The sequence below is a fragment of the Kitasatospora sp. NPDC008050 genome (assembly GCF_042957465.1).
Taxonomy (GTDB): domain Bacteria; phylum Actinomycetota; class Actinomycetes; order Streptomycetales; family Streptomycetaceae; genus Kitasatospora.
The window spans coordinates 169,725-226,814 of sequence record NZ_JBIBIJ010000006.1 but is presented as its reverse complement, the minus strand read 5'-3'; the positions used below and the strand labels follow the sequence as shown (position 1 = coordinate 226,814).

52 protein-coding genes (2 of these 52 running past the window's edge) are annotated in these 57,090 nt (G+C 70.8%); 16 read left to right on the top strand and 36 right to left on the bottom strand.

What is annotated here, in order from left to right; genetic code table 11:
- A protein-coding gene (locus tag ACFZB9_RS14830; RefSeq protein WP_391447071.1) for a hypothetical protein crosses the window boundary here: on the bottom strand, positions 1–579 show its 5' portion. 672 nt of this gene lie to the left of the window's left edge; only the first 579 of its 1,251 coding nucleotides appear in the window; it begins with the start codon at positions 577–579; its stop codon lies beyond the left edge, outside the window.
- Positions 580–810: 231 nt separating this feature from the next.
- Between ACFZB9_RS14830 and ACFZB9_RS14825 the strand changes: the two genes are divergently transcribed.
- Together ACFZB9_RS14825 and ACFZB9_RS14820 are read left to right on the top strand one after the other, a co-directional pair.
- Positions 811–1,266: a VOC family protein gene (locus ACFZB9_RS14825; protein WP_391447069.1), complete on the top strand. Its 456-nt coding sequence runs from the start codon at positions 811–813 to the stop codon at positions 1,264–1,266.
- A complete protein-coding gene (locus tag ACFZB9_RS14820) occupies positions 1,263–1,733 on the top strand; it encodes an SRPBCC family protein (RefSeq protein ID WP_391447396.1) in 471 nt (156 codons plus the stop codon). The genes ACFZB9_RS14825 and ACFZB9_RS14820 overlap by 4 nt, the downstream gene beginning before the upstream one ends.
- A gap of 86 nt (positions 1,734–1,819) precedes the next feature.
- Here the strand turns inward: ACFZB9_RS14820 and ACFZB9_RS14815 are convergent, their stop codons facing one another.
- Entirely contained in the window at positions 1,820–3,445 is a 1,626-nt protein-coding gene (locus ACFZB9_RS14815) for a hypothetical protein (RefSeq protein ID WP_391447068.1), read from the bottom strand.
- 334 nt (positions 3,446–3,779) lie between these two features.
- Between ACFZB9_RS14815 and ACFZB9_RS14810 the strand changes: the two genes are divergently transcribed.
- Positions 3,780–5,102 carry an MFS transporter gene (locus tag ACFZB9_RS14810; protein WP_391447067.1) on the top strand — a complete coding sequence of 441 codons (1,323 nt, stop codon included), beginning with the start codon at positions 3,780–3,782 and terminating at the stop codon, positions 5,100–5,102.
- Here the strand turns inward: ACFZB9_RS14810 and ACFZB9_RS14805 are convergent.
- The 9 genes from ACFZB9_RS14805 to ACFZB9_RS14765 all read right to left on the bottom strand — a co-directional run bounded on the left by ACFZB9_RS14805 (position 5,099) and on the right by ACFZB9_RS14765 (position 12,698).
- Positions 5,099–5,749 (bottom strand): Uma2 family endonuclease, encoded by a 651-nt coding sequence (locus ACFZB9_RS14805; RefSeq protein WP_391447066.1) that lies wholly within the window; start codon positions 5,747–5,749, stop codon positions 5,099–5,101. The genes ACFZB9_RS14810 and ACFZB9_RS14805 overlap by 4 nt on opposite strands.
- Positions 5,750–5,841: 92 nt before the next feature.
- Complete coding sequence (locus tag ACFZB9_RS14800) at positions 5,842–6,249, bottom strand: metal-sulfur cluster assembly factor (protein ID WP_391447064.1); 408 nt, start codon at positions 6,247–6,249, stop codon at positions 5,842–5,844.
- 36 nt (positions 6,250–6,285) lie between these two features.
- The gene (sufU, locus tag ACFZB9_RS14795) at positions 6,286–6,738 is read right to left on the bottom strand and encodes a Fe-S cluster assembly sulfur transfer protein SufU (protein ID WP_391447062.1); all 453 of its coding nucleotides are present in this window, start codon (positions 6,736–6,738) and stop codon (positions 6,286–6,288) included.
- A 16-nt stretch (positions 6,739–6,754) separates the two neighbouring features.
- On the bottom strand, positions 6,755–8,002 hold the full coding sequence (locus ACFZB9_RS14790) for a cysteine desulfurase (protein WP_391447395.1): 1,248 nt from the start codon (positions 8,000–8,002) through the stop codon (positions 6,755–6,757).
- Positions 8,003–8,040: 38 nt separating this feature from the next.
- Complete coding sequence (gene sufC / locus ACFZB9_RS14785; protein ID WP_391447060.1) at positions 8,041–8,805, bottom strand: Fe-S cluster assembly ATPase SufC; 765 nt, start codon at positions 8,803–8,805, stop codon at positions 8,041–8,043.
- A gap of 2 nt (positions 8,806–8,807) precedes the next feature.
- Positions 8,808–9,128 carry a non-heme iron oxygenase ferredoxin subunit gene (locus ACFZB9_RS14780; protein WP_327066676.1) on the bottom strand — a complete coding sequence of 107 codons (321 nt, stop codon included), beginning with the start codon at positions 9,126–9,128 and terminating at the stop codon, positions 8,808–8,810.
- A complete protein-coding gene (sufD, locus tag ACFZB9_RS14775) occupies positions 9,125–10,369 on the bottom strand; it encodes a Fe-S cluster assembly protein SufD (protein ID WP_391447058.1) in 1,245 nt (414 codons plus the stop codon). Before sufD ends, ACFZB9_RS14780 begins: the two co-directional genes overlap by 4 nt.
- Positions 10,370–10,428: 59 nt before the next feature.
- Positions 10,429–11,844, bottom strand: a complete 1,416-nt coding sequence (gene sufB / locus ACFZB9_RS14770) for a Fe-S cluster assembly protein SufB (protein WP_391447056.1) — start codon at positions 11,842–11,844, stop codon at positions 10,429–10,431.
- Positions 11,841–12,698, bottom strand: a complete 858-nt coding sequence (locus ACFZB9_RS14765) for a helix-turn-helix transcriptional regulator (protein WP_391447055.1) — start codon at positions 12,696–12,698, stop codon at positions 11,841–11,843. The genes sufB and ACFZB9_RS14765 overlap by 4 nt, the downstream gene beginning before the upstream one ends.
- A gap of 178 nt (positions 12,699–12,876) precedes the next feature.
- On the opposite strand from ACFZB9_RS14765, the gene ACFZB9_RS14760 reads away from it, so the two are divergent.
- The gene (locus tag ACFZB9_RS14760) at positions 12,877–13,821 is read left to right on the top strand and encodes an ABC transporter ATP-binding protein (RefSeq protein WP_391447053.1); all 945 of its coding nucleotides are present in this window, start codon (positions 12,877–12,879) and stop codon (positions 13,819–13,821) included.
- A gap of 41 nt (positions 13,822–13,862) precedes the next feature.
- Entirely contained in the window at positions 13,863–14,582 is a 720-nt protein-coding gene (locus tag ACFZB9_RS14755; protein WP_391447393.1) for an ABC transporter permease, read from the top strand.
- 109 nt (positions 14,583–14,691) lie between these two features.
- Here ACFZB9_RS14755 and ACFZB9_RS14750 read toward each other — a convergent pair whose 3' ends face one another.
- Positions 14,692–15,423 (bottom strand): hypothetical protein, encoded by a 732-nt coding sequence (locus ACFZB9_RS14750; protein ID WP_391447051.1) that lies wholly within the window; start codon positions 15,421–15,423, stop codon positions 14,692–14,694.
- 333 nt (positions 15,424–15,756) lie between these two features.
- A complete protein-coding gene (locus ACFZB9_RS14745) occupies positions 15,757–17,181 on the bottom strand; it encodes a choice-of-anchor A family protein (RefSeq protein WP_391447050.1) in 1,425 nt (474 codons plus the stop codon).
- 158 nt (positions 17,182–17,339) lie between these two features.
- Here ACFZB9_RS14745 and ACFZB9_RS14740 point away from each other — a divergent pair, with 158 nt between their 5' ends.
- Positions 17,340–18,302 (top strand): heme A synthase, encoded by a 963-nt coding sequence (locus tag ACFZB9_RS14740; RefSeq protein ID WP_391447049.1) that lies wholly within the window; start codon positions 17,340–17,342, stop codon positions 18,300–18,302.
- Between the two features lie 117 nt (positions 18,303–18,419).
- On the opposite strand, the gene ACFZB9_RS14735 is transcribed toward ACFZB9_RS14740, so the two are convergent.
- Positions 18,420–18,755, bottom strand: coding sequence for a hypothetical protein (locus ACFZB9_RS14735; protein WP_391447047.1), 336 nt, complete (start codon positions 18,753–18,755; stop codon positions 18,420–18,422).
- 187 nt (positions 18,756–18,942) lie between these two features.
- Positions 18,943–19,890, bottom strand: a complete 948-nt coding sequence (locus ACFZB9_RS14730; RefSeq protein WP_391447045.1) for a heme o synthase — start codon at positions 19,888–19,890, stop codon at positions 18,943–18,945.
- 426 nt (positions 19,891–20,316) lie between these two features.
- Between ACFZB9_RS14730 and tkt the strand changes: the two genes are divergently transcribed.
- From tkt to pgl, 5 genes are all read left to right on the top strand, one after another.
- Positions 20,317–22,416, top strand: coding sequence for a transketolase (gene tkt, locus ACFZB9_RS14725; RefSeq protein ID WP_391447044.1), 2,100 nt, complete (start codon positions 20,317–20,319; stop codon positions 22,414–22,416).
- Between the two features lie 64 nt (positions 22,417–22,480).
- Positions 22,481–23,623, top strand: coding sequence for a transaldolase (gene tal / locus ACFZB9_RS14720; RefSeq protein WP_391447042.1), 1,143 nt, complete (start codon positions 22,481–22,483; stop codon positions 23,621–23,623).
- Positions 23,624–23,702: 79 nt separating this feature from the next.
- Positions 23,703–25,247 (top strand): glucose-6-phosphate dehydrogenase, encoded by a 1,545-nt coding sequence (gene zwf / locus ACFZB9_RS14715; protein WP_391447392.1) that lies wholly within the window; start codon positions 23,703–23,705, stop codon positions 25,245–25,247.
- Positions 25,244–26,443, top strand: a complete 1,200-nt coding sequence (gene opcA / locus ACFZB9_RS14710) for a glucose-6-phosphate dehydrogenase assembly protein OpcA (RefSeq protein WP_391447040.1) — start codon at positions 25,244–25,246, stop codon at positions 26,441–26,443. Before zwf ends, opcA begins: the two co-directional genes overlap by 4 nt.
- Positions 26,440–27,225 carry a 6-phosphogluconolactonase gene (gene pgl / locus ACFZB9_RS14705; protein WP_391447038.1) on the top strand — a complete coding sequence of 262 codons (786 nt, stop codon included), beginning with the start codon at positions 26,440–26,442 and terminating at the stop codon, positions 27,223–27,225. The genes opcA and pgl overlap by 4 nt, the downstream gene beginning before the upstream one ends.
- Positions 27,226–27,298: 73 nt before the next feature.
- Here the strand turns inward: pgl and ACFZB9_RS14700 are convergent, their stop codons facing one another.
- The 15 genes from ACFZB9_RS14700 to uvrA form a co-directional block, all read right to left on the bottom strand.
- On the bottom strand, positions 27,299–28,318 hold the full coding sequence (locus ACFZB9_RS14700) for an ABC transporter permease (protein WP_391447036.1): 1,020 nt from the start codon (positions 28,316–28,318) through the stop codon (positions 27,299–27,301).
- Positions 28,315–29,241, bottom strand: coding sequence for an ABC transporter ATP-binding protein (locus ACFZB9_RS14695; RefSeq protein ID WP_391447034.1), 927 nt, complete (start codon positions 29,239–29,241; stop codon positions 28,315–28,317). Before ACFZB9_RS14695 ends, ACFZB9_RS14700 begins: the two co-directional genes overlap by 4 nt.
- Positions 29,238–29,663, bottom strand: coding sequence for a GntR family transcriptional regulator (locus tag ACFZB9_RS14690; RefSeq protein ID WP_391447032.1), 426 nt, complete (start codon positions 29,661–29,663; stop codon positions 29,238–29,240). The genes ACFZB9_RS14695 and ACFZB9_RS14690 overlap by 4 nt, the downstream gene beginning before the upstream one ends.
- A 119-nt stretch (positions 29,664–29,782) precedes the next feature.
- Positions 29,783–30,286, bottom strand: a complete 504-nt coding sequence (locus ACFZB9_RS14685) for a GNAT family N-acetyltransferase (RefSeq protein ID WP_391447030.1) — start codon at positions 30,284–30,286, stop codon at positions 29,783–29,785.
- Between the two features lie 74 nt (positions 30,287–30,360).
- Complete coding sequence (locus ACFZB9_RS14680) at positions 30,361–30,696, bottom strand: RNA polymerase-binding protein RbpA (RefSeq protein WP_184938344.1); 336 nt, start codon at positions 30,694–30,696, stop codon at positions 30,361–30,363.
- Positions 30,697–30,838: 142 nt separating this feature from the next.
- A complete protein-coding gene (gene secG, locus ACFZB9_RS14675; RefSeq protein ID WP_184938341.1) occupies positions 30,839–31,075 on the bottom strand; it encodes a preprotein translocase subunit SecG in 237 nt (78 codons plus the stop codon).
- A 94-nt stretch (positions 31,076–31,169) separates the two neighbouring features.
- Entirely contained in the window at positions 31,170–31,955 is a 786-nt protein-coding gene (gene tpiA, locus ACFZB9_RS14670) for a triose-phosphate isomerase (RefSeq protein WP_391447027.1), read from the bottom strand.
- A gap of 3 nt (positions 31,956–31,958) precedes the next feature.
- Positions 31,959–33,164, bottom strand: a complete 1,206-nt coding sequence (locus ACFZB9_RS14665) for a phosphoglycerate kinase (protein WP_391447025.1) — start codon at positions 33,162–33,164, stop codon at positions 31,959–31,961.
- 176 nt (positions 33,165–33,340) lie between these two features.
- On the bottom strand, positions 33,341–34,345 hold the full coding sequence (gene gap / locus ACFZB9_RS14660) for a type I glyceraldehyde-3-phosphate dehydrogenase (protein ID WP_391447024.1): 1,005 nt from the start codon (positions 34,343–34,345) through the stop codon (positions 33,341–33,343).
- A gap of 191 nt (positions 34,346–34,536) precedes the next feature.
- Positions 34,537–35,517 (bottom strand): DNA-binding protein WhiA, encoded by a 981-nt coding sequence (gene whiA / locus ACFZB9_RS14655; RefSeq protein WP_035841998.1) that lies wholly within the window; start codon positions 35,515–35,517, stop codon positions 34,537–34,539.
- A complete protein-coding gene (gene yvcK / locus ACFZB9_RS14650; protein WP_391447021.1) occupies positions 35,508–36,509 on the bottom strand; it encodes a uridine diphosphate-N-acetylglucosamine-binding protein YvcK in 1,002 nt (333 codons plus the stop codon). Before yvcK ends, whiA begins: the two co-directional genes overlap by 10 nt.
- A 124-nt stretch (positions 36,510–36,633) precedes the next feature.
- The gene (gene rapZ, locus ACFZB9_RS14645; protein WP_391447019.1) at positions 36,634–37,512 is read right to left on the bottom strand and encodes an RNase adapter RapZ; all 879 of its coding nucleotides are present in this window, start codon (positions 37,510–37,512) and stop codon (positions 36,634–36,636) included.
- 63 nt (positions 37,513–37,575) lie between these two features.
- Entirely contained in the window at positions 37,576–39,639 is a 2,064-nt protein-coding gene (gene uvrC / locus ACFZB9_RS14640) for an excinuclease ABC subunit UvrC (protein WP_391447017.1), read from the bottom strand.
- Positions 39,640–39,729: 90 nt separating this feature from the next.
- Positions 39,730–40,173 (bottom strand): Rieske (2Fe-2S) protein, encoded by a 444-nt coding sequence (locus ACFZB9_RS14635; protein WP_391447016.1) that lies wholly within the window; start codon positions 40,171–40,173, stop codon positions 39,730–39,732.
- A 120-nt stretch (positions 40,174–40,293) separates the two neighbouring features.
- On the bottom strand, positions 40,294–43,197 hold the full coding sequence (uvrA, locus tag ACFZB9_RS14630) for an excinuclease ABC subunit UvrA (RefSeq protein ID WP_391447014.1): 2,904 nt from the start codon (positions 43,195–43,197) through the stop codon (positions 40,294–40,296).
- Positions 43,198–43,443: 246 nt separating this feature from the next.
- Between uvrA and ACFZB9_RS14625 the strand changes: the two genes are divergently transcribed.
- The gene (locus ACFZB9_RS14625; protein ID WP_391447012.1) at positions 43,444–44,205 is read left to right on the top strand and encodes a maleylpyruvate isomerase family mycothiol-dependent enzyme; all 762 of its coding nucleotides are present in this window, start codon (positions 43,444–43,446) and stop codon (positions 44,203–44,205) included.
- A gap of 48 nt (positions 44,206–44,253) precedes the next feature.
- A complete protein-coding gene (locus ACFZB9_RS14620; protein WP_391447010.1) occupies positions 44,254–44,907 on the top strand; it encodes an MBL fold metallo-hydrolase in 654 nt (217 codons plus the stop codon).
- Between the two features lie 55 nt (positions 44,908–44,962).
- On the opposite strand, the gene ACFZB9_RS14615 is transcribed toward ACFZB9_RS14620, so the two are convergent.
- The 3 genes from ACFZB9_RS14615 to ACFZB9_RS14605 all read right to left on the bottom strand — a co-directional run bounded on the left by ACFZB9_RS14615 (position 44,963) and on the right by ACFZB9_RS14605 (position 50,119).
- Entirely contained in the window at positions 44,963–45,103 is a 141-nt protein-coding gene (locus ACFZB9_RS14615) for a hypothetical protein (RefSeq protein ID WP_391447009.1), read from the bottom strand.
- Positions 45,104–45,753: 650 nt separating this feature from the next.
- Complete coding sequence (locus ACFZB9_RS14610; RefSeq protein WP_391447007.1) at positions 45,754–46,083, bottom strand: hypothetical protein; 330 nt, start codon at positions 46,081–46,083, stop codon at positions 45,754–45,756.
- Positions 46,070–50,119 (bottom strand): polymorphic toxin-type HINT domain-containing protein, encoded by a 4,050-nt coding sequence (locus ACFZB9_RS14605; protein WP_391447005.1) that lies wholly within the window; start codon positions 50,117–50,119, stop codon positions 46,070–46,072. The genes ACFZB9_RS14610 and ACFZB9_RS14605 overlap by 14 nt, the downstream gene beginning before the upstream one ends.
- 562 nt (positions 50,120–50,681) lie before the next feature.
- On the opposite strand from ACFZB9_RS14605, the gene ACFZB9_RS14600 reads away from it, so the two are divergent.
- The 3 genes from ACFZB9_RS14600 to ACFZB9_RS14590 all read left to right on the top strand — a co-directional run bounded on the left by ACFZB9_RS14600 (position 50,682) and on the right by ACFZB9_RS14590 (position 53,956).
- Positions 50,682–51,224 (top strand): hypothetical protein, encoded by a 543-nt coding sequence (locus tag ACFZB9_RS14600; RefSeq protein ID WP_391447003.1) that lies wholly within the window; start codon positions 50,682–50,684, stop codon positions 51,222–51,224.
- 103 nt (positions 51,225–51,327) lie between these two features.
- Positions 51,328–52,833 carry a trypsin-like serine protease gene (locus tag ACFZB9_RS14595; protein WP_391447001.1) on the top strand — a complete coding sequence of 502 codons (1,506 nt, stop codon included), beginning with the start codon at positions 51,328–51,330 and terminating at the stop codon, positions 52,831–52,833.
- A 208-nt stretch (positions 52,834–53,041) separates the two neighbouring features.
- Positions 53,042–53,956: a GDSL-type esterase/lipase family protein gene (locus tag ACFZB9_RS14590; protein ID WP_391446999.1), complete on the top strand. Its 915-nt coding sequence runs from the start codon at positions 53,042–53,044 to the stop codon at positions 53,954–53,956.
- 13 nt (positions 53,957–53,969) lie between these two features.
- Here the strand turns inward: ACFZB9_RS14590 and ACFZB9_RS14585 are convergent, their stop codons facing one another.
- The 3 genes from ACFZB9_RS14585 to uvrB all read right to left on the bottom strand — a co-directional run.
- Positions 53,970–54,869 carry a TerC family protein gene (locus tag ACFZB9_RS14585; RefSeq protein ID WP_391446997.1) on the bottom strand — a complete coding sequence of 300 codons (900 nt, stop codon included), beginning with the start codon at positions 54,867–54,869 and terminating at the stop codon, positions 53,970–53,972.
- A gap of 213 nt (positions 54,870–55,082) precedes the next feature.
- Positions 55,083–55,664 (bottom strand): TerD family protein, encoded by a 582-nt coding sequence (locus ACFZB9_RS14580; protein WP_391446995.1) that lies wholly within the window; start codon positions 55,662–55,664, stop codon positions 55,083–55,085.
- 206 nt (positions 55,665–55,870) lie between these two features.
- Positions 55,871–57,090, bottom strand: the 3' portion of a protein-coding gene (gene uvrB, locus ACFZB9_RS14575; protein WP_391446993.1) for an excinuclease ABC subunit UvrB. 871 nt of this gene lie beyond the right edge of the window; 1,220 of the gene's 2,091 nt are visible here — the last part of the coding sequence; its start codon lies beyond the right edge, outside the window — the gene reads right to left on this strand; its stop codon occupies positions 55,871–55,873.

The window sequence follows — 57,090 nt, the reverse complement described above, 5'->3', positions numbered from 1 at the left end:
CGGGCCGCTGCCGGCGCCGCGCTCCTCGTGGATCTGCACCGCGACGGGCTCGCCCTCCACGCTGATCCACTCGCGCATCGCCCGCACCTGGCCCGGGCTGTCGCCCTCGTCGATGCCGAGCTGCTCGTAGACGCGGTCGCGCTCGCGCTCGACCAGCTCCTCCAGCTCGGGCAGCGGGGTGTGGCGCTGAACGCCGGGCTGGTAGGTGCGCACGGTGACGTAGGGGCCCTCCAGCGAGGTCCAGTCGCCGGAGCGCAGCTCGACCCAGCAGAGCTCACCGTTCGCGCTCTCGTACCCGGTCATCGCGTCGCTGTCCCCGGCCGACGCCGCGCCGTCCGTCACGCCGTGGACGTCACCGCCCGCCGTGCCGTCCACGTCGCCGCCCGCCACCGGCCCACCGGCCTGTGCCCGCGCGATCCCGCGCGCGCCGCGCCCGGCCCGGTTCACGCTGTACACCAGGAAGTCGAGCTCCTCGAAGACCTCGGCCGGTTCGAGGCCCTGCCCCGGCTCCCGCTCGGTCAGTGCCCGCAGGGCGTCGTCGTCCGGCTCCGCGGCCCAGCTCCCGCTGCTGATCGTCACCTTCGCCGCACCCCCGCGGTTTCGCCCTCGTTCGGTCCGCGGCCGACCGCGGCCGGGGCTATCCGGCAGGTCGGACCGCGTCCGCCCACGATACGTGCGCGTGACCTGCGGGGCCATCAGCTTCCCTCGTACGGTTGGCAGATACCCCGCTCCGGGCCCGCCGCGCACCGATCGGGCCTAAGGTGTCGCGCCACCGCCCACGCTCGCCGCGCCACTGCCTACGCTGGCGCCATGACGAGCAGCAACGAGGGTGCCCCGCGGGTGCCCGCCAGGATCAGCATCATCACCCTGGGCGTGGCCGACCTGGCCGCCGCCACCGCCTTCTACCAGGCGCTGGGCTGGCGGCTCTCCACCGCCTCCACCCCCGAGATCGCCTGGTTCCGCACCGCCGACTCGGCGCTCGGCCTCTTCCCGGCCGAGCAGTTGGCCGCCGACGCGGGCATCCCGGCGGGCGGCGAGCCCGCCTTCCGCGGCGTGACGCTGGCGATCAACCTGGAGTCGCCCCAGGCGGTGGACGACGCCTTCGCGGTCGCCGTGACGGCGGGCGCCGGCGTGGTCAAGCCGCCGGCCGCCACCAGCTGGGGCGGCTACAGCGGGTACTTCGACGACCCTGACGGCCACCTCTGGGAGCTGGCCCACAACCCGTCCTTCGCCTTCACCGCCGACGGACGGCTGGACCTGCCCTGAAGACGGACTTCAACCGCTACCGGCTGACCAGCGCCTGGCGGCTGCCCGTGCCCGCCGCGCAGGTCTACCGGGCGCTGCGCGAGGTGGAGCACTATCCGCGCTGGTGGCCGCAGGTCCGCGAGGTCCAGAGGCTGGACGCCGACTCGGGGCGGCTGCGGATCCGCTCGGTGCTGCCCCACGACCTCGTCCTCACCGCCACCACGCGCCGCGAGGAGGAGGCCCCGGGCGGGCGGGGCGGGGTCCTGGAGGCCGCGCTGGCCGGCGACCTGGCCGGCTGGTCCCGGTGGACCGTGCGCCCGGACGGGCCCGGCCACGCGCTGGCCGTCTTCGAGGAGGACGTCCGCGGCGGCAAGCCGCTGATGCGGCGGCTCGCCCTGCCCGGGCGGCCGCTCTTCCTGGCCAACCACGCGCTGATGATGCGCGCCGGCCGCCGCGGCCTGCGCCGCTACCTGCTGCACAACGGGTAGCGGACAGGCCACAGCGGCCGAACGAGGCCCGCCACCAGGCCCAGGCCTGGTGGCGGGTCCCTGACGGGACGGGACTACTGCCGGGACTACTGGCGGGACCTGGCCTTGAACGCCGCCTTGCGGGCCTCCTTGGCCACCTGCCGGTCCAGGTGCAGCTCCCCGACCGCCTCCAGCACCCGCGCGGTGTAGGGGTGGTCGACCCGCCACAGCTCGCCGAAGAAGCTCGCCGGGTTGTCGGTCACCGGCATCCCGGAGATCAGCTCGCGCAGCAGCTCGGCGTCGCCCTCGCTGTCCAGCAGCTGGGCGGCGAAGGTGTCCACCGTGGTCCACAGCACCATCGAGCGCTCCGGCACGGGCACGTCCTGGGCCCCGCGGGAGACCAGCCAGGCCCGCACCCCGCCGCCCAGCTCCGGGTCGGCGAGCACCTCCCGGGCGGCCGGCTCGGCCGCCTCCCCCAGCTCGCCCAGCGCCAGCTGGGCGAGCATCCGGCGCAGCGGCGCGGTGCGGTCGTCGCCGCGCGCGGCCGTCAGCAGCTCACGGGCGGCGGTCAGCGGCTCGCGGTCCGCCAGCCAGACCCGGATCTCCTGCTCGGGCAGCACATTGCCGGCCTCCGCGATGCCCTGCAGCAGCGCGGCCGCGTCACCGGTGGCCAGCTCGCCGATCAGCGGCGCCTCGTAGCCCTCGTCCAGCAGCCACTGGCGCACCCCGTACTGACCCAGCGGGGTCAGCTTGACCAGGCCGAACCGGGCCGCCTCCGCCTCGTCCAGGGTGCGCTCCGCGGCCGCGCCCTGCACCGGCTCCTCGCCCTCCTCCTCGTCGAAGAGCTCCGGATCGATCGGCTGGTACTCCAGCAGCCCGATCTCGGCGAGGTCGGCGAGCATCGGGTCCAGGGCGACCATCACATCGGTGATGTCACCGAGCATCTCCTCGTCCGGCTCCTCGCCCTCGGGCACCACCAGCAGCGCGGCCAGCACCCCCAGCGGGACCGTCTCCTGGCCCGGCTCGGCAAAGGCGGTGGCCTCGTAGAGCACCTGCAGGGCCTCGTCCAGCAGCTCCGCGGCCTGCTCCTGGACCTCCTCGTACTGCGCGAGCAGCTCCTCGGCGCGCTCGTCGTCGGCCTCTTCACCGGCATCCGGCTCGGCGTCCAGCGGCTCGATCTCGACGGCCAGCTCGGCGATCACGTCGGCGGCGGCCAGCCACAGCTCCAGCACCGACTCCGGATCGCCCTGCTCCACCGGGGCCAGCTCCTGGCTGGGACCGGCCGAGCGCCGACCGGCCTCGTCGTGGGCGACCAGCACCAGCTCCAGGTCGCTGGCCAGCGACCAGACCCGCATCGCCTCCAGCACCGCCTCCTCGGAGACCTCGCCCTCGGCCGGGGCCAGGCCCAGGAACCGGGCGGCGGCCTCGCGGTCGGCGTCCAGCAGGTCGCCCAGCTCGTCCACCGGGCGGGTCGGGGCGCTCCACCGGGCCAGCTTGACCGCGTGCGCGATCAGCGGGACGGCCAGCGCGGCGGCCGCCAGCTCGGCCTCGGGCAGCAGGCGCACCGGCGGCACCAGCACGGCGAGGTCGTCGAGGTCCTCCTCCTCGTCCGAACCATGCGCGCCGTAGAGATCGGCGAGCTCGAAGTCGGCGGGCAGCAGGCTCTCGCCGGGCTGTGCGTCAGGCCCGGTCGCCGACGAGTGGTCAGGGTTCTTGCGGCGTCGAGCGGCCATCGGGCGCGTTCTCCTCATGAAGGGCGGGTCTGTACTGCGTCAAGGCGGGGCTGCACTGCGATCAGCGTATCGGCCGATCCGGCGGCCGCGCCCGTCCTGCGGGGGGCGCGTGCCACTCGTGCACGCCCCAGTCGCGCCACCCCGTATCCTTCGTCTGGACCCCGTGCACACCCCGCGCGCGGTCACGCCTGGGCAAAGCCGCCCAGTTCACCTCAGCACACCTCGCACCACCACGGATCTCCCGCACCATGGCCACCACCACAGCGCCACCGGACGGGCGCGTCGGCCTCCCACGCCGACCCACGGTGGTGCCCGGCCACAGGAGATCCCTGCCATGGCGGACCTCTCCCCTGCCGGTCCCGGCCTGCCCAACGCGCAGCTGTCCGGAACCCGGCTCTCGGAGGCCCTGCTCCCCCTGGAGCTCGCACCACGCACCCAGCTCCAACTCGCCGCGGTCAGCCGCTGGAACGCACTGCGCGGCGTGCGCGTCGGCCTCTGTGCCGCCGCCCTCCTGCTGCTCCTGATCGGGGCCAACCTCGCCACCCCGGTCTACCCCCTGCTCCAGCAGCGCCTGGGCCTGACCGCCTTCGACACCACGCTGCTCTTCACCGTCTACGTCTTCGCGCTGGTCCCGGTGCTGGCCGCGGTGGGCCACTGGTCCGACCTGCTCGGCCGCCGCGCGCTGATCCTGCCGGCCGTCTGCCTGGCCGCCAGCGGGGACGCGATCTTCGCCACCGCCAACAGCTTCGGCCAGCTGGCCGCGGGCCGGGCCGTCCAGGGCATCGCCGTCGCCCTGGCCACCGGCGCCGCCGGCGCGGCGCTCGGCGACCTGCTGCCCGACCACCCGACCCTGGCCGCCAAGCTCACCCTGGCCTGCTCCGCCGGTGGCGTGGCGCTGGGCCCCGTGGTCGGCGCCTCGCTCGCGGGCGGCTCCCACCCGCTGCTGACGCCCTTCCTCGCCCACGCGGTGGCCCTGCTGGTGCTCTGCGTCCCGCTGGCCCTGGTGCACCCCCGGATGCCCGGTGCCCGCCGCCCGCACGGTGCGCCGCCGCGCGTCACCTCCGCGCTCCACCTGCGCCCGCGCCGCCTGGCCCTGCCGGCCCAGGGCCGCCGCACCTTCCTGCTCGCGGCCGGCGCCGGCTTCGTCTCGTACGCCGTCTTCGGCGTCTACCTGAGCCTGGCCCCGGCCTTCTCGGCCGGCCTGCTGCACACCCACTCACGGATGGTCGGCGCCGTGGTCGCCGCCCTGCTGCTCGGCTCCTCGGCCCTCGCCCAGCTGCTCATCCCGCCCACCGCCGACCGCCGTCTGATCGCCCTGGGCATGACCGGCCTGGCGCTCGGCCTGGCCCTGGTGGTCACCGCCCAGTACGCCCACCAGCCGGCCCTGCTCTTCCTCGGCAGCGTCCTCGGCGGCGCCTGCCAGGGCATCGCCTTCCGCTCCCTGTTCACCGCCGCCGTCGCCGCCATGGACCCGGCCCGCCGCGCCAGCGAGATGAGCGCCCTCTGGGTGATCGTCTACCTCGGCAGCTCCCTGCCCATCGTCGCCGTCGGCGCCCTCTCCCAGCACTACGGCCTCCTCCCGGCCGTCAGCGGCTTCGCCATCATCGCCGCCACCGCCTGCCTGGCCCTGGCGGGCGCAGTGCTGCGCCGCCGCTAGTCCTCCCAAGGACGCCAGAGTTCGGTGCGTAACTCGACGTCGAACGGCTCGGGCAACCGCACCGGCTCGCCGAACTTCCAGCTCCGCAGCTCCTCGTAACGACCTGCGAAGCGGTCGGGGTTGCCGTACAGGGTGATCCCCGGCCGCTTCGGGTCCCGGTCGATCAGCAGGTAGTGAGGCACGCCACACCGCGCGTACCCGTTCCACTTGGTCGCGCGACAGCCCTGAACAGGCTCCCGGTCATCGTGGGCGCTGGCTCTCGCCGTTACTTCCATGACCAGCTCAACCTGATCCGCTCGCGGAAACTCAAAGGCCCCGGCCCAGCCTTCGGCCTCGATCTGCTGGTGGAGAACCAGCAGATCGGGGATGTAACCATCGCCGATCCCGGCCAAGTCAAGCCCGAGCAGCTGAATGGCCCGCCAGGGAAACCGGGAATCGGCAATGCCCCGGCCGCAGATCTCCTGCTGGAAATCCCCAACGATGACGGCGTGTGCGAGAGTCCGCCCAGGTGACACAACGACGTCCCCCGCGATCACCTCCACCGGAACGTTCTTCGGCACCCGCAGCCAGTCGGCCAACTCACCCCGCAGCCACATCACATACGGGAAGTCAGGCAGCGGGAAGTGTGCGATCGCGGCTTCGGACACAGCATCCAGGGTAGGCAGAGACACCGCTGCCGCGTGACTCATTCCCCCGAAGGAGCGAGCCACGCGGCAGCAGGTTGACCACGGTGCGGGTGTCAGACGTTGAACCCCAGTGCGCGCAGCTGCTCGCGCCCGTCGTCGGTGATCTTGTCCGGGCCCCACGGCGGCATCCAGACCCAGTTGATCCGCAGGTCCTGGACCAGTCCGTCGGTCGCGGTCTTGGCCTGGTCCTCGATGACGTCGGTCAGCGGGCAGGCCGCGGAGGTCAGCGTCATGTCGATGGTGGCCACGTCGGACTCGTCGATGTGGATGCCGTAGATCAGGCCCAGGTTGACCACGTCGATGCCCAGCTCGGGGTCGACGACGTCCATCAGGGCCTCGGTCAGGTCCTCGACGGAGACGGTGCCTGCCGTGGTGCCGACGATGACCGTCGGGCCCTCGGTCCGGTCCTCGACCCGGCCCTCGGTCTCGGCGGCCGGGGTGCCGGCCTCGGTGTCGCTCATACGCAATCGGTCCTCAGAAAGTCGGCGGTAAGCCGGTCAGTCGGTGGTGGCGGGCTGCTCGGCCAGCGCCTTCGCGGTGGCGTCCTTCCAGGCCATCCAGCTCAGCAGGGCGCACTTGACCCGGGCGGGGTACTTGGAGACGCCGGCGAACGCGACCGCGTCCTCCAGCACCTCCTCGTCGCCCTCGCCCTGGCCCTTGCTCTGCATCAGTTCCAGGAACGCCTCCTGGATGGCCTGCGCGTCGCCGACCGTCCTGCCGACCACCAGGTCGTTCAGCACCGAGGCGCTGGCCTGGCTGATCGAGCAGCCCTGCGACTCGTAGGAGATGTCCGCGACCACCGGACCGTCCAGCCGGACCCGCAGGGTGATCTCGTCACCGCAGGTCGGGTTGACGTGGTGGACCTCGGCGTCACCGTCGCGCAGCCCCTTGCCGTGGGGGTTGCGGTAGTGGTCCAGGATGATCTCCTGGTACATGGAGTCGAGCTTCATGGCGGCGTCACACCCCTCAGCCGAAGAAGTTGCGGACGTGGTGCAGGCCGTCGATCAGCTGGTCGACCTCGCCCGGCGTCGAGTACAGGTAGAACGACGCCCGCGTGGTCGCCGGAATTCCGTACCGCAGGCAGACCGGCCGCGCGCAGTGGTGGCCGACGCGCACGGCGATGCCCTGCTCGTCCAGCACCTGGCCCACGTCGTGCGGGTGCACGTCGCCGAGCACGAAGGAGATCGCGGCACCGCGGTCCACGGCCGTGCGCGGGCCGATGATCCGCAGGTCCGGCACCTCCTGCAGGCGGTTGACCGCGTACTCGGTGATCGCGTGCTCGTGTGCGGCGATCCGCTCCATGCCCACGTTGGACAGGTAGTCGATGGCCGCGCCGAGTCCGACCGCCTGGGCGATCGGCGGGGTGCCGGCCTCGAACTTGTGCGGCGCGGGGGCGTAGGTGGACGAGCCCATGGTGACGGTCTCGATCATCTCGCCACCCCCGAGGAACGGCGGCAGGTCCTCCAGCAGCTCCTGGCGGCCCCACAGCACACCGATGCCGGTGGGAGCCAGCATCTTGTGGCCGGTGAAGGCGACGAAGTCTGCCTCCAGTGCCTGCACGTCGAGCACCATGTGCGGGGCGGCCTGCGAGGCGTCGATCAGCACCAGGGCGCCGACGTCCTGGGCGCGGCGGACGATCGCCTCGACCGGGTTGACGGTGCCCAGCAGGTTGGAGACCAGCGTGAAGGAGACGATCTTCGTCTTCTCGGTGATCAGCTGCTCGATGTTGGACAGGTCGAGCCGGCCCTCGTCGGTCAGCCCGAACCACTTCAGCTTCGCGCCGGTGCGCTGCGAGAGCAGCTGCCACGGCACGATGTTGGAGTGGTGCTCCATCTCGGTGATGACGATCTCCGCGTCCGCGTCCACGCGGTACGGCTCGTCGGCCCAACCGAGCATGTTGGCAACCAGGTTGAGCGACTCCGAGGCGTTCTTGGTGAAGATCACCTCGTCCCGGCTCGGCGCGTTGACGAACGCCGCGACCTTGTCCCGGGCACCCTCGTACAGCGCGGTGGCCTCCTCGGCCAGCACGTGCACGCCGCGGTGCACATTGGCGTTGTGCCGCTCGTAGTACGCGTTGAGCGCCTCCAGCACCTGCCGGGGCTTCTGCGAGGTGGCCGCGTTGTCCAGGTAGACCAGGGGCTTGCCGTCGTGCAGCACGCGCTGCAGGATCGGGAAGTCCTTGCGGATCGCGTCGGTGTCGAGCAGGCCGCTCAGCGCCGAGCCGACCCCGCTCTGCGCGGTACGAGGGATTGTCACTCGGAAGCGCCGCCCTTCACGTAAGCCTCGTAGCCCTCGTTCTCCAGCTTGTCGGCCAGCTCGGCGCCACCGGACTCGACGATCCGGCCGGCCGAGAAGACGTGAACGTAGTCGGGCTTGATGTACCGCAGGATGCGGGTGTAGTGGGTGACCAGCAGGGTGCCGACCTCGCCGGTCGCGCGCACCCGGTTGATGCCCTCGGACACCTGGCGCAGCGCGTCGACGTCGAGGCCCGAGTCGGTCTCGTCCAGGATCGCGATCTTCGGCTTGAGCAGCTCCAGCTGGAGGATCTCGTGGCGCTTCTTCTCGCCGCCGGAGAAGCCCTCGTTGACGTTGCGCTCGGCGAAGGCGGGGTCCATCTGGAGCGTCGCCATGGCCTCCTTGACCTCCTTCACCCAGTGACGCAGCTTGGGGGCCTCGCCGCGGATCGCGGTGGCCGCGGTGCGCAGGAAGTTGGAGACCGAGACGCCGGGGACCTCGACCGGGTACTGCATGGCCAGGAAGACGCCGGCCCGGGCGCGCTCGTCCACCGACATCGCGAGCACGTCCTCGCCGTCCAGCAGCACCTCGCCGCCGGTGACGGTGTACTTCGGGTGGCCCGCCAGGGTGTAGGCCAGGGTGGACTTGCCGGAGCCGTTGGGGCCCATGATGGCGTGGGTCTCGCCCTGCTTGACCGTCAGGTCGACGCCGCGCAGGATCTCACGGGGGCCGGTCTCGGTCTCGACGGAGACGTGCAGGTCACGGATTTCAAGGGTTGCCATGCTCAGGACTCCTGGGTGACGGAGACGAGCACATCGTCCCCTTCGATCTTGACGGGGTAAACGGGGACCGGCCGGGTGGCGGGCAGTCCCGAGGGCTTGCCGGTGCGCAGGTCGAACGTGGAGCCGTGCAGCCAGCACTCGATCCGGCAGTCCTCGACCTCGCCCTCGGAGAGCGAGACGTTCGCGTGCGAGCAGATGTCGTTGATCGCGAACACCTCCCCCTCGGTGCGCACGACGGAGATCGCCAGACCGCCGCCCAGCTCCACCCGCTTGGGGGTGTCCTCGCCCAGCTCGCTCAGCGAGCAGACACGCTGGTAGCTCATGCCACGCCTGCCAGTTCGGCCTCGATCTTGGCCATCAGCTGGTCGTGGATCTCGGCCACGCCGATCTGCTGCACCAGCTCGGCGAAGAAGCCGCGCACCACCAGACGGCGGGCCTCCTCCTGCGGGATGCCGCGCGACTGCAGGTAGAAGAGCTGCTCGTCGTCGAAGCGGCCGGTCGCCGAGGCGTGCCCCGCGCCGACGATCTCGCCGGTCTCGATCTCCAGGTTCGGGATCGAGTCGACCCGGGCGCCGTCGGTGAGCACCAGGTTGCGGTTGTGCTCGTAGGTGTCGGTGCCCTCGGCGGCGGCACGGATCAGCACGTCGCCGACCCAGACCGCGTGCGCGTCCTGGCCCTGCAGGGCGCCCTTGTAGACCACGTTGGACCGGCAGTGCGGGGTGTCGTGGTCGATCTGCAGGCGGTGCTCCAGGTGCTGGCCGGCGTCCGCGAAGTAGAGGCCGAAGAGCTCGGCCTCGCCGCCGGGGGCCGCGTAGGTGACCCGCGGGTGGATGCGCACCAGGTCGCCGCCGAAGGTGACCACGACGGACTTGAGCGAGGCGTCCCGGCCGATCAGCGCGGTCTGCTGGGCGGCGTGCACCGCGTCCCGCTCCCAGTCCTGGACCGAGACGAAGGTCAGCTTGGCGCCGTCGCCGAGCAGCAGCTCCACGTTGGCGGCCCGGGTGCCGGTGCCGGTGTGGTTCAGCACCACGACCGCCTCGGCGAACGGCTTGACGTCGATCACCACGTGCGCGAAGCGGACGCCGCCCTCGCCGTGCACGTCGATCTTGACCGGCTCGGTGAGCACCGCGTCCTTGGGGACGGTGACCACCAGCGCCTGCTCGAAGCCGCTGAACGCCTGCGCGGCGACCCGGTCGACCGGCTTGCCGGCCTTGCCGATCCGCGCGTCGTCGCGGCCGACGAGGTCGGCGGTGACGCCCTCGGGCAGCGAGAACTCGACCTTGTCGGTGCCCGCGGCAACCGCCGCCGCTTCGGCGGCGGTGCCGTCGTGCAGGCCGGCCAGGCGGTGCAGCGGGGTGAACCGCCAGTCCTCCTCGCGGCCGGTGGGCACCGGGAAGTCGTTCACGTCGTACGAGGGCTTGACCGCGACGCGGGCGTCGATCGGCTGCTGCACGGTGGCCCGGCCGGTGCCGGGACCCGCGAGCTGCGCGCCGGCACCGGCGGTACCGACCTCGATCGACCCGGCGGTGGTGGAGCCGGCGGTGTTCATAGGCGTGTCAGCCATGGCTGTTCGTGTTGCTCTCTTCCTCAAAGTGTGGGCAGGACCGGGAAGCTGACTGGACGTCAGCCGACCGAGCCCTCCATCTGCAGCTCGATCAGCCGGTTGAGCTCCAGCGCGTACTCCATCGGCAGCTCACGCGCGATCGGCTCGACGAAGCCGCGCACGATCATCGCCATCGCCTCGAACTCGGTCATGCCGCGGCTCATCAGGTAGAAGAGCTGGTCCTCGCTGACCTTGGAGACGGTCGCCTCGTGGCCCATCGACACGTCGTCCTCGCGGACGTCCACGTACGGGTAGGTGTCCGAGCGGGAGACGGTGTCCACCAGCAGCGCGTCACAGAGCACGTTGGACTTGGCGCCCTTGGAGCCCTCGCCGATCTCGATCAGACCGCGGTAGGAGGTGCGGCCGCCACCGCGCGCCACCGACTTGGAGACGATGTTGGAGGAGGTGTTCGGCGCCATGTGCACCATCTTGGCGCCGGCGTCCTGGTGCTGGCCCTCGCCCGCGAAGGCGATCGACAGGGTCTCGCCCTTGGCGTGCTCGCCCATCAGGTAGACGGCCGGGTACTTCATGGTGACCTTGGAGCCGATGTTGCCGTCGACCCACTCCATGGTCGCGCCCTCGTAGGCCACGGCCCGCTTGGTCACCAGGTTGTAGACGTTGTTCGACCAGTTCTGGATGGTCGTGTAGCGGCAGCGGCCGCCCTTCTTGACGATGATCTCCACCACGGCGCTGTGCAGCGAGTCCGAGGAGTAGATCGGCGCGGTGCAGCCCTCGACGTAGTGGACGTAGGCGTCCTCGTCGACGATGATCAGCGTCCGCTCGAACTGGCCCATGTTCTCGGTGTTGATCCGGAAGTAGGCCTGCAGCGGGATGTCCACGCGCACGCCCTTCGGCACGTAGATGAACGAACCGCCGGACCACACGGCCGTGTTCAGCGAGGCGAACTTGTTGTCGCCGACCGGGATCACGGTGCCGAAGTACTCCTTGAAGAGCTCCGGGTGCTCCTTGAGCGCGGTGTCCGTGTCGAGGAAGATCACGCCCTGCTCCTCCAGGTCCTCGCGGATCTGGTGGTAGACGACCTCGGACTCGTACTGGGCGGCGACACCCGCGACCAGGCGCTGCTTCTCCGCCTCCGGGATGCCGAGCTTGTCGTAGGTCGCCTTGATGTCGGCGGGCAGGTCCTCCCAGGACTCCGCCTGCTTCTCGGTCGAGCGCACGAAGTACTTGATGTTGTCGAAGTCGATGCCGGACAGGTCCGAACCCCAGGTCGGCATGGGCTTCTTCTCGAACAGCTTCAGACCCTTGAGGCGCAGGTTGAGCATCCACTCCGCCTCGGACTTCTTCGCCGAGATGTCGCGGACGACCTCCTCGCTCAGGCCGCGCTTGGCCACCGAGCCGGCCGCGTCGGGGTCCGACCAGCCGTACTCGTAGGTGCCCAGACCCTCGAGCTCCGGGTGGGAAACGGTGTCAGTCATGCGGGGTTCCTCCGCGCGGACGTAGCGGGTGGTTCGGTGGACGTACCGGCAGTCGGCGCTGCACCGGTGCCCGGAGCGGGCGACGGTGCGGCACCGGGTGCCGGCACATAGGTGGTGCAGACCCCGTCGCCGTGGGCGATGGTGGCCAGCCGTTGTACGTGGGTGCCCAGCAGCTGGGAGAAGACCTCGGTCTCCGCCTCGCAGAGCTGGGGGAACTGCTCGGCGATGTGCGCCACCGGGCAGTGGTGCTGGCAGAGCTGGGCGCCGGCCGGGGCCTTGGCGGCCCGACCGGCGGAGGGCACTCTGCGCACCGTGGCAGCGTACCCGTCGGCACTCAGGGCCTCGGCGAGTGCCTCGGTGCGCTGGTCGGCCGAGGCCTGCGCCAGAGCGCCCAGATACCTCTGCCCCTGCTTGCCGAACCGGGCCCGGGCGAAGGCGGCGACCGCCTCCTCGCCCGCCTTGCCGCCGCCGACCGCCTCGGCGATCCAGCTCAGCGCATCGGCGGCCAGTTGGTCGTAGGCCTGGTAGAAGGCGTCCCGGCCGCACTCGGTGAGCGCGAAGACCTTGGCCGGACGGCCACGGCCACGGCTGCCGTACACCCGCTGCTCGCGGGACTCGACCAGCCCCGAGGCGGCCAGGCCGTCCAGGTGGCGACGGACGGCCGCGGCGGTCAGGCCGAGCCGGCTGGCAAGATCGGCGGCGGAGGAGGGGCCGTGGTCCAGGATCGACCGGGCGACCCGGTCGCGGGTGGCCCGGTGGCCATCCAGCAGCACCTCCGCCGAGGTCGCGGGCACCGGCGAACTGGGGGCCGACTCGGCCTCCAGGTCCTGCGAGTGCTCGCGGATGTTTTTCACAACACCATTGTTGCGTAATTACTTCCGGTCGAACAAGCCGTGATCCACGCCTCAGTGGTGGGATCGGTCACGCAGGTAAGCCTTACCTGACCTGCACAAAAGATCATTCCGACCTGCGTGAACGATCAAGCCGGGTCGCCGTCCGACCCCCCTGAGCGGGCCTCCTACACTCGCCGGTATGCAGAACTCACCCGCCGTCGAGATCACCGGGCTGGTCAAGCGGTACGGCACTGGGTCCATCTCAAAGGCGGTGGCCGCGGTGGACGGCCTCGACCTGCGTATCGAGCGCGGCACCGTCACCGCCGTGCTCGGACCCAACGGCGCCGGCAAGACCACCACCATCGAGACCTGCGAGGGCTACCGCCGCCCCGACGCGGGCACGGTGCGGGTCCTCGGCCTCGACCCGGTCCGGCAGGCCGGCGAGCTGCGACCCCGGATCGGCGTGATGCTCCAATCGGGTGGTGTCTACGCCGGCGCCCGGGCCGTCGAGATGCTCCGGCACACCGCCAGGCTGCACGCCCACCCGCTGGACGTGGACGCCCTGGTCGAGCGCCTGGGCCTGGGCTCCACCGGCCGCACCACCTACCGCCGGCTCTCCGGCGGCCAGCAGCAGCGGCTCGCGCTCGCGATGGCCGTGGTCGGCCGCCCCGAGCTGGTCTTCCTGGACGAGCCGACCGCGGGCCTGGACCCGCAGGCCCGGCACGCCACCTGGGAGCTGGTCCGCGACCTGCGCCGGGACGGCGTCACCGTGGTGGTCACCACCCACTACATGGACGAGGCCGAGCAGCTCGCCGACGCCGTCGCCATCGTCGACCACGGCCGGGTGATCGCCACCGGCAGCCCCGAGGAGCTCTGCCGGGGCGGCGCCGAGAGCAGCCTGCACTTCCAGGGGCCCGCCGGACTCGACCTGGGCGCGCTCACCAAGGTGCTCCCCGACGGCGCGTCGGCCGTCGAACTGGCGCCCGGCAGCTACCGCGTCGAGGCCCCGATGGACCCCAGGCTGGTCGCCACCGTGACCGCCTGGTGCGCCGACGCCGGCGTACTGCCCGAGAAGCTGACCGTGCAGCGGCGCAGCCTCGAAGACGTCTTCCTCGAACTGACCGGACGGGATCTGCGCTCGTGAGTACCTATGCACCGCGGCCCGGCGCCGCCCCCGTCCACCGGATGCTGCTCGCGCAGACCGCCTTCGAGACGAAGATGCTGCTGCGCAACGGCGAGCAGCTGCTGCTCACCGTGGTGATCCCGACCGTGCTGCTGGTGCTTTTCAGCGCCGTGGACGTGGTCTCGGTGACCGGACCCGGCAAGCGGGTCGACTTCCTGGCCCCGGGCCTGCTGGCACTCGCGGTGATGTCCACCGCCTTCACCGGACAGGCCATCGCCACCGGCTTCGAGCGCCGCTACGGCGTGCTCAAGCGGCTCGGCGCCAGCCCGCTGCCGCGCTGGACGCTGCTGGCCGCCAAGACCGGCTGCGTGCTGGTCACCGAGGTCCTCCAGGTCGCCCTGCTGTCGGTGATCGCGCTGGCACTGGGCTGGTCGCCGCACGGCGACCCGTTCTCGGTGCTCGCGCTGCTGGTGCTCGGCACCGCCGCCTTCTCCGGGCTCGGGCTGCTGATGGCCGGCACCCTGAAGGCCGAGGCCACGCTGGCCGCCGCCAACCTGGTCTTCATCCTGCTGCTGCTGGCCGGCGGGGTCATCGTGCCGCTGTCGAAGTTCCCCGGCGCGGTGCGCGGGGCGCTCGACCTGCTGCCGATCAGCGCGCTCTCGGACGGGCTGCGCTCGGTGCTGCAGAACGGCGCCGGAGTGCCCTGGTCGGACCTCGGGATCCTGGCCGGCTGGGCGGTGCTCGCGCTGGCCGCGGCCGCGCGGTTCTTCCGCTGGGAGTAGACCGCCGGGAGTAGACCGCCGGGAGTGATCGGCTCCGGCGGGCGGACGACCGAGGGGGTGGGGACCGGATCCGGTCCCCACCCCCTCAGCGCTTACTCAGGCCTGCGCGTCAGTGACGAGCGGCCTTCTTGCGGCGGGCCATGAAGAGCAGGCCGCCACCGAGCGCGATCACTGCCGCACCCGCGGCCGCGATCGGACCCGCCGAGCTGCCACCGCCGGTGAAGGCCAGCGAAGGCGAGGTGCTGCTCGGCTTGGGCGCCGCCGGAGTGGTCGCCGTGACCGGGGCCACCGTCGGCGAGGCGCTGACCGACGCGGCCGGGGTGGGGCTCGCAGCCGGGGTGGTCGGCGCCGGCTTGGTCGGTGCCGGGGTGGTCGGCGCCGGGGTGGTCGGGCTCGGGCTGCTCGACGCGGAGTGGCTCGGGCTCGGGGTGGGGCTGGCCGGCGGGGTCGGGCTCACCGGCGGGGTGGGCGGCGGGGTCTCGCAGACCGGCACCGTGACCTTCCAGTTGCCCGTCCAGTGGTTGTCGCCCTTGGGGTCCTCCGAGGTGTAGACAACCAGCTCCGCCTCCTCGGCGGAGGTGTGTGCGGGCACCTGGAACACCTGGTGGAAAGTCGCACCGAAGGTCTGCAGGTTGACCAGCTGCTTGCCGGCCAGCGAAACACTGACCGTGTTCTGGGCCTTGGCGTTGTAGTCCTTCAGGTCGACGGTGACCGTCGAACAGGTGGCCGTGATCGAGGGGACGTGCGCCGAGGCGCTGGTGGCCAGCGCTCCCGAGGCGACCACCGCGATCGCCGCCGCCCCGGCGAGCACTCGGCCGGTTATCCGCCCTTGTCGCGCCATAACTTGATGATCCTTCCGAATGAGGCTGTGCAGCACAGTCGTTGATGGACCGTTGGATGATCTGTGAGCGACCGGCTACACCTGGTGCGGGGGACTCTACCGGCCCACGGCCCGCACACCACCCCCACCGAACGGCTGAATTCCGCCTGTCCATGGCAACGTTGGCGTGCTGACGGAGCTGACCTCGTGATTCACCGGGAGCAACGTTCCTGCACCCCGGCGAACCTTTCTCCCGCCTTCTCCCTCGTGTTCGAGAAATGGGCCGGCCCCCCGGTGATACACGTCGATCACCGGGGGGCCGGTTCAGGACAAGTCGAAATGGCCGGCGAAGGGTCAGGCCTTCCTGGCCGCCCGGCGACGGGTCGCGATCACGATCCCCGTGCCCGCCCCGAGTACCAGTACGCCCCCGACGGTCAGCGGGATCACACCGGCGGCGCCCGTGAAAGCGAGTCCGCCGTGCGCGGGCGCCGCGGGCGCCGGGCTCGGGCTACCACCGGTCGCACCCACCGGAAGCACCCCGCTCGCGCTGCCGCTCGGAGCGGGGCTCGCGCCGGCCGGGGCGCTGCCGCCGGCCGAGGGGTGCCCGCTCGGAGCACCGGACGACCCGGCCGGCCCCGTCGGCGCGACCCCCGCGGCGGTGGCCGGCGCACTCGGCGTACCGCCACCGGCCGACGGGCCGGTCGCCGGAGCGGTCACCGGCGAGGTGGCCGGCGCGGGCGCGGTCGCGGGCGCGGTCGCCGGCCCCGTGACCGGAGCGGTCGGCGGCACCGAGGGCCCGCCGGGGGTCGGCAGGCAGGCGGTGAACGGGTAGTGGTGGGTCTCCGCTCCCCCGCTGCCGGTCAGCGAGTGCGCGATCACCGAGCCGTTGACCGGGCCGCCGCTGCCCAGGTCGAAGGCCGCGTTCGGGGCCAGGATGCTGCCCGCCCAGGCCAGCGCGCTGTTCTTGACCACCGTGCCGGCGGTCGGGAAGTTCCACAGCAGCGCGGCGCGCACCGCCCCGCCGTCGGCGCTCTGCAGCTTGTCGTCCTCGACCCAGCTCCGCTTGGCGTGGTCCCAGAGCCAGAGCGAGGTGGTGCCGGCCGCCCGCGAGTCGTAGCCGTCACCGGTCACGTTGACCACCGCGGTGGCCCCGGCCGGGACCTGCACCCGGATCGCCTTGGCGCCCTGCAACTGGGCCGCGCTCACCACGAAGCTGTTGTACGAGGCGTTGGTCCCGCTCAGCGTCAGCGTGGCACCGCCGCCCTGCCCCTCGGCGGTCACCGTGGTGCCCGCGGTGGCGCCCTGCGCGGCGAGCCCGGTGGAGAGCCGGCGCAGCTCGGCGAACTCGGCGGCGAAGTCGATCGGCGAGGGGCCGTGGGTCACCGTGCCGGTGTGGCCCTCCAGGCGGCCGCCGCCGATCTTCTGCCCGGCGTAGACGCCGTTGCCCTTCATCACCTCGGTACTGCCGCCACCCACCGTGATGTTTCCGCCCACCACCAGCGCATTGCCGCCCGGCAGTGCCTGCACCTGGGCGTCCGTCAGCTCCTGGCCGACGCTGAAGCCGCCGCTGAAGTCGGCGTTCCCGCCGACCGCGACCGCCCCTTCGGCGTCCGGCGCGTGGGTGTCATCGCCCTCGATGAACTCGCCGTACTGGCCGGCCACTCCAAAGCTCTGGCAAGCGGGCGAGGCGGGAGCGGCGACGGCGACCGGCGCGACGAGCACGCCCAGGGCGAGCGAACCGCCGAGCGCCAGGGCCGAGATGGGGACAGATATGCGCATGCCGCGCACTCTGTCGACGATCTCCGGCATTGGTCAAGACCAATGTCCGATCCGTCCCAACAGTCGTCTTTGCGGTCCCGGGCCGCCCCACGCGGCGCGCCGACTCGGCAGGACGCCCCCGCCGCAAGATCGGCAACAGCGCAACCTAGGATGAATCCGTGTTCAATCCCTTCTCCCAGCTCGCCGAACGCTGGCACCCGTCCGCCACCACGGTGCGGCGTGCCGCCCTCGCCGCGCTGGTGATGAGCGTGGTCATCGTGGTCACCGGCGGCGCGGTCCGCCTGACCGGCTCCGGCCTCGGCTGCCGGACCTGGCCGACCTGCACCGGGGACAGCGTCACCCCCACCCCCGCGATGGGCGTGCACGGGATCATCGAGTTCACCAACCGGATGCTCACCTACGTGCTCTGCGCGGCGATCGGCTGGGCCATCCTGGCGGCGCGCTGCGCGAAGCCGTGGCGGCGGTCGCTGACCCGGCTGGGGTGGTGGCAGTTCTGGGTGGTGATGAGCAACGCCGTGCTCGGCGGGATCACCGTGCTGGTCAAGCTCAACCCGTACGTGGTGGCCTGCCACATGCTCTCGGCACTGGCCCTGGTCTGGGTGGCGGTGCTGACCTGGGAGCGGGCCAAGGAGGGCGACGGGCCGCCCCGGCCGCTGGTCACCGGCCCGGTCCGGCAGCTGAGCCACGTGCTGGTGGCCGCCACGGGCGCACTGGTGGTGGCCGGCACCCTGGTGACCGGCGCGGGCCACCACCCGGGCGACTCCAGCGACGTTCCACGGGTGCCGATCAGCTACGACCGGCTGGCCCAGCTGCACACCGACTTCGCCTGCGTGACGATCGGGCTGTCGCTCGCGGTGATCTTCGTGCTGGCCGCCGTCAAGGCTCCCCCGGCCGCCCGGGCCCGGGCCCGGGAGCTGTTCGTGGTGCTGATGGCACAGGGCCTGCTGGGCTTCGTGCAGTACTTCACCGACGCGCCGGAGCTGCTGGTCGGCATCCACATGCTGGGCGCCGCGCTGGTCTGGATCGCCGCGCTGCGGATCCCGCTGGCGCTGCGCACCCGCGACGAGGAGCCCGCCGCCGCCCTGCCCGCCCAGACCCCGCAGGACACCGTGGCGGCCTGAGCACAGCCACGGCACGGCGCAGCGACCGCCCAGCACAGGACCGCGAAGGCCCCGACCCCCACCGCACCGGGGGGCCGGGGCCTTCGCCTTCGAACCGGGAGCCGTACCGGACGGGGGTCAGCCGCCGAGCTGGATACCCGCCATCCGCTTCCACTCGTACGGTCCGGTCCGTACCTTCAGGGCGAGCTCGCCCTCGAAGGAGTCGTGCAGCGTGATCCCGGCCAGCTCGACGGCCCGGCGGCCGACGGCGTAGCTGGGCGCCACCTGGTCGCCCCAGGCGCCGTCCTGACCCACCAGCACGATCCGGGTCGCCACCGCACCCACGTACTCCACCACGCCGTCGGCGTTGCCGCCGTGCTGCTTGCTGAAGGCCGTCAGGTGCTTGGCGATGCGCTTGGCCCGACGCTCGGTCCGGGCATCGGCGGCGGCTGCGGGGGTCTCTGCGCTGCTCATGTCCGGCATGCTACCCACGGGTAGCCCAGCTGGCGACGGCTTCGCGATGTGCCGCGGGCCACACCCGGGCCGCATCCGCCCGCGCGGCCCCGCGATACGCCGACGGCCCCGGCGTGTCGTTGACACTCCGGGGCCGTCGGCCGAGCACTCGTGGCGGGCGGGCCGCCAGGGCTTTGTGCGACAAGCCCTACCGCAGGAACGGGTCGATCGCGATCGCCACCATCAGCAGCGTCAGATAGGTGATCGACCAGTGGAACAGCCGCATCTCCTTGAGCTTGGCCCCCGCCAGCCCGGCCTTGGCGCGCGCGTACAGGCCGTGCGCCTCCTTGAGCCAGAGGGCGCCGAGCACCACGGCGCTGACGGGGTAGAGCCAGCTGGTGTGCGCCAGCGGCCAGAGTGCCAGCGAGACGACCACCATGACCCAGGAGTAGATGACGATCTGTCGGGCGACCGCGAGGTTGCCCGCGGTCACCGGCAGCATCGGCACGCCGGCCTTCTCGTAGTCCTCCCGGACCTTCATCGACAGCGGCCAGTAGTGCGGCGGCGTCCAGAAGAAGATCACCAGGAAGAGCACGAACGGCGCCAGGCTCAGCGAGCCGGTCACCGCCGCCCAGCCGACCAGCACCGGCATGCAGCCGGCGATGCCGCCCCAGACGATGTTCTGCGCGGTGCGGCGCTTGAGCCCGAGGGTGTAGACGAAGACGTAGAAGAGCAGTCCCGCCAGCGCCAGCCCGGAGGCCAGCCAGTTCACGAGGAATCCCAGCCAGAGCGTGGAGATCACGCCCAGGCTGATGCCGAAGACCACCGCCTCGCGCGGCGACACCATCCCCGTCACCAGCGGCCGGTGCTCGGTGCGGCTCATCACCGCGTCGATGTCGCGGTCGATGTACATGTTGAGCGCGTTGGCGCCACCCGCGGAGAGGTAACCCCCGATGACGACCGCCAGCACCAGCCAGAGGTTGGGCACCCCGCGCTTCGCCAGGAACATCACCGGAACCGTGCTCATCAGCAGCAGCTCGATGATCCGAGGCTTGGTCAGTGCGACAAATGCCCCGACACGGGCCCTGAGCGGCCGACGCGCGGGGGTCGCCCCGAGGACCCCGTCGGAGCGGGATTCGACGGCGGTCACGAACACCCCAACTGAAGATGAAACTTCGCAGGCGTCCACGGGTCGATTGCTCGTGAATCCGTTCACCTGCGCGTACCACGCCACCTTAGACGGTGCATAGATCCCGATCCGCCGCGGGGTCCGCTGACGGGGCCGGGCCGCACCCCCGTGGGTGAACTGCCCAGTTCACCGAAGGGCGGCACCGGACAAACCGGGTCAAGGTGGTTCCGGTGGCAGCGGCGCACTGCACTCAGTACACATGGGAATCGGGTCACGAAACTCCGGGTTCTCCCCGTACGGAAGGCACGCCCCGGGCTGGGCGGTAGGCTCGCCCGGAGAAGCGGGAAACCCTCCGTGACCGGCACTACCGAACATGCGTCAGGCCCACAGTGTCGTGGCCGACCCGGTCCCTTCACGGGGTCACACCTCAATACGGAAGGAGCCCTGAGAAGGGTGAGCACGACGCCGACGAACGTAATCGAGTGGTCCGAGCTGGATGAGCGGACGGTCGACACCGCCCGGGTCCTGGCCATGGATGCGGTACAGAAGGTCGGGAACGGGCACCCGGGGACGGCGATGGCCCTCGCCCCCGCGGCCTACCTCATTTTCCAGCGCTTCCTGCGGCACGACCCCACGGACCCGAACTGGGCGGGGCGCGACCGCTTCGTCCTGTCCCCGGGCCACACCAGCATGACGCTGTACACCCAGCTCTTCCTCGCCGGCTACGGCCTTGAGCTGGACGACCTGAAGTCCTTCCGGGTCGCGGGCAGCCGCACCCCCGGTCACCCCGAGCACGGCCACACGGCCGGCGTGGAGACCACCACCGGCCCGCTCGGCCAGGGCATCGCCAACGCGGTGGGCATGGCGATGGCCGCCCGCTACGAGCGTGGGCTTTTTGATCCCGAGGCCGCCGAGGGCGCCTCCCCGTTCGACCACACCATCTGGTCCATCGTCTCCGACGGCGACCTGGAGGAGGGCATCTCCGCCGAGGCCTCCTCGCTGGCCGGCCACCAGAAGCTCGGCAACCTGGTCGCGCTCTACGACGACAACCACATCTCGATCGAGGGCGACACCCACACCGCCTTCTCCGAGGACGTGCTGGCCCGCTACGAGGCCTACGGCTGGCACGTGCAGCGCGTGACGCCCAAGGCGAACGGTGACGTCGACGTGCAGGCACTGGCCGCCGCGCTGGACGCCGCCAAGGCCGAGACCTCGCGCCCGTCCATGATCGCGATGCGCACCATCATCGCCTGGCCCGCCCCGGACGCGCAGAACACCGCCAAGGCGCACGGCTCCGCGCTCGGCGACGCCGAGATCGCCGCCACCAAGAAGGTCCTGGGCTTCGACCCCGAGCGCACCTTCGAGGTCTCCGACGCGGTGCTCAGCCACGCCCGCGCGGTGATCCAGCGCGGCAAGGCCACCCGCGCCGAGTGGGAGAAGTCCTTCACCGCCTGGCGCACCGCCAACCCCACCCGGTCCGCGGAGTTCGACCGGATCCAGGCCGGCGAGCTGCCGAACGGCTGGCGCAAGGAGCTGCCGTCCTTCCCGGCCGGCAAGGACGTCGCCACCCGCAAGGCCAGCGGTGACACGCTCAAGGCGCTCGGCGCGGTGATCCCGGAGCTGTGGGGCGGCTCGGCCGACCTCGCGGAGTCCAACCTCACCACGATCGACGAGGGCAGCTCCTTCCTGCCCGTGGGCAACCCGCTCAAGGGCGCTAGCCCCTACGGCCGGACGATCCACTTCGGCATCCGCGAGCACGCCATGGGCTCGACCATGAACGGCATCGCGCTGCACGGCAGGACCCGCGTCTTCGGCGGCACCTTCCTGGTGTTCTCCGACTACATGCGCCCGGCGGTCCGCCTGGCCGCGCTGATGAAGCTGCCGGTCACCTACGTCTGGACGCACGACTCGATCGGCCTGGGCGAGGACGGCCCGACCCACCAGCCGGTCGAGCACCTGGCCGCGCTGCGCGCCATCCCGGGCCTGTCGGTGGTCCGCCCCGGCGACGCCAACGAGACGGCGGTCGCCTGGCGCACCATCCTGGAGCGCCACACCAGCCACCCCGGCCCGGTGGGCCTGGCGCTGACCCGCCAGGGCGTGCCGACCTACGACCGCGAGACCTTCGGCTCCGCCGAGGGCACCGCGCGCGGCGGCTACGTGCTGGCCGAGGCCTCGGACAACGCCCCGCAGGTGATCCTCATCGGCACCGGCTCCGAGGTGCAGCTGGCCGTCCAGGCCCGCGAGACCCTGGAGGCGGAGGGCATCCCGACCCGGGTCGTCTCGATGCCGTCCGTCGAGTGGTTCAACGAGCAGGACCAGGCCTACCGCGACCAGGTGCTGCCGCCCACCGTCAAGGCCCGCGTCTCGGTCGAGGCCGGAATCGCCCAGGGCTGGCGCGAGCTGGTCGGCGACCACGGGCAGATCATCAGCCTGGAGCACTTCGGCGCCTCGGCCGACTTCAAGGTGCTCTACCAGGAGTTCGGCATCACGGCGGAGGCCGTGGCGCACGCGGCGCACAAGTCGCTGCGCTCGCTGGAAGCCGTCAACCGCTGAGTGCGGCGGCCCAGCCGCCTCCGATTCCTGAGTGATTTTCCGATAGACCTAAGGACTGAACAGCATGACTGACGCATTGAAGCGCCTCAGCGACGAAGGCGTGGCGATCTGGCTGGACGACCTCAGCCGCACCCGCCTGAACAGCGGCAACCTGGCCGAGCTCGTGCAGACCATGCACGTGGTCGGCGTCACCACCAACCCGACCATCTTCCAGAAGGCCATCGCCGGCAGCGGCGACACCTCCTACGACGCGCAGCTGCGCGACCTGGCGGTGCGCGAGGTCACCACCGACGAGGCGATCCGCATGATCACCACCTCGGACGTGCGGGACGCCGCCGACGTGCTGCGCCCGGTCTATGACGCCAGCAACGGCCGCGACGGCCGGGTCTCCATCGAGGTGGACCCGCGCCTGGCCCACCAGACCGCGCCCACCGTGGCCGAGGCCAAGCAGCTGTGGTGGCTGGTGGACCGTCCCAACGTGTTCATCAAGATCCCCGCGACCAAGGCCGGCCTGCCGGCGATCACCGAGGTCATCGCGAAGGGCATCAGCGTCAACGTCACGCTGATCTTCTCGCTGGAGCGCTACAAGGCCGTGATCGACGCCTACCTGACCGGTCTGGAGCAGGCCAAGGCCAAGGGCATCGACCTGTCCTCGATCGAGTCGGTCGCCTCCTTCTTCGTCTCCCGGGTGGACACCGAGATCGACAAGCGCCTGGAGGCCATCGGCGGCGACGCCGTCAAGCTGCGCTCCAAGGCCGCGCTGGCCAACGCCCGCCTGGCCTACCAGGCGTACGAGGAGGTCTTCGGCTCGGTGGACGGCAAGAAGCCGGCCGGCGCCCGCTGGACCGCCCTGGAGGCGGCCGGTGCCAAGCCGCAGCGCCCGCTGTGGGCCTCCACCGGTGTCAAGGACCCGGCCCTGCCGGACACCCTGTACGTGACCGAGCTGGTCGCGCCGGGCACCGTCAACACCATGCCCGAGGCCACCCTGAACGCCACCGGCGACCACGGCCAGGTCACCGGTGACACCATCACCGGCGCCTACGCCGACGCCCAGGGTGTGCTGGACGCGCTGGCCGCGGCCGGCGTGGACTACGACGACGTCGTCCAGGTCCTGGAGGACGAGGGCGTCTCCAAGTTCGAGATCTCCTGGCAGGAGCTGCTGGACACCGTGACGGCCTCGCTGGCCTCCTTCTCCGACGGCAAGTGACACCCGCTCGCACGACGCATCGAAGCGGAGCCCAGCAGTGAGCAATGCACAGGCATTTCCCGACCTGGAGGGGGCCGAGGTGACGCAAGGAGATCTTCCGCAGCAACCCGCCAACCCGCTGCGCGATCCGGCGGACCGCCGGCTGCCGCGGATCGCGGGGCCGTCCGGCCTGGTTATCTTCGGCGTCACGGGGGACCTCTCCCGCAAGAAGCTGATGCCGGCGATCTACGACCTGGCCAACCGCGGCCTGCTGCCGCCGGGTTTCTCCCTGGTGGGCTTCGCTCGCCGTGAGTGGGAGGACGAGGACTTCGCGAAGGAGGTGCACGACGCCGTCAAGGAGCACGCGCGCACCCCCTTCCGCGAGGAGGTGTGGCAGCAGCTGGCCAAGGGCATGCGGTTCGTCCAGGGCACCTTCGACGACGACGCCGCCTTCGACACCCTGCGCGAGACCATCGAGGAGCTCGACAAGGCGCAGGGCACCGGCGGGAACTTCGCGTTCTACCTCTCGGTGCCGCCGAAGTTCTTCCCCAACGTGGTCCAGCAGCTCAAGAAGCACGGCCTGGCCGACCCGCCGGCCGGCTCCTGGCGCCGCGCGGTGATCGAGAAGCCGTTCGGCCACGACCTGGCCAGCGCCCAGGAGTTGAACAAGGTCGTCCACGAGGTCTTCCCCCGGGACGAGGTCTTCCGGATCGACCACTACCTCGGCAAGGAGACGGTCCAGAACATCCTGGCGCTGCGGTTCGCCAACACGATGTTCGAGCCGATCTGGAACCGGTCCTACGTGGACCACGTGCAGATCACCATGGCCGAGGACATCGGCATCGGCGGCCGCGCCGGGTACTACGACGGCATCGGCTCGGCCCGTGACGTCATCCAGAACCACCTGCTCCAGCTGATGGCGCTCACCGCCATCGAGGAGCCGGCCTCCTTCCACCCCAAGGCCCTGGTCGCCGAGAAGCTCAAGGTGCTCAGCGCCGTGCAGCTTCCCAAGGACCTGGGCAAGCACACCGTGCGCGGCCAGTACACGGCCGGCTGGCAGGGCGGCGAGGAGGTGGTCGGGTACCTGGACGAGGACGGCATCAACCCCGTGTCCAAGACCGACACCTACGCGGCGATCAAGCTGGAGATCAACAACCGGCGCTGGGCCGGGGTCCCGTTCTACCTGCGCACGGGCAAGCGCCTGGGCCGCCGGGTGACCGAGATCGCGGTGGTCTTCCAGCGCGCCCCGTACCTGCCGTTCGACTCCTACGCCACCGAGGAGCTTGGGCAGAACGCCCTGGTGATCCGGGTGCAGCCGGACGAGGGCGTCACCGTGCGGTTCGGTTCCAAGGTTCCGGGCACCTCGATGGAGGTGCGGGACGTGACGATGGACTTCGCCTACGGCGAGTCCTTCACCGAGTCCAGCCCGGAGGCGTACGAGCGGCTCATCCTGGATGTGCTGCTGGGCGACGCCAACCTCTTCCCCAGGCACCAGGAGGTCGAGCTCTCCTGGGAGATCCTCGACCCGATCGAGAAGTACTGGGACCAGCACGGCAAGCCCGCGCAGTACCCGGCCGGCACCTGGGGTCCGGCCGAGGCGGACGAGATGCTCGCACGAGACGGCAGGAGCTGGCGCCGGCCATGAAGATCGACCTGACGGACACCACGTCCAGCAAGATCAACAGTGCGTTGATGGACGCGCGCCGGGCCAGCGGTTCCACCGGGGCCGGCATGGTCCTGACGCTGGTCATCGTGACCGACGAGGGCAGCGCCTACGACGCCCTCAAGGCCGCGAACGACGCCTCCCGCGAGCACCCCTCGCGCACCCTCGCGGTGATCAAGCGGGCCGGGCGCTCGCCCCGGGCCCGGGCCGGCGCCCGGCTGGACGCGGAGATCCTGGTCGGCAGCGATGCCGGCTCGGGTGAGACCGCGATCCTGCGGATGCACGGCGAGCTGACCTCGCACGCCCAGTCGGTGGTGCTGCCGCTGCTGCTGCCGGACGCCCCCGTGGTGATCTGGTGGCCGGAGAACGCCCCGCTGCACCCGGCCCAGGACCCGCTCGGCGCGATCGCCCAGCGCCGGATCACCGACGCGGTGACCGCCGAGTCCCCGGTCGACCAGCTCGCGGTGCGCGCCGAGAACTACACCCCCGGCGACACCGACCTCGCCTGGACCAGGATCACCAGCTGGCGCTCGATGCTGGCGGCGGCCCTGGACCAGCGGCCCAGCAAGGTCACCTCGGCCGTGGTCGAGGGCGAGTCGTACAACCCCAGCGTCGAGCTGCTCGGCCTGTGGCTGACCGACCGGCTGAACGTGCCGGTCGAGCGGGTCGTCAGCGAGGGTCCCGGCATCACGGCCGTGCGGCTGCGCAGCAAGGACGGCGAGATCGTGCTCGACCGGCCGGACGGGCTGATGGGCACGCTGTCCATCCCCGGCTCGCCGGACCGCCTGGTGGCGCTCAAGCGCCGCGAGACGGCCGAGCTGATCGCCGAGGAGCTGCGCCGCCTGGACGAGGACACCATCTACGCCGCGGCCGTGCGCACCGGCGTGGAGCGGCTCCAGGAGCCGGCCGAGGCCACGTACGGCATCACCGCGGCCGAGGTCGACGAGGCCGCCGAGGCGAGTGCCGAGGCCACCGCCGAGGCGACCTCGGCCCCCGTGGTCGAGGCCTCGGTGATCACCCCCCGGGTGACCGCCAAGGTCCCGGCCAAGAAGGCGCCGGAGGGGACCGCCAAGGCCCCCGACAAGAAGGCACCGTCGGCCGCCAAGAGCACCAAGCAGGCCACCGCCAAGAGCGGCACCGGCAAGAAGGCGTCGCCCCGCAAGCGGAGCGACGCATGACCCCGGTACCGCAGCTGGTCGTGCACCGGGACAAGGAGCTGATGGCCCAGGCGGCCGCCGCCCGACTGATCACCAAGATCGTCGACGCACAGGCCGCCCGGGGCACCGCCTCCGTGGTGCTCACCGGCGGGCGCAACGGCAACGCGCTGCTCGCCGCGATCGCCGCCTCCCCGGCGCGCGACGCGGTGGACTGGTCGCGCCTGGAACTGTGGTGGGGCGACGAGCGGTTCGTACCGTCCGCCGACCCGGAGCGGAACGCGGTGCAGGCCGCCGACGAGCTGCTCGCCCGCGTCCCGCTCGACCCGGCCAAGGTGCACTACATGCCCGCCTCGGACGGCGTGGACGGTGCCGACGTGGAGGCCGCCGCCGAGCGGTACGCCGAGGAGCTGGCCAAGGCCGCGGGTCCCGAGGACCGCGCCCTGGTGCCCGCCTTCGACGTGCTGCTGCTCGGCGTCGGCCCGGACACCCATGTGGCCTCGCTCTTCCCCGAGCACCCGGGCGTGCGGGAGACCGCGCGCACGGTGGTCGGGGTGCGCGGGGCACCCAAGCCGCCGCCCACCCGGATCTCGCTGACCCTGCCCGCGATCCGGGCGGCCCGCGAGGTCTGGCTGCTGGCGGCCGGCGAGGACAAGGCGGACGCGGTCGCGCTGGCCCTGTCCAGCCCGGGCGAGATCCAGGCCCCGGCCAGCGGCGCGTACGGCACCAGCCGCACGCTCTGGCTGCTGGACCGCGCGGCGGCGGCCGAGCTGCCCGCGCAGCTCTACCCGCCGGCCTCGGCCTGACGGATCAACACGTTGGGGGCGGTGCGCTCGACCGAGCGCACCGCCCCTTTCGCGTCCCCTGCGGGGCCCCGTCTCAGACGAGCCGCTTGCGCACCCACACCACGGTCAGCGCGGTCAGCGCCGCGGCCAGCGCCAGGCAGATCCCCGACTCGACCAGCTGCAGCGGCCAGTAGTTCGCCGCCTGGTGCACGGCGCTGAAGTGCTTGGCCCCGTGGTACTGGGCCATGCACTTCTCGTAGTCCCCCGCCTGGTTGCAGACGTCCCAGGACACCCTCCGGCCGTCCGGCAGGAGCAGCCCGTGGGCGAACGCCCAGGTGCTGTTGGGCAGGTCCGACAGATCCGCCAGGCTGGTCTGCCAGCTCCACAGGTGCGGGCGCACCACCGTCTGTCCGTACTGGAACAGGCCGACCACCAGTACGGTCAGGCCCGCCGCGCGCAGCACCTGGCGCAGCAGCAGCCCCGCCAGCACTCCGACGGACAGCGCCAGCAGCGTGGTCGCCACCAGCACCGGCCCGCTGGAGGGGTAGAAGGCCATGCTGAACCAGGTGATCCCGGAGACCTCGTTGGCGCTGGGCCCCCAGACCCAGTGCAGCAGCAGGGCCGGCACCGTCGAGGCGACCACGCCGATCAGCCCGGCGGTGAGCAGCTTGGCGGCCACCCAGCGGTCCCGGCTCACCGACTGCGACAGCGCCAGCTTCCAGGTACCGTTCTCCAGCTCCCTGCCCAGCAGCGTGGCACCGAGACCGGCGCCCAACCCGACCGGGAGCAGGAGCAGGAGTATGCCGAACCCCTGCATCAGCGTGCCGTAGCCGTTGCGGAACTGCGTCACCGCCCCCGAGATGCCGTCCTGCCGGCAGGACGGGACACGGCTGATCGCGGCGCAGCCCTTGATGTGGTGACTGTCGATGAAGGAGACCATCTCGGCCCGCAGGATCGGGGCCGCGATCGTCAGCGCGACCAGGACCAGCAGCAACCCGCTGATCAGCGTCCGGTTCTGACGCCACATCAGCCAGGCGATCCCGCGCGGCCGTGGCCCGCGGCCGACGGTGCGCGCAGCGGCGCTGGTGGGGCGGGAGTCCATGGTGGTGGTCATCGGGTCACCTCGGTCAGGTCGGCGGGCTGGTCGGTCCCCGGGACCTGCGCCTCCCAGGTCAGCAGCGCCGGGGTGTCGGGCGCCCGCAGGTGCGCGAGCAGCAGTTCCTCCAACGTCGGCTCGCCGCCCTCCCAGCAGTCGTCCAGCTCACCGCGCGGACGCAGCAGGGCGGTCAGCCCGCGGCCGTTCACCCGGGACTCGACCACCTCGTGGCCGTCCAGGCTGGCGGCCGCGCTCTGCGGGCCGATCACCAGCCGGTGGGCGGCCAGCAGCTCCTCGATGTCGCCGGCCAGCCGCACCTGGCCGCCGGCCAGCAGCACCAGGTAGTCGCAGGCCTCCTGGAGCTCGGCCACCACGTGCGAGGACATCAGCACGGTCAGGCCGCGCTCGGCCGCCTCGGCCATCAGCAGGCCCATCAGCTGGTGGCGGACCAGCGGGTCCAGGTCGGCCATCGGCTCGTCCAGGATCAGCAGGTCGGGCCGCTTGCCCAGGGCCAGCGCCAGGGCGACCCGGGTGCGCTGACCACCGGAGAGCGAGCCGACCTTGGCGGTCAGCGGGAAGCCGGCCTCGGCCAGCACCGCGTCGGCCGAGCGCTGGTCCCAGCGGGGGTTGAGCTCCTGGCCCATCCGCAGCGTCTCGGCCACCGTGAAGCGGGGGTAGAGCGGCTTGTCCTGGGCCATGAAGGCCACCCCCGGACTGCCCCCGGGGCGCGGCGCCCGCCCGGCCAGCTCGATCCGCCCCTCGCTGACGCTCTGCAGCCCGGCGGCCAGCCCCATCAGCGTGCTCTTGCCCGCTCCGTTCGGGCCGACCAGGGCGCAGATCCGCCCGGCCGGCAGCCTGAACGAGCAGTTCCGCAGCGCCCAGCCGCGCCGGTAGTGCTTGCCGAGGCCGTGGGCGGCCAAGGCGGGGTGTTGCTCGGTCATCGGTTCCCCTCGCTCGTGTTCTCTCGGCCGTCGGCCCGCGGACCGCCGAACTCCTGCTCGACCACGGTCGCCACCAGCGCCGCCACGTCCTCCCGGTCCAGTCCGGCCCGGTGGGCCCGGGCCGCCCAGTCGGCCAGCTCGCCGCGCAGCGGCGAGTCGCTGCCCGCCTCCTCGCGGGCCAGCGAGCGCAGCACGAAGGTGCCGAGCCCCGGCCGCGGTTCGACCAGCCCCTCGCGTTCCAGCTCGCGATAGGCCTTCAGCACCGTGTTCGGGTTGATCGCGGTGGCCGCCACCACCTCCTTGGCGGTCGGCAGCCGGTCCCCCGGCTCCAGCAGCCCCAGCCGCAGGGCGTGCTTGGTCTGCTGGACGATCTGCAGATAGGTGGCCACGCCGCTGTGCCGGTCGATGCGGTACTCCACCATCAGCACCACCATTTCACTAAGGCATTAGTGAAATGGTGGTGGAAAGAAGCCCCGCCGTCAAGCCGGGCCGACGACGGGGCGATTCAAGCCACCGCGATGCGGGTCGCTGCCCGCGCGGGTCAACCGGTCGGCAGCACCAACTCCCAGCGCCGCTCGCCGTCCTGGAACCGCTCGGTCGCGGTGAGCCCCGCGGCGGCGGCCACCGCCGCGGAGGCGTGGTGCTCCGGGTGCACATGGGCGACCACCCGCCGCACGCCGGCCCCGGCCAGCCATCCGACCAGCGCCCGGGCCGCCTCGCGGGCACAGCCGCGGCCCTGCCAGCCGGCCCCGACCACCCAGGCCACCTCGGCCTCGGTGCCGTGCACGGTGGCCTGCACGGTGCCGATCAGGCGGTCCTCCGCGACCAGGCGGATCACCCAGTTGAGCCAGCGTTCCGCCGGATCGGGTGAACCCGCCGACCACCGGCGGTAGCGTTCGGCCAGCGCCTCGCGGCTCTCCGGCTCACCCCCGATGAAGGTGTGCAGCCCCGGATCGTCCAGCACCCCGTGCAGCGCGGCCGCGTGCTCGACGCCCAGCGGCAGCAGCTCCAGCCGCTCGGTGGCGATCAACTCGATGTCTCTCATCAGCTCCCCCGGGAAAAACGAAGAACGCGGGCGGCGGACCCTTGGCCAACCACCCGCGTCACCGCGCTACCGACTCAGATCTCGCCCCGCAGCTTGGCAAGCGCCTCGGCCAGGATCGCCTCGCCGTCGGCGTCCGTGCGCCGTTCACGGACGTAGGCGAGGTGCGTCTTGTACGGCTCGTTCCGCGAGGGGGCCGGCGGGTTGTCCTCGTCCTGGCCGGCCGGGAACCCGCAGCGCGGGCAGTCCCAGGTGTCCGGAATGACCGCCTCGGCGGCGAAGCTGGGGCGCGTCTCGTGCTTGTTGGCGCACCAGAAGGAGATCCGATTGCGCGGGGCGGACTCGCCGCGCTCCGCCTCACCCATCGGGCCGGCCCCGACCCTGCTGCCACGGATGGCGTTGCCACTTGCCACGGTCTGACTCCCTGCGTGCCCTTATCCGCCTGGTTCAACCCAAGCGCTGCCGACCGGCCGCCCGCTGCGGACAGTGGCAAGTTGTCCTAGTGTACGGAGCGAATAAGGATCTGTCCGCACCGCCTTCAGAACTGAGGCCTGATCAGCTCTTGACCTTGATCAGCAGACCCAGTACGACAATGCAGGCGAACCAGCAGAGGCCCACGATGATGGTGATGCGGTCCAGGTTGCGCTCGGCCACCGCGGAACCGCCACCGGCCGACATCGCGCCGCCACCGAACATGTCGGACAGACCGCCGCCCTTGCCCTTGTGCAGCAGCACGAGCAGGACCATGATCAGGCTGAAGATGATCAGGGCAATCGAGAACCCGAGAACCACGGCGGGACCAACTCTCTCGTTCTATTGGGTCATGGGCTAAGGGCCGGACCCCCCATCGGGGGCCCGGCCCAAAGACTACGTTGCTGCGGGGGCGTTAGCCTACCGCCTGCTCACGGTACCGCACGATCTTGACGAACTCGTCGGCGTCCAGCGAGGCCCCGCCGACCAGGGCGCCGTCCACGTCCGGCTTGGCCATCAGGCCGGCCGCGCTGGAGGACTTCACCGAGCCGCCGTACAGGATGCGGACCTTCTGGGCCAGCTCGGCGTCGTACAGCTCGGCCAGCCGGGCCCGGATCGCGGCGCAGACCTCCTGCGCGTCCTCGGGGGTGGCCACCTCGCCGGTGCCGATCGCCCAGACCGGCTCGTAGGCCACCACGATGCTCGCGGCGTGCGCGGCCGAAACCTCGGCCAGCGCACCGTCCAGCTGCGCCAGCGTGTGCTCGACGTGGGTGCCGGCCTTGCGCACCTCCAGCGGCTCGCCCACGCACAGGATCGGCGTGATGCCGCTGCGGTAGGCGGCCTTGACCTTCGCGTTGACGATCTCCTCGTTCTCGCCGTGGTACTGGCGACGCTCCGAGTGGCCGATCACCGCGTAGCTGCACTTCAGCTTCGCCAGCATCGGGCCCGAGACCTCGCCGGTGTAGGCACCGGAGTCGTGCGCCGAGATGTCCTGCGAGCCGTACTTGATCTTCAGCTTGTCGCCGTCGACCAGGGTCTGCACCGAGCGCAGGTCGGTGAACGGCGTGAGCACCGCCACCTCGACCGCGTCGTAGTCCTTGTCGGCCAGCGCGAACGCCAGCTTCTGGGTGTGCTGGATGGCCTCAAGGTGGTTGAGGTTCATCTTCCAGTTGCCCGCCATCAGCGGGAGCCGCTCACTCATTGATCAGCCTTCCAGGGCGGCGATACCGGGGAGCGTCTTGCCCTCCAGGTACTCGAGGCTCGCGCCACCGCCGGTCGAGATGTGTCCGAACGTGGTCTCGTCGAAACCGAGGATGCGCACGGCCGCGGCCGAGTCGCCGCCACCGACCACGGTGAACGCGTCGCTGTCGATCAGCGCCTGCGCCACCGCCTTGCAACCCTCGGCGAAGGCCGGGTGCTCGAAGACGCCGAGCGGGCCGTTCCAGAAGACGGTGGCCGCGTCGGCCAGCTTCTCGGCGAACAGCGCCCGGGTCCTCGGGCCGATGTCCAGGCCCTCCTTGTCGGCCGGGATCTTGTCGGCGTCGACCACCTCGAAGTCCTCGACCGGCTTGTGCGTCTTGGTGTCCGGGAAGCTCGCGGAGACCGCGATGTCCACCGGCAGCACGAACTCGACGCCGTTCTTCTCGGCCCGCTCCAGGTACTCCAGGACCACGGGGACCTGGTCCTCCTGCAGCAGCGAGATGCCCACCTCGTAGCCCTTGGCCTTGAGGAAGGTGTACGCCATGCCGCCGCCGACCAGGATCTTGTCGGCCTTGCCCAGCAGGTTGTCGATCACCGCGAGCTTGTCCGAGACCTTGGCCCCGCCGAGCACCACCACGTACGGGCGGGCCACCTCGTCGGTGAGCTTGCGCAGGACGCCCAGCTCCTTCTCGATCAGCAGGCCGGCCGCGTGCGGCAGCCGGGCCGGCAGGTCGAAGACCGAGGCGTGCTTGCGGTGCACCGCGCCGAAGCCGTCGCCGACGTAGAGGTCGGCCAGGGCGGCGAGCTGGTCGGCGAAGGCGCCGCGCTCGGCGTCGTCCTTGCTCGTCTCACCGGCGTTGAAGCGCAGGTTCTCCAGCAGCGTGACCTCGCCGTCGGCCAGGGCGGCGACGGTGGCCTTCGCGCTGTCCCCCACGGTGTCGGTCGCGAAGGCGACCTGCTTGCCGAGGAGTTCGCCCAGGCGCACGGCGACCGGGGCGAGCGAGTACTGCGGGTCCGGCGCGCCCTTGGGCCGGCCCAGGTGGGAGGCGACGATCACCTTGGCGCCGCGCTCCAGCAGCCGGGTGATGGTCGGGACGACGGCGCGGATCCGGCCGTCGTCGGTGATGGTGCCGTCCGAGAGCGGCACGTTGAGGTCGGCGCGGACGAATACCCGCTGGCCGGCCACATCGAGGTCGTCGATGGTCTTCACGGTCTTCGTTCTCCAGGGGAGAGAGGGGGCCCAGGAACAGTGGCGCTGGGAGTGGCGCAGCGCCCGGCAACTCGGGGAACACCCGCAGGAAGTGGGTGCGCGGGGCAGGGGCAGGGCCCGGAGGCGGTGTCCGCCGTCCGGGCCCTGCTCCTCACATCACGTCAGCTTCCGCTGCGTCAGAGCTGGCCGCCGACGAGGGTGGTCAGGTTGACGAGACGGTTCGAGTAGCCCCACTCGTTGTCGTACCAGCCGAAGACCTTGACCTGGTTGCCCTGGACCATGGTCATCAGCGAGTCGAAGATCGTGGAGAACGGCGAGTTGACGATGTCCGACGAGACGATCGGGTCCTCGGTGTACTGCAGGATGCCCTTGAGGGAGCTCTCGGAGGCCTTCAGGAAGGCCGCGTTGACCTCCTCGACGGTGACCTCGCGCTCCAGGGTGACGACCAGGTCGGTGATCGAACCGGTCGGGACCGGGACGCGCAGCGAGGTGCCGTCCAGCTTGCCCTTGAGCTCCGGCAGCACCAGCGCGGTGGCCTTGGCGGCACCGGTGGAGGTCGGGATGATGTTCAGCGCGGCAGCGCGGGCACGACGCAGGTCCTTGTGCGGGAAGTCAAGGGTGACCTGGTCGTTGGTGTAGGCGTGGACGGTGGTCATCAGACCCTTGACGATGCCGAAGTTCTCGTTCAGCACCTTGGCCAGCGGCGCCACGCAGTTGGTGGTGCAGGAGGCGTTGGAGATGACGGTGTGCTTGGCGGCGTCGTACTTCTCGTCGTTGACGCCCATGACGATGGTGACGTCTTCGTCGGTGGCCGGGGCGGAGATGATGACCTTCTTGGCACCAGCGGCGACGTGCTTCTTTGCCTGGTCGGCCTTGGTGAAGATACCGGTGGACTCGATCACGATGTCGACGCCCAGCTCGCCCCAGGGGAGGTTGGCCGGGTCACGCTCGGCGATCACCTTGAACGTGTGGCCGTCCACCGTGATGCTGTCGGCGGTGTGGCTCACCTCGGCCTGGAGGGTGCCCAGGATCGAGTCGTACTTGAGCAGGTGCGCGAGGGTCCTGGTGTCGGTGAGGTCGTTGACGCCGACAATCTCGATGTCCGCGCCCTGGGACTTGACCGCGCGGAAGAAGTTGCGGCCGATGCGGCCGAATCCGTTGATGCCTACCCGGATCGTCACGAACCGATCTCCTCTAAGGTACGCCGGGCTATGCCGACGGGGTGGAAATTGGGATGTCCCCGACCACCACTGACCCTACCTCGCACGCGGTCACCTGGGCACATCCGCCCTTCGTCAAGACCCTGGCGTGGCGTATTTCGGAATACGCCACGCCACGTTCGTCACAACCGCGTCAGGAGCCGTGTCATCCGCTAGTTGAGCGCCATCTCCTCCGTCAGGTTCGCCTCGGTGCTGGGCAGTCCCAGCTCCATCGCGCGCTTGTCGGCCATCGCCAACAGCCGCCGGATCCGGCCCGCCACCGCGTCCTTGGTGAGCGGCGGATCGGCGAGCGCGCCGAGCTCCTCCAGCGAGGCCTGCTTGTGCTGCATCCGCAACTGACCGGCGGCCGCGAGGTGCTCGGGCACCTCGTCGCCGAGGATCTCCAGCGCCCGCTGCACCCGGGCCCCGGCGGCCACCGCCGCGCGAGCCGACCGGCGCAGGTTGGCGTCGTCGAAGTTGGCCAGCCGGTTGGCGGTGGCCCGCACCTCGCGGCGCAGCCGGCGCTCCTCCCAGGCCAGCACCGACTCGTGCGCGCCGAGCCGGGTGAGCAGCGCGCCGATCGCGTCGCCGTCGCGGATCACCACCCGGTCCGCGCCGCGCACCTCGCGGGCCTTGGCCGGGATGCCGAGCCGGCGGGCGGCGCCGACCAGCGCGAGCGCCGCCTCGGAGCCGGGGCAGGTGATCTCCAGCGAGGAGGAGCGGCCGGGCTCGGTCAGCGAGCCGTGCGCCAGGAAGGCGCCGCGCCAGGCCGCCTCGGCGTCACAGGTCGCGCCGGAGACCACCGCCGGGGGCAGCCCCCGGATCGGCCGACCGCGGCCGTCCACCAGCCCGGTCTGCCGGGCCAGCAACTCGCCGTCCTTGATCACCCGGACCACGTACCGGCTGCCGCGCCGCAGGCCGCTGGGGGCCATCACCACCAGTTCGGAGGCGTGGCCGAAGATCTCCAGCAGGTCCTTGCGCAGCCGCCGGGCCGCAATGCCGGTGTCCAGCTCCGCCTCGATCACGATCCGACCGCTCACAATGTGCAGTCCGCCCGCGAATCGCAGGATCGCCGACACCTCAGCCTTGCGACAGCAGGCCCGGGTGACGGGGAGCCGGCTGATTTCGTCCTTCACCGCTGCCGTCATCGCCATGGGCCGATCCTTCCATGTGTCCGGAAAATCCGGTCGTACGCGGCGGCCAGAAGCTCCGGGTCGTGTCGCGGGGTCCCGTCGGCGCCGGCCACCCGGTCCAGCACCAGCGCGGCCCCCATCCGCTCGGCCGCCTTCTCCAGGCCGGCCAGGTCGGCCACCCCGAAGGCGCCGCCGGTCACCGCGCGCTCGTCCACCAGGATCGCATCCACGCCCAGTTCCGGAGCGTGGTCGGCGATCACCTCCAGGTGGCGCTGCGGGGTGAAGCCCTCGGTCTCGCCCGGCTGCGGGGCCAGGTTCAGGGTCAGCAGCCGGCGGGCCTTGGTCTCGACCAGTGCCTTGGCCAGCTCGGGGACCAGCAGGTGCGGCAGCACGCTGGTGAACCAGGAACCGGGGCCGAGCACCACCCAGTCCGCCTCCAGCACCGCCGTCACCGCCTCCGGCACCGCCGGCGGCTCCTCGGGCAGCAGCCGGATCGACTGCACGGTGCCCGGGGTGATCGCCACATTGGCCTGGCCGCGCACGGCCGAGACCCGCGCGGGGTGGGCCGGGTCGTGGCCGCGCACCTGGGCCTCGATGTCCAGCGGGACGGCGGACATCGGCAGCACCCGGCCCTGCACGTTGAGCAGCCGGCCCACCCACTCCAGGGCGGCGACCGGGTCGCCGAGCTTCTCCCAGAGCGCCACGATCAGCAGGTTGCCCACCGCGTGGCCGCCCAGCTCGCCGGAGCCGGTGAAGCGCTGCTGGATCACCTCGGACCAGGTACGGCCCCAGTCGTCGTCGCCGCACAGCGCGGCCAGCGCCTTGCGCAGGTCGCCGGGGGGCAGCACGCCGAGTTCGGCGCGCAGCCGGCCGCTGGAGCCGCCGTCGTCGGCCACCGTGACCACGGCGGTCAGGTCGGAGGTGAGGCGGCGCAGCGCGGAGAGCGAGGCGGACAGGCCCTGGCCGCCGCCGAGCGCGGTGATCCGCGGCGCCGCCCCCTTCGGCGCGGACACCGATCTCTTCTGTGCGCCCGGGGAGCCCCGCTCGGCGGCCTTGTGCTGGTATTGCCGCCCTGGCGAGTATCCCGTCACACCTACCCCACGTTTCTGTGCTGTCGGCGGTGCTGGGGGACCGCCGCTACTCCCGTCCCATGTCGCGGTGCACCAGCACCGTTTCCACGCCGTCGGCGATCAGACGCTTCGTCAGCCGCTCCGACATGGCCACGCTGCGATGCTTGCCACCGGTGCAGCCTACGGCAAGCGTCATGTAGCGCTTACCCTCTCGACGATAACCCTCGGTGACAATACGCAGAAGCTCCGCGTAACCGTCCAGGAACTCCTTGGCACCGGGCTGCTGGAACACATAGTCCGCGACGTCCGTATCCGTACCGGTTCGTGCCCGTAGTTCCGGCACCCAGTGCGGATTGGGCAGGAATCGGCAGTCCACCACGAGGTCGGCGTCGACCGGCAGGCCGTACTTGAAGCCGAAGGACATCACGGTGCAGCGCAGCTCGGGCTCGTCGTGGTCGGCGAACTGGGCGTCCAGCTTGGCCCGCAGCTGGTGGACGTTGAGGTCCGAGGTGTCGATCACCAGGTCGGCCTCGCCGCGCAGTTCGCGCAGCAGGTCGCGCTCCTGCGCGATGCCGTCCACGATCCGGCCCTCGCCCTGCAGCGGGTGCGGGCGGCGCACGCTCTCGAAGCGGCGCACCAGGGCGTCGTCACCGGACTCCAGGTAGACCACGCGCATCCGGATGCCGCGCTTGTCCAGCTCCTCCAGCGAGGCCCGCAGGTCGTCGAAGAACTGCCGGCCCCGGACGTCGACCACCACGCCGATCCGGGCCACCGCGCCCTGCGATCGCGCGCCGAGGTCGACCATGGTCGGGATGAGGGCCGGCGGCAGGTTGTCGACCACGAACCAGCCGAGGTCCTCCAGGCACTTGGCGGCCGTGCTGCGGCCGGCTCCGGACATGCCGGAGATGATCACCAGCTCCGGTGCGGTCTCTCCCACATCAGACACTGTCACTTCGGTTCCCCGCTCTCGGGTGCATCTGCTGTCAAAACGTGTGCGCCGCGCTCGGCGTCACGCCTGGCCCGGCCCCACGGTCGGCTGGACCGGGTCGGCAGGGCCATCCTCCATGATCTCGCCTGTGGCGGTGTTCACCGCGAATGCCGCGGGTTGCCGGGACGCCAACGCCTGGACAACAGTCTCCGCGGTGCGGCGCCCGATGCCGGGGACCGCACAGATCTCCTCGACGCTGGCGGCCCGCAGCCTCTTCACCGAGCCGAAGTGCTTGAGCAGCGCGGTGCGTCGGGTCTCCCCCAGCCCGGGGACGGCGTCCAGGCCGCCGGAGCCGGTCAGCCGCTTGGCGCGCTTGGTGCGCTGGTAGCCGATGGCGAACCGGTGCGCCTCGTCGCGCACCCGCTGCAGCAGGTAGAGGCCCTCGCTGCTGCGCGGCAGCACCACCGGGTCGTCCTGGCCGGGCAGCCAGACCTCCTCCAGGCGCTTGGCCAGGCCGCAGAGCGCGACGTCGTCGATGCCGAGTTCGTCCAGCGCGCGCTGGGCGGCGGCCACCTGGGGCTGGCCGCCGTCGACCACCAGCAGCTGCGGCGGGTAGGCGAAGCGGCGCGGGCGGCCGGTCTCCTCGTCGATCCCCGCGGGGGTCACCACGCCGCCGGGCAGCGCGTCGCCCGCAGGGTCGTCGTCACCGGGCAGGCTCTGTTCGGGCACCGCCCACTCGCCGGTGCGCTCGCGCTCCTGGAGGTAGCGGCGGAACCGGCGGCTGATCACCTCGTGCATCGAGCGGACGTCGTCCTGGCCCTCGAAGCTCTTGATCTGAAAGCGCCGGTACTCGCTCTTGCGCGCCAGGCCGTCCTCGAAGACCACCATCGAGGCGACCACGTCCTCGCCCTGCAGGTGCGAGATATCGAAGCACTCGATCCGCAGCGGCACCGAGTCCAGCTCCAGCGCGTCGGCGATCTCCTGCAGCGCCCGGCTGCGGGTGGTCAGGTCCGAGGCCCGCTTGGTCTTGTGCAGCACCAGCGCCTGCTGGGCGTTGCGCCCGACGGTGGCCATCAGGTCCTTCTTGTCGCCGCGCTGCGGCACCCGCAGGTCGACCTGGCTGCCGCGCAGGCCGGTCAGCCACTCGCGCACCGGCTCGGCCGGCTCGGGCAGCGCGGGCACCAGCACCTCGCGCGGCACCGACTCGCTGCCGCTGCCGTACAGCTGCTGCAGGGCGTGTTCGACCAGGCCGGCGGTGTCCACGTCCTCGACCTTGTCGGTGACCCAGCCGCGCTGGCCGCGCACCCGGCCGCCGCGGACGTGGAAGATCTGTACCGCGGCCTCCAGTTCGTCCTCGGCCAGCGCGAGCAGATCGGCGTCGGTGCCGTCGGCCAGCACCACGGCGTTCTTCTCCATCGCCCGCTTGAGCGCCTCGATGTCGTCGCGCAGCCGGGCCGCCTTCTCGTACTCCAACTCGGCGGCGGCCTCGGCCATCTGCTCCTCCAGGCGGCGCAGGTGGTTGCCGGTGCGCCCGGCCATGAAGTCGCAGAACTCCTCGGCCAGCTCCCGGTGTTCGGCCGCGCTGACCTTGCCGACGCAGGGCGCGGCGCACTTGCCGATGTAGCCCAGCAGGCAGGGACGGCCGACCTGCTCGGCGCGCTTGAAGACGCCGGTGGAGCAGGTGCGCACCGGGAAGACGCGCAGCAGCAGGTCGACGGTCTCGCGGATCGCCCAGGCGTGCCCGTACGGGCCGAAGTAGCGCACGCCCTTCTTGTGCGCCCCGCGCATCACCTGGACCCGGGGGAACTCCTCGTTCAGCGTCACCGCGAGCTCGGGATAGCTCTTGTCGTCGCGGTACTTGACGTTGAACCGGGGGTCGAACTCCTTGATCCAGGAGTACTCCAGCTGGAGCGCCTCGACCTCGGTGCCGACCACCGTCCACTCCACCGAGGCGGCGGTGGTGACCATGGTGGCGGTGCGCGGGTGCAGGTTCGCCAGGTCCTGGAAGTACGAGGACAGGCGCGGGCGCAGGCTCTTGGCCTTGCCCACGTAGATCACCCGGCCGTGCTCGTCCCGGAACCGGTAGACCCCGGGCGAGGGTGGGATCGCTCCCGGCGCCGGGCGGTAGGTGGACGGGTCAGCCATCGTGGTCCCCCTCGTGCTGCTGTGACTGTCAAAACCCTAGCTCGCCACGCTGACGGGCGGAGCTCGCCGGGCTGACGGCCGGTGCCGGGCTCAGCTCGGCGTCACCGTGAGCTTGCCGCCGGCCACCGCGACCTGGTAGCTGGGCAGCGGGCTCGGCGCCGGGCCGTCGGCGACCGTGCCGTCGGCGATGTTGAAGCGGCTGCCGTGGCACGGGCACTGGATCAGGTTGTTCTTGACCTGGTCGACCAGGCAGCCGGCGTGCGTGCAGCGGGCACTGAACGCCTTGTACTGGCCGGCGCTGGGCTGGGTGACCACGATCCGCTGGTCCGCGTAGACCTTGCCGCCACCCACCGGGACGGCCGAGGCGTCGCCCAGGTCGACCGGCGTGGTCGCGGCCTTGGACTGGCCCTTGCTGCTGCCGCCCGAGCTGTCGCAGCCGCTCAGGGTGAGCGCGGAGCCGCCCGCCAGCGCGGCCGCGCCGCAGCAGAGCAGGGTGCGGCGGGTGGTGGTGGGCGTCTGGTCGGCCTCGGACATGGGGGCTGCTCCCTGCGGGGGTACGGCGGGTGGACGGGCGGCAGTCTAGGCCCTCTCTCATGGGTCTTACCGGGGCGCCCACGGGGGGCGCCCCGGGACAGTGCCCTGGGAGAGCGGCAGCTACTTCTTGGCCGCCGCGCGCTTGCGGGCGGCCCTGGGGGCGGGGACCGGCGCGTCGCTCACCCGGTCGCCCAGGATGTCGCGCAGGAACTTGCCGGTGTGGCTGTCCGTGGTGGCGGCGATCTCCTCGGGGGTGCCCTCGGCGATCACCGTGCCACCGCCGCTGCCACCCTCGGGGCCCATGTCCACGATCCAGTCGGCGGTCTTGATCACATCGAGGTTGTGCTCGATGACGATCACCGTGTTGCCCTTCTCGACCAGACCGGAGAGCACCTTGATCAGCTTGCTGATGTCCTCGAAGTGCAGGCCGGTGGTGGGCTCGTCCAGCACGTAGACGGTCCGCCCGGTGGAGCGCTTCTGCAGCTCGGCGGCGAGCTTGACGCGCTGCGCCTCACCGCCGGAGAGGGTCGGCGCGCTCTGGCCGAGCCGGACGTAGCCGAGGCCGACGTCGTTGAGGGTGCGCAGGTGGCGGGCGATCGCCGGGACGGCCTCGAAGAAGTGCAGCGCCTCCTCGATCGGCATGTCCAGCACCTCGGCGATGGACTTGCCCTTGAAGTGCACCTCCAGCGTCTCGCGGTTGTAGCGGGCGCCGTGGCAGACCTCGCACGGGACGTAGACGTCCGGCAGGAAGTTCATCTCGATCTTGATGGTGCCGTCGCCCGAGCAGTTCTCGCAGCGGCCGCCCTTGACGTTGAAGGAGAACCGGCCCTGCAGGTAGCCGCGCACCTTCGCCTCGGCGGTCTCCGCGAAGAGCTTGCGGACGTGGTCGAAGACACCGGTGTAGGTGGCCGGGTTGGACCGCGGGGTGCGGCCGATCGGCGACTGGTCGACGTGCACCACCTTGTCCACCAGATCGGTGCCGGTGACCCGGGTGTGCCGGCCCGGCACACTGCGCGCGCCGTTCAGCTCGCGCGCCAGGTGGGTGTAGAGGATGTCGTTGACCAGGGTGGACTTGCCGGAGCCCGAGACGCCGGTGATCGCGGTGAACATCCCCAGCGGGAAGCCGACCGTGACGTCCCTGAGGTTGTGCTCGCGGGCGCCGTGCACCACGATCTGGCGCTTCTTGTCGCGCGGTCGGCGGGTGGCGGGGATCGGGATCGAGCGCTTGCCGGAGAGGTACTGGCCGGTCAGCGACTGCTCGTTGGCGAGCAGCTCCTTCAGCCCGCCGGAGTGCACCACCTTGCCGCCGTGCTCGCCGGCGCCGGGGCCGATGTCGACCACCCAGTCGGCGGTCTTGATGGTGTCCTCGTCGTGCTCCACCACGATCAGCGTGTTGCCGATGTCGCGCAGCCGGACCAGGGTCTCGATCAGCCGGTGGTTGTCGCGCTGGTGCAGGCCGATCGACGGCTCGTCCAGCACGTAGAGCACGCCGACCAGGCCGGAGCCGATCTGGGTGGCGAGCCGGATCCGCTGCGCCTCGCCGCCGGACAGGGTGCCGGCCGCGCGGTTGAGCGAGAGGTAGTCGAGGCCGACGTCGACCAGGAACCGCAGCCGCTCGTTGACCTCCTTCAGCACCCGCTCGGCGATCTTCTTGTCCCGGGCGGTCAGCTTCATCCCGCTCAGGAAGTCGGCACAGTCGCTGATCGACATCGCCGACACCTCGGCGATCGACTTGCCCTGCACGGTGACCGCGAGCACGACCGGCTTGAGCCTGGTGCCCTCGCAGGTCGGGCACGGCACCTCGCGCATGTAGCCCTCGAAGCGCTCGCGACCGCTGTCGGTCTCCGCCTCGTTGTGCTTGCGCTGGACGAACGGGATCACGCCCTCGAACCCGGTGACCCAGGAACGGGCCTTGCCGTAGCGGTTGTTGTAGCGGACCTCGACCTTGGCCTTGTGGCCGTAGAGCAGCGCCTTCTTGGCCCGGGCCGGCAGCCCGGCCCACGGGATGTCGGTGCGGAAGCCGACCTCGGTGGCGAGCGCGTCGATCAGGTGGCCGAAGTACTCGCGCAGGTGGCCGCCGGTCCACGGGTGGATGGCGCCCTCGTCCAGCGACTTCTGGTCGTCGGGCACCACCAGCTCGGGGTCCACCTCCATCCGGCTGCCGAGACCGGTGCACTCGGGGCAGGCGCCGAACGGGGAGTTGAAGGAGAAGGAGCGCGGCTCCAGCTCCTCGAAGGAGACGTCGTCGTACGGGCAGTAGAGGTGCTCGGAGTACATCCGCTCACGCTCGGGGTCGTCCGCGTCGAGGTCGACGAAGTCCAGCACCACCATGCCGCCGGAGAGCTTGAGCGCGGTCTCCACCGAGTCGGTCAGGCGGCGCTTGGCGCTCTCCTTGACGGTGAGGCGGTCGATCACCACCTCGATGGTGTGCTTCTCCTGCTTCTTGAGCTTGGGCGGCTCGGCCAGCTGGATGGTCTCGCCGTCCACCCGGGCCCGGGCGTAGCCCTTGGACTGCAGGTCGGCGAAGAGATCGACGAACTCGCCCTTGCGCTCGCGCACCACCGGGCTGAGCACCTGGAACCGGGTGCCCTCGGCGAGCTCCAGCACCTTGTCCACGATCGCCTGCGGGGACTGCTTGGCGATCGGGCGCCCGCAGTGCGGGCAGTGCGGCTTGCCGACCCGGGCGAACAGCAGCCGCAGGTAGTCGTAGACCTCGGTGATGGTGCCGACCGTGGACCGGGGGTTGCGGTTGGTGGACTTCTGGTCGATCGAGACGGCCGGCGAGAGGCCCTCGATGAAGTCGACGTCCGGCTTGTCCATCTGGCCGAGGAACTGCCGGGCATAGGAGGAGAGCGACTCGACGTAGCGCCGCTGCCCCTCGGCGAAGATCGTGTCGAAGGCCAGCGACGACTTGCCCGACCCGGAGAGACCCGTGAAAACGATCAGGGAGTCCCGGGGCAGGTCGAGCGAGACGTTCTTGAGGTTGTGCTCGCGAGCACCGCGGACGATGAGGCGGTCGGCCACTGCTTCTGGCGCCTTTCTCCGGGAACGGGCATTGCTTCCAGTGTCACCGATCAGCGTATCGCTCATGCGTTCGAACAACGATCGCGTCCAGTCGGGTCCACCCGTACGAGTGAAGCGCACCCCACTGACAACCGTCCGGATACCGGGAAACCCCCCTGCTCGGCGCCCGGCCCAGCGATAGCCTTCGCCCTGCACGGCCCAACGAGCCCGGGCCTGCCACGTCACGTAAGCCATGAGGGGGCCCCGATGACCACCGCCCAGCCCGACCCGCACGCCGACCTGGCCAAGGTCGCCGAGAGCACCGAGCGCCTGCTGCACACCGTCGCCGCCCTCGATCCGGCCGCACTCGCCGAGCCCTGCGCGCTGCCCGGCTGGACCCGCGGCCACGTCCTGACGCACCTCGCCCGCAACGCCGACTCGCTGGTCAACCTGGTCGAGTCGGCCCGCACCGGGCGGGACATCCCGCAGTACCCCAGCACCCAGGCCCGCGACGAGGACATCGAGAAGGGCTCCGGGCGTCCGCTCGACGAGCAGCTCGCCGACCTCAAGGCCAGCGCCGCACGGCTGGCCCAGGCCGCCGCCACCCTGCCCGAGGCGGCCTGGGGCGCCCCGCTCAAGCACCGGCTCGGCTACGTCTTCCCCGCAGCCGACCTGCCCTGGAAGCGGCTGGCCGAACTGGAGTACCACCACGTCGACCTGGCCGCCGGCTACACCCCCGCGCACTGGCCCGAGGAGTTCGCCGCCGTCGAGTTCGGCAAGCTGGCGGCCCGGTTCGCCGAGCTGGACGGCCTGTCGCCGATCGAGCTGCTCGCCGAGGACACCGGCGCCAGGGCCCACCTCGGCACCCCTGAGGGCGCGACGGCCGAGCTGCGCGCCGAGGGCCCGGTGCGCGCCCTGGCCGCCTGGCTCTCCGGCCGCTCGGACGGCGACGGCCTCCAGGTCCACCGCGACGGCGGCCCGCTGGCCGACCCGCGCGCGGCCCTGCCCGCGCTCCCCCCGATGAGCTGACGCGGGATCATGGGCCCAGCATTGGCCAACTGCCAGAAGGAGCACCCCTTGAGCTACCACGGAGCCGTCAAGGTCGGCGGTCCGCCGGACGTGCGCGAACTCGCCCATCTGATCATCACCAAGGTGGCGGTCGGCCCGTTCGACAACAACGCCTACCTGCTGCGCTGCCGGGCCTCCGACGAGCAGCTGCTGATCGACGCGGCCGCCGATGCCCCGACCCTGCTGGAGACCGTCGGCGACCAGCTGGCCACCGTGGTCACCACCCACCGCCACCAGGACCACTGGGCCGCCCTGGCCGAGGTGGTGGCCGCCACCGGTGCCCGCACCGCGGCGGGCCGCTTCGACGTCGAGGGCATCCCGGTGCCCACCGACCTGCCCCTGGCGGACGGCGACACCCTGCGCGTCGGCGAGGTGCCCCTGACCGTCCGCCACCTGGTCGGCCACACCCCCGGCGCCATCGTGCTGGTCTACGACGACCCCGAGGGCCACCCCCACGTCTTCACCGGCGACTGCCTCTTCCCCGGCGGCGTGGGCAACACCCACCAGGACAGGTCGGCCTTCGAGAGCCTCTACCGGGACGTCACCACCAAGCTCTTCGACGTACTGCCCGACGAGTCCTGGGTCTACCCGGGCCACGGCCACGACACCACCCTCGGCGCCGAACGCCCCCACCTCCCGGAGTGGCGCGAGCGCGGCTGGTGACAACGGCAGATGCCCCGCCGGAACCCGTTCCGGCGGGGCATCTCGCGCACGGGGGCTACGCCTCCAGCGACGGGAAGAGATCGCGGTCTTCCCAGTGGTCGTCGAACGCCTCCAGCATCGACTCGTAGGCCCTCATGGCCCGCAGGTCCATGCCCTCGGCCCGGTCGAGCAGCAGGTCCTCGACCTCCTTCCGCATCGCGGATGCCGCCTCCGCATCAATGAGGGCAGCCGTGGGGATTGAATCCGCCGTTTGCAACAATGATTCAGTTTCTCACTGCCGCCCCAGCAGCCCCACCGGAATCCGACCAGTGGGGCTGCTGGGCGCAACTAGGAAGTTTTATCCCAGCCCTGCGCTGTGCCATAACACTTGGAGCCGAGAAGGCTAGACGGTTGCCACAATTTCCACCAACCCATCTTGGCCCGAAATTCCGGCAGCCACATTCTCGCAGTGCACATATCGAACCGGCTCTTGACTGCTAAGAGTCAGTCCAATTCGATTCGCCTCACGCATAAAGCCTATATCCGCGACAATCGACACTACCGACTTCTCGAATGTCGAGCCATCTGGGCCAGCCTGCCACCCCCCAGAGGGATCGGTCAATCACTGGCGCTTGCACCTGCGCCGCGACACCGAAGAACCCATTTTCCTTTGCTTCAGCTCGCGGAGGCACCTCAACCACGGTCACCTGGAAGAGCATGCCCGTGAGTGGATCGACCTTCATCTCGACCTCGCCACCATTGCTTCCGGAAATCCTGAGGTACAGCGGCCTTTCCGCAGGCCGAGGCCCCCATGTGACCTTCAAGGGGCCAGCGGGACCCCCGGGGTGCCAAATGCGATCAAACGATTTAAATACGACTGGAACCGGCGCTTGTATTCGAAAGCCAGCAGACGGACCCGAATGGTGTCCAGCTCACTGCGTCGCAGGCCGCCACAAGCCTCTCGATGATCTGACTGACAGTTCCGGGCCATGGCTCAAACCCGGACTCTCCAATCTCGCCGACAAGCATCAGGCCCTCACTCAGAAGATACCTAATTGTCTCTACGAAAGTAGCTTTGAAGGATTCCTCTGGCGCCGGAGATTCCTGCCTTACATACCAGAGAAGCGTGTCGACGGGAACCCAGTCATCCAGCCCTTCACGGAGGATCTCTCTGACAATTCCATCAATGTCCGTCATCGATATGCACCTTAAGTGGCTTTCCGCTGGAGGGAAAGATGTCAATGGTTTCGCCTCCCGATGCCGAGGCGGTCCTCCATTGAATCACCGTTCCATCGTCCAGCTTGTAGACATCGGGGATCTTGGCACCGCGAGCTGGCAGCTGCGTTGCTCCGGCGGTCCATTTGTCAAACAGGCCCCGCATGCTATCTACATCGCCGACTACCTTGACGCTCCCCTTCTGCTTACCGTCTGCAAGAGCGTCGAATGCCGTGCGCCACCCGCAATCTGAATTATGCACGAGGACCGGCGTCGCGCCTGCGAGTACATAGTACGTGTGGAGTTGGTCGACCGTCAGGTTGTACATGGCCTGGTTGCCGACGATGGGTTCGGCGTTGAGGACGCTGGGGTGCTGGCCGGTGTCGGTGGTGAGGTTGTGGCCCGGGGTGAGGTCAGCGGCGGGGATGAATGTGTGGGTGGTGTCATCCCAGAAGGGGTGACCGGGTGTGGTGTGGAGGGTGGTGCTATTGCCGTCCAGGGTGCGGATGGTGAGGTCGGTGAGGTCGATGTCGTTGTGATGAATGGTGTCGGTGACGGTGCGTGGGCCCTGGTGGATTCCAGTGTCGGGGTCAGCTGCTTGGACACGGTCACCTGTGGTGATGGCGGCGATGGGTTTGGCGGTTCCGTCTGCCATCAGGACGAGTGTGTCGGCTGTGAAACTGTTGCAGGATGGCAGCTTCGGCTTGGCCTTACGGCCGAAGCTGAAGATGTCCTTGACGCCGTCGTAGGCGTCTCCGGCCCACTCCCCGAACTTTCCGCCCGCCTTTTCGATGAGCTTTCCGCCCTTGGCGATGTACTTGCCGGCCTTGGCGCCGTCGGCGACCCAGCCGACGAAGGGGACCGCGGCGGCGCAGGAGAGGCCGGAGTTGACGAAGTCGCCTTCGGTTGCGTACCAGCCGCAGTTGGCCAGGTCAGGGATCGCGCCGACGCCGGGGATAACGCCGACGGCATCGAGGGCTCCGTGGCCGGCCATCAGCCAGCCGGAATTGCCGCCACCACCGTGAGCGGGGTCCTGGGGGGGCTTGTTGCGGGGGTTGTCCCACATGTGGGCCCAGGCCTGCTCCTGGCGCAGCTTTTCCGCCTTGTGCTGGGCGGCGTAGGGGTCATCCCACATATGGCTCTGAACGACGTACTGACGCTTCTGCTCGTCGGTCATCTGGTAAGAGGCCTGAGCCGCCTGGAGTTCGGCTTCGGCTTGGCGGCGGGCGGCCTCTTCCTCCTGCTGCTGTTTGGTGATGGCTGCGGCCCAGGCGTCACTGGCGGCTTGGGTCGCGGTGGCGGAGTCCTTGCCGGCGGTGGTGGCGGACTGCCGGGCGCTGCGGGCGGAGCTGTAGGCGGCCTGGGCCTTATCGCTGGCGTAGCGGGCGGCTTCGGCTGCTGCGCTGGCCGAAGCGTTGGCGTTGTCGGCTTCCTGCTGAGCGGTGTCCTTGGCCTGGTTCGCCTTCTTCGCGGACTCGACGGCCTGGTCGGCGGATTGGGTGGCCTGCTGGGCGGACTGCTTGGCCTGCTCGCTGTACTGGGCGGCCTGGGCAGCGGACTGCTTGGCCTGGTTGGCGTAGCCGTCGGCCTCGCCGGCCGCCTGGCGGGCAGTGGCGGCTGCCTGGGCAGCGGTGGCGGCGTCCTGATGGGCCTGGGCCGCGACCGCGGCGGCTTCGGCGATCATCTCCTGGATGAGTGCCGTATGGGTGGCAGCGAGTTGGTCCTTGCGCTGGGCCTGAAGCTGGCCGAGTTCGACGAAGGCACGCAGCAGCGGAGGCGGTCCCTCCAGTGCGATCCGGGCGGCGGCTTTGACTTCGGGTCCACCTGAGCTGAAGGCCTGGGTGGCCAAGAGGCGATCGTCGTTGGCGCGGGCCGTGTACTGGCCAGCGTTGAGGAAGTCGCGCAGGTCTTGGACGCTGCCGTTCACTGCCTGGACGCCGCCTGCTTTGACGCGTGTTCCGCCAGCGCTGATGATCTGGGTGGTCTTGAGGCGGTAGTCGTTGGCACCGGCCAGGTGCTGACCGTTGTTCAGGAAGTCGGTGATCTGGGCCGGGTCGCCGGTGGCCAGGACCTTCTCGGCAGCTGTACGCACAGCGGGTGAGGTGGCGTCGTCAGCGGTGTTGGAGACACGGGCGCGCTCGTCCTGGGCAGCAGCCTGCTGCCAGCCGGTGCGCACGTAGGTGATGACCGCGTCGTCGGAGTCGGCTAGCGCGGCTTCAGCAGCCTGCTTACTCCAGGGGCCGCGGGTCTTGAGGGCGGCCAGGGCGATGCGACGTCCGTCGCGGGCCACCTGGGCAGAGTCGGCGCCGGGCTGGTTCGCCTGGGCCGCGAGTTGGGTGGCCTGGTCGTCGAGTTGCTTGACTGCGTCGTGCTGGGCGGTCATGTCGGCTTGCGCCTGGTCGTAGGCGGCCTTCATGTCCTTGGCCTGCTCGATGGCCGCGTTGGTACGGGTGTTGAGGTCTTCCGCCTCGATCTTGCGCGCCAGCTCGTCCACGGAGCGGGCCTGGTCGACCGCAGCGCTGGAGGAGTCCGCGGCCTGCTGGGCGACCGTTGCGTCGTCGGTGGCCTGCTGGGCGGCGCCGGAGGCCGCACTGCCCTCCCGCACGGCCCGATCGGCTTCGTCAGCCGCAGCCCGGGCATGCTGGGCCGCACCCTGGGCAGCGGTTTTGGCATCCCCGGCGGCCTGGGCGGCGCTGTCCGCCAGGCTCTGGGACGCGCCGGCAGCACGGATCGCCTCCTGAGCATGACGGTTCGCACTGTCAGCAGCCTGCTTAGCGGCGGCCGACTGGGTGCTGGCGGTGCCGGCGAGGTTCCCAGCGGTGGCGGCGGCGCTGGAGGCCTGCTGGGCGTTGGCTCCGGCTCCGGCTGCGGCCTTGGCGGCCTGGCCGGCCGCGGTGACGGCCTCGCCTGCCTGCGCGGCGGCCTCGGCCGCGGACTCCGCGCTCTGAGCGGCATCGCGGGCTTCCCGAGCGGCCTGTGTGGCTTCGGCCGCCTGGCCGGCACCGGTGGCCGCGCGGGCCGCCGCCTGACGCGCACGCGCGGCGGCCTTGTTCGCACCCGCAGCTGCCGAGGCCGCTAGCGAGGCGGCCGACGCCGCGCTACGGGCCGTCGTGTTGGCTTCCTGAGCCGCGACCCCGGCCTGCACCGCCGCATCGGCGGCCCCGTCGGCAGCCGACGCCGCACGGCCCGCGGCGTCAGCCGCGCGTGAGGAATCGTCCTTGGCTGCCGCCGTCTCCGCCGCGGCCTTGGTCGCCGCGTCCTTGGCTGCCGCTGCCGCGTCCACCGCACGCTGCGAGGCGTACTGCGCGGCCTGCGTCCGCTGTGCCGCCAGCGCACCGGCGTCCTTGGCCTGCTGCGCCAGGTCGGCGACCTTCGCGGTCTCCTGGTCACGAGAGCGGGCGGTGTACAGCCCGACCTTCAGGAACTCACGGATGTCGTCCATCGAACCGTTCAGCGCAACCAGCGCTGCGGCCTTCACCTCGGGCCCGCCCGCGCTGTACGCCTGCGTCGCCAGGAGCCGGTCGTCGTTGTCCCGCGCGATGTCCTGACCGCTGTCCAGGAAAGCCCGGACATCGTCGATGGTGCCGTTGAGCGCCTTGACGCCGGCGTCCTTCACTCGCCGCCCGCCCGCGCTGACGATCTGTGTGGCCTGGAGCCGCTCGTCGTCCTCGAACGGCTTGCGCCAGCCGTCGGCCAGAAACGCACTCAGATCGTCCGGCGTCCCGGAAATCGCCTTGAGTGCAGCCTCCCGCAGGTGACGCCCACCGGCGCTGTACAGCTGTGTCGCGGTGAGGCGCTCATCGTTCAGCTCCGCGACACGCCCTGTGCTGTCCAGGAAGTCGCGCACATCCTGATCGCTGCCGAGCAGTGCCTTCTCGGCAGCCGCCCGTACTCTCGAACCGCCCGTCAGCCAGAGCTCCACGACCTGGGCCCGGTCGGTATCCGGCAGTGCCCCGGCCGCCGCGGGGTCTGGCTGATCGGCCGCGAACGCGGTATCCGAGCCCACCAGTCCAGCCATCAGTGTCAGTGGCAGCAGCCCCGCGCACAGCACCCGGGCGCCCAGCGCCCACGCGCCCGGCCGCCTCCTGCCGCCGGCCCACCCGTCCCCTCGGCCACGGCCTTGTGGCTTTCCCCGAGCGGGCTTTGCCAGCCGACCGCTCTTCCCGTCACCAGCTATTCCAATACGCACACGCATGAGCCCTTTCCCATGGAACACGAAGGAGAGAAGGGGGCCACTGAGCGGGAGCCGGTCCGAATCATCAGGATCATCGGCAAAAATGACGGAGCATCAGAGGACAGCGGCCATTCCACCGCAGCCAGAAGTCAAGGCAGCACGGCGGTCTCCGGATCGCACTGGGCAGTTCATGGCACGACCGTCGACAGCAGGCCCCATGAGGCCCCCCTATGTCCGAAAACTACCTCATCCAGCGGAAGTGACCCGCCAACAGATGAGCAAATGTGTCGCGGATCACCCCATATTGACTTAATTCCTTCTGCTGATACTTTCTTTACCTTGGCCTTGCCTGGTGCGGATACATTCCCGGGCAATCCCAGTCCATCTCTTGGGAAAGAAGACTTTGATGACACGTCATCAGCGGGCCGTCGTGGCGGTCTGCCTGGCCGGTGCTGCCGCCCTACTCGCCACCACCGCCTCGACGCTGACCGCCGGCGCCGCGGACACCACCGCGACCCCGTCGCCCTCCGCGTCGGCACAGCCCACCCAAGCCGCGACTCCGCCGCCGGCCGTCGAGGACTACAGCTATCCCGGTGCGGACCGACTCCTGCGCGAGCAGGGCTTGGTCCTCAAGCGTGGCGACGGCCACATCGTGTTGGCCGACTGCGCCTCCACCCCAGAGCCGGACCTCAAGGTCGTTACCGGCACCAGTACCAGCGGTTCGTTCTGCTTCCGCGTCACTGGCACCACCGGCTACCTGGCGCTGGAAATCAAGGACGTCTTCGCTCTGCAGACTCGCAGTCACCCCATCCGCGCCACCCTCACCCCCACCGGCCAGAGCCAGACCCAGGTCGTCGACGTGGCCAAGAACCAGTACGCCCCCGTCGGTGAAGGCGCCAACCCCAACAACGCTCCCACCGTCCTGGTCGAGCTGCGCGCCACCGGCTGACCCGCACACGGCGCCACCCAGCAGCCATCCCTGGCCATACCTCTGGGGAAGGTCGGCCGGATCCGTTCCACCCTCCTGTCCGAAGCAACACCGAAGGACCGCAATGAAAGGCCAGTTCCCGCGCGCAGGCCGGATCGCCGCCCTCGCCACTGCCGCCACTGCCCTGACCGGCACCACTCTGACCGGCACCTCCGCCCTCGCCGTTTCGGGCGAGACCGCCCCCCAGAACAGCTACACCTTCACCGCCAAGCTCACCGTCGGGGACCAGGAGCAGAACCGGCGCAGCTGTTCGGCCGCGCTGGTGGATCCGTCCTGGGTGCTCACTGCCGCCGGCTGCTTCGCCGACGACCCCGCCCAGGGGACTGCCCTCGCTGGCGGCGCACCCAAGTCGAAGGCCACGGTCACCGTCGGGGCCACGAGCACCAACGCTGGCCAGGTGGCCGACGTGGTGCAGTTGCTGCCGCGTCAGGATCGGGACCTGGTCCTGGCCAAGCTCTCGCACCCGGTATTCGGGATCGCCCCCGTCGCCCTGGCCGCCACGCCGGCGACGGCGGGCGACTCCCCGCAGATCGCCGGCTGGGGCCGCACCAAGGACGAGTGGGTCCCGCAGCAGGCCCATGCCGGCGCGTTCGGTGTGGACAGTGCCGATGCCACCACCCTGGCCATCAGCCCCAAGACCAAGGGCGCGGCCGTCTGCAAGGGCGACACCGGCGGCCCCGTCCTGCGGGAGAAGAACGGGGCCGTGGAGCTGGCCGCCATCGCCAGCCGCTCCTGGCAGGGCGGCTGCCTGGGCGAGTCCGAGACCCGCACCGGTGCCACCGCCAGCCGCGTCGACGACCTCGCCGGCTGGGTGAGCTCCGCGGCCGCCCAGGGCGGTCCGGTGCTGGCCCCGGGTACCAAGCTCGCGTCCGGGCAGAGCGTGGTCGGCCGCGACCTGCAGCTGACCATGCAGGGCGACGGCAATCTCACCATCACCCACCGCGGCATCCCGGGCGGTGTGCTGTGGAGCAGCAACACCGCAGGACACTCCGGCGCTTGGGCCCAGATGCAGACCGACGGCAACTTCGTCGTCTACGCCCCCGACGGCAACCCCGCCGCCGCCACCGGCGCCCTGTGGGGGTCGAACACCTACCCCAACCCCGGTGCCTACCTTCAGCTCCAGGACGACGGCAACCTCGTCCTCTACAAGAAGGACGGCGGCACCGCGGTCGGCGGGGCCCTGTGGAGCGCCGGCACCCAGCAGTTCTCCCCCCTCGTCGCCTCCAACACCCCGATCTGGTCCTTCCGGTGGAGCGAGGCCCGCTCCACCGTGCTGGAGATGCAGGCCGACGGCAACCTCGTCCTGTACCGCAAGAGTGACGGCGCGTCCCTGTGGAACAGCGGCACCGCCGGCAACCCCGGCGCCTGGCTGGCGATGCAGTCCGACGGCAACCTGGTCGTCTACAAGGCCGGCGGCGGAGGCGGCAACGGTGGCCTCTGGGCTTCGGGCACCTGGTGGGCGGCGGGTGCCTACCTGAAGCTCCAGGACGACGGCAACCTCGTCGTCTACAAGAAGGAGGGCGGCGAAGGAATCGGCGGCGCCATCTGGAGCACCAACACCTTCGCCTGACACCTGAAGCGGGAGCCCATCGCTTCACAGACGGACGGGGTGTGAGTCGCCCCTGCCCGGTGCGGGGGTACGACACGCGAGAAGCGTGCCGTACCCCCGCACCGATTCCTGACATCCTCAAAACTCGCCCCCGGCAGCCTGGCCTCCCTCACTCCGCCCCCAGCCCCCGGCCCCCGCCCCACCATCGCGATCGACCGGACACGACGTCATGCCTCCCCGTATCAAGCCGTCCACCGGCCGGCTCCTGCCCGCCATCCTCCTCGTTGCGACCGTGCTTGCCGGCTGCGCGAGCGGCACCGCCCACGCAGCGACCGCACCGGCTCCCGCCGGCTCAAGGCCCGCGCCGTCCACCCCGGTGCCCACCGCGGCGAGCGCATCCGCCACCGCCCCGCCCTCAGCGGGCGTCGTCGTCATCGGGGCCTCGGTCTCAGGCGGCTACCGCGCCTCCCCGGACACGGCCTGGCCCACCGGACTCGCCACCCGCCTGCAGCAGGCCCACGAACCGGTCACCGTCGTCAACGCCAGCATCTCGGCCACCCGGCTGCTCGCCGACAACGGCCCCGGCGTGCCCAACTCCCTGGCCCGCGAGGACAAGGACGCCCTCGACGTACCGGGAGTGCGCACGATCGTCCTCACCGACCTCATCAACGACATCCAGCAGCCCCCCCCCCACCAGTGCAACCCCGACGCAATCACCGCCGGGATCAAGGAATTCACGACCCGCGCCCACGCCCGCCATGTCGAGGTCATCGCCACCACCATCCCGCCCTACGGCGGGTACATCCGCTACGAGGACACCGGCGCACGCACGCGCCAGAGCGTCAACCAGTTCATCCGTCACGACCGCGTTCTCGACGGGTACATCGACTTCGACACCGCCCTCAAGGACCCCGCCGACCCCACTCGCCTGCGCTCCGACTACGACTCCGACGACCACCTCCACCTCAACGACGCCGGACAGCGCGCCATCGCCCAGAGCATCAACCTCAAACTGCTCACCCCCGCACACGGGTACGGCCACGCCCGCCTCTACACCTGGACGGCACTCGCCTCACTCCCGTGCCTCGCCCTCGGCGCGCTGCTCCTCATCCGCCGCCGAAAGCGCCACCGCCACCGCCACTGAACGAGAGTGGACGTCAGCTGATCAGCTCGCGCTTGGAGGCGCGCAGGCTGGTGAGCGTGGTGACGCCCAGGACCAGCACGATGAAGCCGAGCGAGACCGGGATCCCGATCTGCGGCACGTGCGCGCCGCTCTCGTGCAGCGCGTGCAGCACCAGCTTCACGCCGATGAAGCCGAGGATCAGCGAGAGCCCGTAGGACAGGTGCACCAGGCGCTTCAGCAGGCCGCCGATCAGGAAGTACAGCTGGCGCAGGCCCATCAGCGCGAAGGCGTTGGCGGTGAAGACGATGTACGGGTCCTGGGTCAGACCGAAGATCGCCGGGATCGAGTCCAGCGCGAAGAGCACGTCGGTGGTGCCGATGGCCAGCATCACCACGGTCATCGCGGAGATCGCCGGGAACCGCCGCCGGACCGCCGTCAGGACCCGGTTCTCCTGGAACTCGTCGTCCTCGTGGCCGCCTCGGGCCTCCTTGATCAGCTTCCAGGCCGTCCAGATCAGGAAGGCGCCGAAGAAGTAGAAGACCCAGGAGAAGCTCGCGATCAGGGCCGCGCCACCGGCGATGAAGACCGCCCGCAGCACCAGCGCTATCAGCACCCCGACCATCAGCACCCGCTGCTGGTGGATCCTGGGCACCGCGAACTTGGCCATGATCAGCACGAAGACGAAGAGGTTGTCGACGCTCAGCGACTTCTCGGTGACGTAGCCGGCGAAGAACTCACCGGCCGGCTGCCCGCCGCCGTACCACCACAGGAAACCGCCGAAGAGCAGCGCCAGCACCACCCAGACCACGGTCCAGATGCCGGCCTCCTTGATGGAGACCTCGTGCGGCTTGCGGCCGCCGATGAAGAAGTCGGCGGCGATCAGGGCGATCAGCACCCCGATGGTGGTCGCCCACAGGGCGAGGGAAACGTCCATGAAGCTGGTCCTCCGGCATCCATCGTCTGCCGGAGGTCTCTTCCGTCCCGCGGCCCGGCCGGGGGCCGGCTGCGCCGAGGACCGGTGCCCCGGGCCGGCCGATACGCGGCTGCCGTGATGACGGGAACACCGTAGGGGGAATACTCCCCTCCGTTCCAAGAAGAGTAACAGCTATTCCCAAGAGAAGGTAAAGAACGGCCTCGGCGGATGCCCCTACAGGAAGGGCTCGATGGCCGGCAGCAGGTCCTGGAAGGTCCGCGCCTTGGCCGGGGCGCCGATCGCCTGCATCCCCCAGCCGCCGGCCGGGTCGCGGTACACCTTGGCCATAATCTGGCCGGTGTGCGCGCCGCCGCCGCTCAGCTCGTAGCGGGCCAGCTCCCGGCCGCTGGTCTCGTCGATCAGCCGGCAGTGCGCGTGCCGCACCTCGGCGAAGGTCTGGCCGGTGTAGGAGCTGACCGTGAAGACCACCTGGGTGATCTGGGCCGGGATGCGGGCCAGGTCCACCACGATCGATTCGTCGTCCCCGCCGGCGCCCGCGCCGCCCACCAGGTTGTCCCCGGTGTGCCGCACCGAGCCGTCCTTGCTCACCAGCTGCTGGAAGAAGACCACGTCGGCGGGGGTGTGCTCGGCGTACAGCAGGGCCGAGGCGTCCAGGTCGATCTGCCGGCTCCGGCTGCCGAACAGGCCCCGTTTGGGTGTCGCCTGCCACCCCAGGCCCATCCGGACCACGCTCAGCGACTCGCCGCCGACCTTGCGCAGGCTCACCTGCTGACCCTTGGTCAGATTCACCGACACGGTGTTCTCCCCTTCATCTCGGCCCGCGCGCGATTTCGCGCACGGACCAGCGTCGGATCACCCCGCTGCCGTCCCCCGGCTGAGGCCCCCCGGGCTGTTGTCCGCCTGGATACGTCGCCTGCCAACCCTAGGGCCTGGGGGGCGCCCCCACCAGGGGCGCCCCCCGCGCGTCAAGAGGCGCGCCCGTAGGGATTGCGCCGCCGATCTCAGGCGATGCCCGTCTCCTTCAGCCGGCGCAACTCCTTCTTCAGATCCTTGACCTCATCCCGCAACCTGGCAGCCACCTCGAACTGGAGCGAGGCGGCGGCGGCGTGCATCCGCTCGGTCATCTCCTGGATCGTGTCGGCCAGTTCGGTGGCCGGCAGGCTGCCGCCCTTGGCCCGGGCGGAACCCAGCGCGGGGACCGGGGCCTTGGCCTTGGCTCCGTCCCGGTAGCCGGTGCTCAGCAGCTCCTCGGTGTCCACCTCCTCGCGGGCCAGGGTGTCCAGGATGTCGCCGATCTTCTTGCGCAGCGGCTGCGGGTCGATGCCGTGCTTCTCGTTGTAGGCCTGCTGGACGACCCGGCGGCGGTTGGTCTCATCGATCGCCTTCTCCATCGCCGGGGTGATCTTGTCCGCGTACATGTGGACCTGACCGGAGACGTTTCGGGCGGCACGGCCGATGGTCTGGATCAGCGAGGTGCCCGAGCGCAGGAAGCCCTCCTTGTCGGCGTCCAGGATCGCCACCAGCGAGACCTCGGGCAGGTCCAGACCCTCGCGCAGCAGGTTGATGCCGACCAGCACGTCGTACTTGCCGGCCCGCAGCTCGCGCAGCAGCTCGACCCGGCGCAGCGTGTCGATGTCGCTGTGCAGGTAGCGGACCCGGATGTCCAGGCCCACCAGGTAGTCGGTGAGGTCCTCGGACATCTTCTTGGTGAGCGTGGTGACCAACACCCGCTCGTCCCGCTCGACCCGCAGCCGGATCTCGTGCACCAGGTCGTCGATCTGGCCCTCGGTCGGCTTGACGATCACCTCGGGGTCGATCAGGCCGGTGGGCCGGATGATCTGCTCGACCTGGCCGTCGCCGCGGGACAGCTCGTAGGGGCCCGGGGTGGCCGACAGGTAGACGGTCTGGCCGACCCGCCCCAGGAACTCCTCCCACTTCAGCGGGCGGTTGTCGAGCGCCGAGGGCAGCCGGAAGCCGTGCTCCACCAGGGTGCGCTTGCGCGAGGCGTCGCCCTCGTACATCGCGCCGATCTGCGGGACGGTCACGTGCGACTCGTCGATCACCAGGAGGAAGTCCTCCGGGAAGTAGTCCAGCAGCGTGTTGGGCGCGGTGCCCGGCTCGCGGCCGTCGAAGTGCATCGAGTAGTTCTCCACGCCGGAGCAGCTGCCGATCTGGCGGAGCATCTCGATGTCGTAGGTGGTGCGCATCCGCAGCCGCTGGG

Coding starts and splice junctions, on each gene's coding strand:
- ACFZB9_RS14745 (WP_391447050.1), bottom strand. CDS start 17,181: ATGCGCATATCTGTCCCCATCTCGGCCCTGGCGCTCGGCGGTTCGCTC.
- sufU (WP_391447062.1), bottom strand. CDS start 6,738: ATGAAGCTCGACTCCATGTACCAGGAGATCATCCTGGACCACTACCGC.
- sufD (WP_391447058.1), bottom strand. CDS start 10,369: ATGGCTGACACGCCTATGAACACCGCCGGCTCCACCACCGCCGGGTCG.
- ACFZB9_RS14755 (WP_391447393.1), top strand. CDS start 13,863: ATGCTGCTCGCGCAGACCGCCTTCGAGACGAAGATGCTGCTGCGCAAC.
- tal (WP_391447042.1), top strand. CDS start 22,481: ATGACTGACGCATTGAAGCGCCTCAGCGACGAAGGCGTGGCGATCTGG.
- ACFZB9_RS14635 (WP_391447016.1), bottom strand. CDS start 40,173: ATGTCCGAGGCCGACCAGACGCCCACCACCACCCGCCGCACCCTGCTC.
- pgl (WP_391447038.1), top strand. CDS start 26,440: ATGACCCCGGTACCGCAGCTGGTCGTGCACCGGGACAAGGAGCTGATG.
- ACFZB9_RS14685 (WP_391447030.1), bottom strand. CDS start 30,286: ATGAGAGACATCGAGTTGATCGCCACCGAGCGGCTGGAGCTGCTGCCG.
- ACFZB9_RS14690 (WP_391447032.1), bottom strand. CDS start 29,663: ATGGTGGAGTACCGCATCGACCGGCACAGCGGCGTGGCCACCTATCTG.
- ACFZB9_RS14625 (WP_391447012.1), top strand. CDS start 43,444: ATGACCACCGCCCAGCCCGACCCGCACGCCGACCTGGCCAAGGTCGCC.
- ACFZB9_RS14760 (WP_391447053.1), top strand. CDS start 12,877: ATGCAGAACTCACCCGCCGTCGAGATCACCGGGCTGGTCAAGCGGTAC.
- ACFZB9_RS14590 (WP_391446999.1), top strand. CDS start 53,042: ATGCCTCCCCGTATCAAGCCGTCCACCGGCCGGCTCCTGCCCGCCATC.
- ACFZB9_RS14810 (WP_391447067.1), top strand. CDS start 3,780: ATGGCGGACCTCTCCCCTGCCGGTCCCGGCCTGCCCAACGCGCAGCTG.
- ACFZB9_RS14610 (WP_391447007.1), bottom strand. CDS start 46,083: ATGACGGACATTGATGGAATTGTCAGAGAGATCCTCCGTGAAGGGCTG.
- sufB (WP_391447056.1), bottom strand. CDS start 11,844: ATGACTGACACCGTTTCCCACCCGGAGCTCGAGGGTCTGGGCACCTAC.
- ACFZB9_RS14585 (WP_391446997.1), bottom strand. CDS start 54,869: ATGGACGTTTCCCTCGCCCTGTGGGCGACCACCATCGGGGTGCTGATC.
- ACFZB9_RS14815 (WP_391447068.1), bottom strand. CDS start 3,445: ATGGCCGCTCGACGCCGCAAGAACCCTGACCACTCGTCGGCGACCGGG.
- ACFZB9_RS14600 (WP_391447003.1), top strand. CDS start 50,682: ATGACACGTCATCAGCGGGCCGTCGTGGCGGTCTGCCTGGCCGGTGCT.
- opcA (WP_391447040.1), top strand. CDS start 25,244: ATGAAGATCGACCTGACGGACACCACGTCCAGCAAGATCAACAGTGCG.
- ACFZB9_RS14615 (WP_391447009.1), bottom strand. CDS start 45,103: ATGCGGAAGGAGGTCGAGGACCTGCTGCTCGACCGGGCCGAGGGCATG.
- ACFZB9_RS14695 (WP_391447034.1), bottom strand. CDS start 29,241: ATGACCGAGCAACACCCCGCCTTGGCCGCCCACGGCCTCGGCAAGCAC.
- ACFZB9_RS14750 (WP_391447051.1), bottom strand. CDS start 15,423: ATGGCGCGACAAGGGCGGATAACCGGCCGAGTGCTCGCCGGGGCGGCG.
- ACFZB9_RS14735 (WP_391447047.1), bottom strand. CDS start 18,755: ATGAGCAGCGCAGAGACCCCCGCAGCCGCCGCCGATGCCCGGACCGAG.
- ACFZB9_RS14700 (WP_391447036.1), bottom strand. CDS start 28,318: ATGACCACCACCATGGACTCCCGCCCCACCAGCGCCGCTGCGCGCACC.
- ACFZB9_RS14825 (WP_391447069.1), top strand. CDS start 811: ATGACGAGCAGCAACGAGGGTGCCCCGCGGGTGCCCGCCAGGATCAGC.
- whiA (WP_035841998.1), bottom strand. CDS start 35,517: ATGGCGATGACGGCAGCGGTGAAGGACGAAATCAGCCGGCTCCCCGTC.
- ACFZB9_RS14800 (WP_391447064.1), bottom strand. CDS start 6,249: ATGAGCGACACCGAGGCCGGCACCCCGGCCGCCGAGACCGAGGGCCGG.
- ACFZB9_RS14605 (WP_391447005.1), bottom strand. CDS start 50,119: ATGGCTGGACTGGTGGGCTCGGATACCGCGTTCGCGGCCGATCAGCCA.
- ACFZB9_RS14595 (WP_391447001.1), top strand. CDS start 51,328: ATGAAAGGCCAGTTCCCGCGCGCAGGCCGGATCGCCGCCCTCGCCACT.
- uvrC (WP_391447017.1), bottom strand. CDS start 39,639: ATGGCTGACCCGTCCACCTACCGCCCGGCGCCGGGAGCGATCCCACCC.
- ACFZB9_RS14780 (WP_327066676.1), bottom strand. CDS start 9,128: ATGAGCTACCAGCGTGTCTGCTCGCTGAGCGAGCTGGGCGAGGACACC.
- tpiA (WP_391447027.1), bottom strand. CDS start 31,955: ATGAGTGAGCGGCTCCCGCTGATGGCGGGCAACTGGAAGATGAACCTC.
- sufC (WP_391447060.1), bottom strand. CDS start 8,805: ATGGCAACCCTTGAAATCCGTGACCTGCACGTCTCCGTCGAGACCGAG.